The sequence below is a fragment of the Pseudomonas sp. PDM13 genome, assembly GCF_025685765.1.
In the GTDB taxonomy this organism is placed as follows: domain Bacteria; phylum Pseudomonadota; class Gammaproteobacteria; order Pseudomonadales; family Pseudomonadaceae; genus Metapseudomonas; species Metapseudomonas solani.
In genome coordinates this window covers 111,228-158,496 of record NZ_JAOTQU010000019.1, presented here as the reverse complement: position 1 = coordinate 158,496, position 47,269 = coordinate 111,228, and the positions used below count along the sequence as shown (strand labels likewise).

Here is a 47,269-nt window from a genome sequence, read left to right as displayed (position 1 = left end):
GCAAACCCGCGCCCAACCAGCGGCTGGTCTTCAACAACAAACCGCAAGCGGGGTATCCGCAATGAAGCGCCTGCTGCTGGCCCTTATCATCCTTGCCCTGGCCGGTTGCGCGACAGGTTCCGGCCGGCCGAGGCTACCCTATGACTACTGGTACGTCGGTCTTGCCGCGCCGCGCTTCATGGAAGTCTGGGTGGAAAGCGTGGATGTCATCGATCGTCGAGGACTGGCGTACTTCCATATCCATGGTGGAGTCGTCAGCTACACCGGCAGCCCGGTTGGCTGGCACAACGGCGGTGGCGCCATGAAGCAGGCATCCAATGTCGACTTGCCCGAAACGCTGTTCGTGCGCTGGCAGTCCCTGGTGGAGCCCCAGACCTACAAGCTGCGCATCGATATCCCGCAATGGGTGCGCGACGAGATGGTCAAGCCACAGCGCACCTACTGCCAAGGCTCCAAAAGCTGGGAAACCGACTACCGCAAGATCGTCTCCATCGGCATGGCCCCCGGCGGCTTCGCCAAGGCCTGGGTGGGTGGGCCATGCCTGTCGAATATCGAGATCGGGCGCTACCAGGCCAAGGTCGATACGAGGGGCCCCTATGAGGGCAACTCCAATGGGCGCTATTACCGCCCACCCACTGAGGCCGCGCAGGCTTATATCGAGCAACACGGCATCCCTTATGAATCCTGGTAATCGTTAGCGATCCAATTCTCCGGCACCTGGCTGCCGGGTATAGTCACGCCCGGCACTACCTCTTCAAGGATGAACCATGCGCCCTCTCCTGCTGCTCTGCTACCTGCTGCTCACCGCTTGCCAAAGCAAACAGATCCCCGCCAACCAGACCTGGCCGGTTCCGCCAGAGCGGTTGTTCGCCTATCAGGAAACACCGGCCGAGCCGAGCCAGTACCTGATCGTCAACCGCGACGATGCCTGGTGGGGGCGCAAATGCCTGGCCAGCGTCTACATCAATGGCCAGCTCGCCGTGCAGTTGGAAATTGCGGAATCGGCCGCTTTCCAGCTCCCCTACGGCCAATGGGACCTGGCCGTCGACGCCGGCGATTGCGGCCGCGCCCAGCTCACGGTGCCGCTGTCCAACCTGGCCGCCAGCCGCTACCGGATCGCCTTCGACGTCGAGGCCAACGTGCAGCTGCTGCCCACCGAGGCGGGCAACAGCATCCTGTGCAGGTACGGTGGCTGTGGTGGTGGCCGCTCGGTATTCCGGCCGCGAGTGGTGTTCTGACCCATCACCCGATGCACCGCTGCGTTGGGCCTCGCAGGCTCGGCGCCAACCTACGGCTGTGCCAAGCCGGCGACGTAGCCCGGGCCTCAGCCCGGGGCAGGCTTGGCAACGCACCGCTGGGTGCGTTGCCTGGGAGACTGCTCAACCGACGCGCAGCACCGCCACCACTTCCTGGCTGACCCAGCGCCGCAGCATGCGGTTTTCCGGGTGGAAGCAGTAGACGCTGAGCAGATCATGCAGGCCGGATTCGCTCACCACCGCCTCCTCTTCGAACCAGCCGTTGGCAGTGCGCAGGCGCACGCGGCGGTGTTGGTCGTCGCAGAGGCGGAACAGGGTCCGGCGGTTGATATCGGTGTTGAGCAGGCGGCGCAGGTCGCGGGTGGAAAACCAGGCTTCGTGGCCCATCAGGAAAGCGCGCAGTTGACGCTGGTGGCGCAGGAAGGTGCGAGGGGTGATCTCGGGAAGGGTCATGGCAGTACTCCATCCTGTGATAGAGCCGCCACCTACTGCATGAAGGGTGGCGGACCGTGCGAGGTGGAAGTACCGGGAAGTCACACAAAACCGGCTGGGCGCGAGCCCACTCACACGGTCCGCCATAGACTGCCGACGCGAGGCGTCGCTATGGCGTGTGGACTTCGAAGAACACCGGGCTTCCACACCCGACCGCTTTCTGTGGAAAGCAGCGGCGGAACCCTATCCAAGCCCTTTGTAGGCGCGCAACGGCGTTGCCTTGTAGGCGTTTTCCATAGCGCGGGCCTTTGCAACGTTGCCCCATCGAGCGCAGCAGCGTTGGGCCAAGCCGGCTAGTTCACCTCGTCCAGCAGTTCGGCGCGGCTGGGCTCGGGGAAGCCGAGGGTGCGGTAGCGCGGCGGGTAGAAGCCGGGGGCTTCTTCGAGCAGGTCGCCCAGCAGCGCCATGGCCTGTTCCCACGAAACGGCGCGGGTCTCGGCGTCGCTGCAGTCTTCGTTGGGGCGCACCAGCACCAGGCGGTCGACGCGGGGCAACAGGCTGTCCACGCCCTCGGTCCAGCTGGCGATGGAAAACAGCTGGTCGGGGTTTTCCTGGGCGGCGTACAGCTGGTAGTTGGCGACGAAGATGTCGGTGCTGTTCTCCTGGTGGATCAGGTCCAGCGCGTGCTTCTGGGTGTCGTATTCGTTCTTGGTGGTGAGGTAGCGCATGCGCGCCAGGCGGGCCTGCAGCAGCGGGTGCTGCACCGGGTAGGTCGCCACCTTGCCGTCCTCGTAGCAGTACAGCCCGGTGGAGATGGCGCGGCCTTCGCTGGCCGACTGCAGGCTCAGCTCGACCATGGCAGCAAGCGCGTGACCGTCGTGGTCCCCGGTCACCAGCAGGGTTTCGCGGCTGGGCACCATGAACACGGGCCGGCCCTTGAGCGGCAGGCGCTCGAGCACATCGGGCAGGAAGATGCGGCTGATGTCGTAGCTGTCGTTCCAGTCGCCCCGGAACAGCCCCGGCACCACCTCGACGAAGCTGTCGGCGGTGGTGTCGCGCAGGTTGGTCAGGGCGATGGCCAGGCCCTCTTCCAGGGTGATGCCCCAGCTTTTGTCAGGGCCCTGCACCAGGGTGGCGGTTGATTCGGGGTGGTCGATGGCCAGCAGCACCACGGCGTCATCGCCCATGGGCAGGTAGACGGGGCTGAAGTCCAGGTCGTCGCCTTCGGTGCGCACCTGGTGCAGGCGCAGCTCTTCGATCATGCCGCGGCTGCGGATCACCGGCAGCAGCAATGGGCGCGCCTCGTCCAGGGGCAGCGCGCGGCTGCGCTGGTTTTCGCAAAGTGCAGCGATGTAGTTGTTCAGGGTTTCGCGGCGCCGCGCGCCACGCTGGCTGCAGTACTCGCGGTAGGCATTGTGCAGGTTGAAGAAGGCGCTTTCGCCATACACCAGGCGGAACTCCCGGGGGCGATAGGTCAGCTCGCCCTTGAAGCCGGCCTTGCGTGCAGCGGACTCGAAGAGCACGGCGAAGTCATCCGGGGAGGGCTTGCGGTTGAACAGAAAATCCAGAAATCCCATGGCGATACCAAACGATGAAAAAGCGTCGCCGAACTTTAGAGGAGCGGATGCCGCCGCACCAGCACGCCGATGCATGGGGCGCACGCAAGATAATCCCTGAACCTTTGTTCGCCTTCCGGCACCCAAAGCCATGAGTGCCATACAAAAAAGGTACGGCGACCGCCGCCCCTGGCGGTCACGGCGTTGAGCCTCCGAACAAGGACACGACGATGAACACCACCACTTCTGATGCCTACGCAACCGCCCTGGAAGTCACCGACGCTTCGGGCGTCTCCTGGAGCGCGGTATTCGCTGGCGCGGCGGCTGCCGCTGCGCTGTCCCTGATCCTCGTGCTGCTGGGCTTCGGCCTCGGCTTCGCGGCCATCTCGCCCTGGCAACACGAGGGCATCAGCGCCGAGGGGCTGGGCTTTGCCAGTATCGCCTGGCTGGCCTTCACCCAGCTGGCCGCGGCCGGCTTGGGCGGCTACCTCGCCGGGCGCCTGAGGTTGCGCTGGAGCCGCCTGCACGGTGACGAGGTGTTCTTCCGCGACACCGCCCACGGCTTCCTCGCCTGGGCCGTGGCGACCCTGGTGACCGCCGCCTTGCTGGTGGGCACCGTCGGCAACCTGGTGGGCGGCGGCGTGCAGGCCGGCGCGGCCGTGGCAGCCGGTGCCAGCGCCGGTAGCGCACCCGGTGCCAGCGATGATGCGCAGAACCCCTATGGCTACTACGTGGACACCCTGTTCCGCGACGACCGCCCCGCCCCCACCGTGGACGATGCCGCCCACGGCGTGGTGTCGCGCATCTTCGTGCGCAGCCTGGCCGAAGGTGGCCAGCTGAGCCCCGAGGACCACGACTACCTGGTGCGCCTGGTGGCCCAGCGCACCAATCTCTCCCAGGCCGAGGCCCAGGCCCGTGTCGAGCAGGTGCATGCCATGGCCCGGCAAGCGGTGACCGATGCCCGCCAGGCCGCCGACGCCGCCCGCAAGGCCGGCATCCACGCCTCGCTGTGGATGTTCGTCGCCCTGCTCATCGGTGCCTTCACCGCCAGCTTCGCCGCCACCCGCGGTGGCCGCAGCCGCGACACGGTGACCGACAGCCTCGCCTACCACCGCTCCGCCCCCCTTCGCTGAACGAGGAAACGACCATGCGCTCGCTACTGCTCTGGTTCCTGGGTGTACCTATCCCGATCATCATCCTCATCGCCCTGCTCACCTGAGCCGCGATGACAACGAAAAGGCCGCTGCTCCGGGAGGACAGCGGCCTTTGTGTTTTGTGCGTGGGGGGAAGCGCATCGCGAATGAATTCGCTCCCACGATCGGTGTATCCCTGGCACTGCGTAGGTCGGGTGAAACCCGACGCCCCCATTCAGCGATCGGCCGGGTGGTTGACCCCGTCGCTGGTGGGCACTTCGCCCAGGTCGAAGGGGTTGACCCCCTCCAGGCAGCCGACATTGAAGCCGTATTGATGCGGGTTGGAGCGGCGCTGGTGGTGGGTGTGGATGCCGCAACGGGAGCAGAAGTAATGCCGTGCGGCGAGGGTGTTGAACTGGTAGAGCGTGAGCACGTCGGCACCCTGTACCACGCGCAGCCCGGCCAGCGGCACGCTGGCGACGATGGCGCCCTTGCGCCGGCACATGGAGCAGTCGCAGCGGCGCGGGTCCACCACCCCGTCCGGCAGGGTCAGCTCCAGCACCACGGCGCCGCAGTGGCAGCTGGCGCGATGAAGGGGAAGGATCGGGGTGTCGCCTACCTGCTTGATCATCGTTGTGCTCCTGGATAATGCCCTCAGCTGCGCGCGAAGGTCGCCGCTTCGGCGATCTGCTCGGCGTCGGGGCGGATACCGGTATAGAGCACGAACTGCTCCACCGCTTGCAACACGATGACTTCGCCACCGGTGATCACCCGCTTGCCGAGGGCACGGGCGGTGCGGATCAACGGGGTTTCCACGGGAATGGCGACTACGTCGAAGATCACCTCCGCGGCGTCGATGGTGGCCTCGTCGAAAGCCAGCTGCCCGGCCTCGGGGCCGCCATCCATGCCGATGGGGGTCACGTTCACCAGCAGGCGCGGGCGCAGCTCGCCCTGCTCCGCCTGCCATTCGTAGCCGCAGGTGGCGGCCAGGGCCTGGCCCCGTGATTCGTTGCGCGCCACCAGGGTGCCGTTGACGAAACCGCTGTCACGCAGGGCGAAGGTCACCGCCTTGCCCATGCCGCCGCTGCCGCGCAGGGCGAAGTCCGCCTGCGGGTCGACGCCATGGCTGAGCAGCAGGCTGGCCACCGCCAGGTAGTCGGTGTTGTAGCCCTTGAGGTGGCCGTCGTCGTTGACGATGGTGTTGACCGACTGGATCACCGCCGCCGAGGAGTCCAGCTCGTCGAGGTGGGCGATGCAGGCCTCCTTGAACGGCATCGACACCGCGCAGCCACGGATGCCCAGCGCGCGGATGCCGCCGATGGCGGCCGGCAGGTCCGCCGTGGTGAAGGCCTTGTAGACGTAGTCCAGGCCCAGTTGCTCGTAGAGCGAGTTGTGGAAGCGCGTACCGAAATTGCCGGGGCGGCCCGACAGCGACATGCACAGACGGGTGTCCTTGTTCAGGGTGCGGGGCATTGCGTGGCTCCGTTGGGGAAGGTGGACGGAAAAATCACGGCCCGTGGGGGGCGACCGGTTCTGGTGCGGCGCCGCGCTTGAGCGCGGCATAGAGCAGGCCGGTGACCAGGCTGCCGGCGACGATGGCCAGCAGGTAGGCGAGCACGTGGTTGATGGCGTTGGGGATGAGCATCACGAACAGCCCGCCGTGGGGCGCCATGAGCTTGCAGCCGAAGTACATCGACAGCGCGCCGGTCAGCGCGCCGCCGGCGATGCTGGCGGGGATCACCCGCAGCGGGTCCTTGGCGGCGAAGGGGATGGCGCCCTCGGAGATGAAGCACAGCCCCAGCACCAGTGCCGCCTTGCCGGCCTCGCGCTCGCTCTGGGCGAACTTGCGCCGCGCCAGCAGGCAGGCGATGCCCAGGCCGATGGGCGGCACCATGCCGGCCGCCATGGTGGCGGCCATGGGCGCGTAGCTGTGGGAGGCCAGCAGGCCGACGGAGAAGGCATAGGCGGCCTTGTTGATCGGCCCGCCGAGGTCGACGCACATCATACCGCCCAGCAACACGCCCAGGAGGATGGCGTTGGTGCTGCCCATGCCGTCGAGGAACTGGGTCAGCGCCGCGAGCATGCCGGCCACCGGTTTGCCGACCACGTAGATCATCACCAGCCCGGTGATCAGGCTGGCCAGCAGCGGGATGATGAGGATGGGCTTGAGCGCCTCCAGGCTCTGCGGCAGCTTCACCCAGCGGCTGATGGCCTTGGCCGAGTAGCCGGCGAGGAAGCCCGCGATGATGCCGCCGATAAAGCCCGCGCCCAGCGTGGCGGCCAGCAGCCCGCCGATCATCCCCGGCGCAAGGCCCGGGCGGTCGGCGATGGAATAGGCGATGTAGCCGGCCAGCAGCGGCACCATCAGCTTGAAGGCGGTGTCGCCGCCGATCTGCATCAGCGCGGCCGCCAGGGTGCCCTGCTCCTTGAAGGCCTCGATGCCGAAGACGAAGGACAGGGCGATCAGCAGCCCGCCCGCCACCACCATCGGCAGCATGAAGGACACGCCCGTGAGCAGGTGCTTGTACACGCCTTTGGCTTCGCCCTTGCCCTCGGCCTGGGTGCTGCCGGGCTTGCCGGCCTGCTGCACCTGGGCATCAGCCAGGGCCTTGCGCAGGGTGGCTTCGGATTGCTTGAGGGCGACGCCGGTGCCGCAGCGGTAGACGCGCTTGCCGGCGAAGCGGGCGGTGTCCACTTCGATATCGGTGGCCAGCAGCACCACATCGGCGGCAGCGATGGCTTCGGCCGGCAGCGGGTCGCGGGCACCCACCGAGCCCTGGGTTTCCACCTGCAGTTCCATGCCCAGGCGCGCGGCGGCCTGCTTCAGCGCCTCGGCGGCCATGAAGGTGTGGGCAACGCCCGTGGGGCATGCGGTGACGGCTACCAGCCGTGGCCGCTCGCTGGCCACGGCAGGTGCAGGCGCGGCCTGTTCGGCCCGTACCTGGGCCTCGCGCTCGGCACGCAGGAGGAAGGCTTCCGGCTCGTGCAGGGCCTCGGCCGGGGTGGCCAGGTAGAGGCGCTTGCCGGCGAAGCGCGCGAGGTCCAGCGGGCCGGTCTTCACCACCAGCACCCAGTCGGCGTCGGCCACGGCCTCGGCGGACAGGGGCTCGCCGCCGGGCATCTCCACCCCGGGTGTCCAGCCCAGGCGGCGGGCGGCGCCTTCCAGCAGGCGCGCGCTGATCAGGCTGCTGACCGCGCCATTGGGGCAGGCGGTGACAAGGGCGAATTTCATCGGGGTACCTCGTGTTGTTCTTCTACGGGCTGCACGAGCACCGCGCTTTCCAGCGCGGCCAGTTGCGCCCGGTCATTGATGCCGAAGCCGATCTGCGTCACCGCCTGGGCGGCGATGGCGGTGGCGTGGGCCAGGGTGCGCTCGGCGGGCCAGCCGGCCAGCAGGCCGTGGACCATGCCCGCCAGCAGCGAATCGCCGGCGCCCACGGTGCTGGCCACCTTCACCTTGGGCGGGCGCGCCTGCAGGGCCTGGCCCCGGCTGAACCAGCGCACGCCCTCGGCGCCCATGGACAGCACCAGGTGCTCGATGCCGGCGGCCTGCAGGCGCGCGGCCTCCTCGGCCTGTGCGGCCAACTCGTCGAGGGGGCGGCCACAGGCGTCGGCCAACTCCTCGGCGTTGGGCTTGACCAGCCAGGGCGCGCTGGCGAGCCCGGCGCGCAGGGCCGCCCCGCTGCTGTCCAGCGCCACCCGTGCACCCAGCCCATGCAGGCGTTGCAGCAGCGTGGCGAACCAGTCGGCGTCCACGCCCCGTGGCAGGCTGCCGGCCACCACCACCAGGTCGTGGCCGGGCACCAGGGCGTCGAGACGGCGCAGCAGTTCGTCCCGCGCGGCGGCGTCCACGTCCGGGCCGGGGCCGTTGATGTCGGTGATGCGGCCGTCGTCTTCGGCCAGCTTGAGGTTGCTACGGGTTTCGCCCTCGACACGGACGAAGGCGTCGTGGAAGCCGCGCCGGGCGAACAGCGCCTCGAAGGGCTGGGCGTTGCCGGCGCCGAGGAAGCCGCTGACGCTGAGGGAGTGGCCGAGGTCAGCCAGCACCTGGGCGACATTGAGGCCCTTGCCGGCGGCGTGGCTGACCAGCGCCTGGCCCCGGTTGACCGCACCGGGCTCCAGGCGCGGCAGGCGCAGGGTGAGGTCCAGCGCCGGGTTGAGGGTGAGCGTGAGGATGCGTGCCATCAGAATTTCTCCGCCAGGGCGCGTACCGCTTCGGCGCTTTCCGCCGCCAGCGCCACGCCTGCCAGTTCCTGGGCGTCGGCCAGGCTGAGCTCGCGGATGCGCGCCTTGACCTCGGGCACGCTACGCGCCGCGACGCTGAGTTCGTCCACCCCCAGCCCCACCAGCAGCGGCACCGCCAGCGGGTCGGCGGCCAGTTCGCCGCACACGCCCACCCATTTGCCCCGCGCATGGGCAGCACGCACGGTGAGTTCGATGAGTTGCAGCACGGCCGGGTGCAGGCCATCGGCCTGGGCCGAGAGCGTCGGGTGGCCACGGTCGATGGCCAGGGTGTACTGGGTCAGGTCGTTGGTGCCGATGCTGAAGAAGTCCACCTCGCGGGCCAGCACCGGGGCCAGCAACGCGGCGGACGGCACCTCGACCATGATCCCCAGCTGCAGGTCGGCCTGGGGGATTTCCTCCGCCAGGCGCAGTGCCATGTCGCGGGCCTGGCGCCATTCGGCGACGCTGCCGACCATGGGGAACATGATGCGCAGCGGGCGGCCGTCGGCGGCACGCAGCAAGGCGCGCAACTGGGTTTCCATCACCTTGGGCCGCTGCAGGGTCAAGCGCACGCCGCGCAGGCCGAGGAAGGGGTTTTCCTCATGGGCGATGGGCCAATAGGGCAAGGGTTTGTCGCCGCCCACGTCGAGGGTGCGCGCCACCAGCGGGCGGCCGTCGAGGGCGTCGAACACCTTGCGGTAGTCAGCCTCCTGGGTCGCCAGGTCGGGCGCCTGGGAATGGGCCATGAAGATGAATTCGGTGCGCAGCAGGCCGACGCCTTCGGCGCCCTGCTCCACCGCCGCCACGGCGCCGGCGGCGTCGCCCAGGTTGGCGCAGACCTCCACCCGGTGGCCATCGCGGGTTCGGGCCGGTTCGTTCTTGTGCGCCTCGGCCTCGCGCAGCAGGCGCTCGCGGTCCTGGTGCTCGGCCCGGGCGCGCTCCAGCAGGGCCTGCTCCGGTGCCACCACCAGGCGCCCGCGGCCGCCGTCCAGCAGCAGCGGCGTGCCCGGCTCCAGGGCCAGCACCCCGGCCCCGGCGCCGACCAGGGCGGGAATGCCCAGGGCTCGGGCGACGATGGCGCTGTGGGAGGTGGCACCACCGCGCGCGGTGAGGATGCCGGCCACGCGGGTGCGGTCCAGCCGGGCGACGTCGGAGGGCGCCATTTCGTCCAGCACCAGCACATAGGGCTGCTCGGGTTCGACCTGGTCCTCGACGCCACAGAGCTTGGCCAGCACGCGGTGGCCGACGTCGCGCAGGTCGGCGGCGCGCTCGGCCAGCAGCGCATCCTGCAGGGACTCCTGCTGGGCAGCGGCGGTGCCGATCACGCTGGCCCAGGCGGCAGCAGCACTCTCGCCGCGTTGCAGGCGGGCCTCCACCTCATCGCCCAGGCCCGGGTCGGCGAGCATTTCCAGGTGGGTGATGAAGATCTCGCGGATGGCCTTCACCTCGCTGCGCTCCACCAGGGCCTCGATCTCCGCGCGCACCTGGGCCAATGCCTGGTGCAGGTGCTTGCGCTCGCTGGCCGGGGATTCGCCACGGGCGGGGTAGTCGAACGCCCGCGCGACACGCACATGGGCCGGGCCGATGGCGATGCCGGGCGCGGCCGGTACGGCGTTGAGCAGGCTGCCCGGAGCCGGTGCGCCGGGAGTGGTTTCCTCGGCCTCGGACTCAGGCTGTTCGGTACTTGTGGTCGAGCCGGCGGCCAGGGGCTCCACCTCCTCGCCCAGGCCTTGCTCCACCGCCTGGCGCAGCACCGGCAGGGCCTGGTCGGCGATGCCCGGTTCGGCCAGCAGTTCCAGCACCTGGCCACGGCGGATGCCCAGGCCCAGCAGTTTGCTCAGGCTGCGCGCACTGACCGCGGGCAGGCCGCTGTCGGCGATGCGCACCCGCACCTCCCCGGCGAAACCCTGGGCCAGTTGCGCCAGCTCCTTGGCCGGGCGGGCGTGCAGGCCGTGGGCGTTGGCCAGGGGTACGCGCAGGCTGGGCCACTCGGCGGTGACGTCGCCGGCCAGGGTTTCCAGCACCCGGCGGCGGTCGGCGGCCTGGGCCAGTTCGGAACCGCGCCCTTCGATAAGCAGTGCGCAGAGCCGCTCCAGCAGCGCCACGTGGGCGTCACCTCGGCTGGCCAGGCAGAACAGCCCGGCCAGCGACTGGCCCTGGTGACGCAGCGGCGTGCGCGGGGCGACGAAGGCCAGCCCGGGGCGGTTCACTGCGTGGCTGCTGTCCAGCCACCAGAGGCCTGCGCCCAGGGGCAGCGCGTCGCCCTGCAACAGCTGGGTGGCATAGCCCTTGTCCACGCAGCCGGCACGGCGCAGCAGGCGCGCGCCTTCCAGGGCCAGTTCGTCGAAGTCTTCGGCGGCGCTGCCGAGCGTCACCAGCTGTTCGTCCAGCGCCAGCTCGCCGGGGCCACCCTGGAGCAGCGCGATGATGGCGTCGGCGGTTTCGGCGCGGCGCAGCTCGGCGCCCAGGTCACCTTCGCCGAGGGCACGGGTGAGCAGCTGCAGGAGGCGCAGGTGTTCGTCGGTTTTCGCGGCAATGCCGATGGCCAGGTACACGCGCTGGCCGTCGCCCCAGTCCACACCCTCGGGGAAGTGCAGCAGGCGCACGCCGGTGGCGTGGACCATGTGCCGGGTTTGCGGGGTGCCGTGGGGAATGGCCAGGCCCTGGCCGAGGTAGGTGGAGCCCTGCCCTTCACGGGCTTGCAGCGCGGCCAGGTAGCCTTCGGCGGCGAGCCCGTCGTCCACCAGGCGGCTGGCCACCAGTTGCAGGGCTGCGGCCTTGTCCGCCGCCGCCAGGCCCATGGACACCAGAGCCGGGGTCAGTTCGAGCATGCCGTTTCCTCCACGCGGGCCTTCAGGCCCTGTTGTCGTTGTGCGATGAACCTTCAGCTTAGGCGCTGCCCAACCCTTGGCAGAGGGTGGTTGCTATCTGGACAAAAGCCGTGCTGAATCGTTTCACTAATCCAGGGCGGCACGTTACTCGATATTCTTCGCCGCTTGAAGCCCGACCGATGAAACGCGCACCCCACGAGGAGTCGCCCCTTGAAACTCAGTGACATTGCCCGGCTGGCCGGGGTTTCGGTCACCACCGCCAGCTACGTGGTCAACGGCAAGGCCGAGGAGAAACGCATCTCCCCCGCCACCGTGGAGCGGGTGCGCGCGGTGGTCGATGCCCACGGTTACCGCCCCGACCCCCATGCCGCCGGCTTGCGCCGTGGGCAGACGCGCACCCTGGCCTTCATCCTCCCGGACCTCGAGAACCCCAGCTATGCGCGCCTGGCCAAGCTGCTGGAACAACAGGCGCGGGCCCGGGGTTACCAGTTGCTGATCGCCAGCTCCGACGACGAGCCGGAGAGCGAGCGCCAGCTGCTGCAGCTCTTCAGTGCGCGGCGTTGCGATGCGCTGATCGTCGCCAGCTGCCTGCCGCCCCAGGACCCGAGCCTGGGCGCGTTGCTGGATGCCGGGCTGCCGGTGATCGCCGTCGACCGCGAGCTGGCCCCGGGGCGTTTCTGCTCGGTGGTGAGCGATGACCACCAGGCGGCGCAACTGCTCACCCGCAGCCTGTTGAACCCGACGCCGCGCCAGGTGGCGTTGCTCGGCGCACGGCCGGAGCTGCCCATCAGCCGCGACCGCGAGGCGGGCTTCCGCGCCGCGCTCGCCGGCTTCGGGGGCGAGGCACAGGTGGAACATGGCGCCGAGTTCAGCCGCGAGTGCGGCCGGCAACTGATGCTGGGCCTGCTGGAGCGCCAGGGCCACCTGCCGGATGCACTGGTGACCACCGCCTACGTGCTGCTGGCCGGCGTGCTGGATGTGCTGCGCGAACGGGGCGCCTGGCCGCAACAGCTGCAACTGGCCACCTTCGGCGACACCCAGTTGCTGGACTTCCTGCCGCTGCCGGTGAACTCCATGCGCCAGCAGCACGAGCTGATCGCCGAGCAGGTGCTGGATCGGGCGCTGCAGGCCATCGCCGGGGACTACCAGCCCGGGGTGCTGGCGATACCGCGAAGGTTGCAGGTGAGGCGCGGAAACTGAAGGACGCATCGCATACCCGGTGTGGTTTCGCGGGGCTCACCCGCCATGCACGGCTGCCGTAGCCCGGGCTTCAGCCCGGGACGGAGCCATCGCGAATGAATTCGCTCCCACAAGAAACCGCCCACCGTGGCACGACCTCGTAGGGGCGACGTAGGGGCGACTTCAGTCGCCAAGCAGACCGCAGGGCTGCCCCAACTCGGTGTCCCAAACAACGCCGCCGGTGGATGAAAAAAGCGTCATCCACCCTACCTAGCGCATCGCAAACCCGGGATCACGGGTCTTCGAGGTAGAGGGTGACACTGACGTGGAAGCGGTCGATGCGCGCCCAGTCCTTCTCCAGGGTTTCCCCTGAGCTCATGCGGATTTCGTAGGGCCGGCCGCTGGCGTGGGGCGCGTTGGCGGGCTGGGTGTCCCAGCCGCAGCAGATGAACCGCAGCGGCTGCAGGCCGAAGCGTTGTTGCAGCAGGCTTTCCACGCCATGGGCCTGGGGGCCGGGCACCTGGTACTCGGCCACCAGTTGGCGCAGCTGGCCGCCTTCCTCCAATTTGCAGCCTTCGAAGTGCAGCCCGGGCGACTCGACCCCGAGCTGTTCGAGGAAGTCACCGCAGGCCGGTTCCGCCGCCTGTGCGGCACCGGCCAGGAGCAGCAGCGCGAGGATCGGGACGCCGCGCATCAGAAGATGTAGTCGGTGCTGATGAAGCTGGATTCGCGGTTGCGGATGATCTCGCTGATCAGCGTCTTGTTGTCTTCCTGGAAGCGCGTGGCCACCAGGGTGCGGATGGAGAAGGTGCGCAGGGCGTCGTGCACGGACAGGGTGCCCTCGGCGGAGTTCTTGCGCCCGTTGAAGGGGAAGGTATCCGGCCCGCGCTGGCACTGGGCGTTGATGTTGATGCGCCCCACCTGGTTGGCGAAGGCATCCACCAGGCGGCCGACCTCGGCAGAGCAGTTGCCGAAGATCGACAGCTGCTGGCCGTAGTCGGAATCCAGCACGTAGTCGATGGCGACCTGCACGTCGCGGTACGGCACCACGGGCACCAGCGGGCCGAACTGCTCTTCCTGGTAGATGCGCATGTCCGGGCTCACCGGGCACAGCAGAGCCGGGTAGAAGAAGCTCTCGCGGCTCTGGCCGCCGCCTTCGTTGACCACCTGGGCGCCCTTGGCGGTGGCGTCCTGCAGCAGGGTGGTGAGGTAGTCGACCTTGCCCGGCTCCGGCAGCGGCGTCAGCGCCACGCCGTCTTCCCAGGGCATGCCCGGCTTGAGCGCGGCGAGCTTGGCGCTGAAGCGCGCGAGGAAGGGTTCGAGCACGTCTTCATGGACGAAGAGGATCTTCAGCGCGGTGCAGCGCTGGCCGTTGAACGACAGTGCGCCGGTGACGGCCTCGTTGACGGCGTTGTCCAGGTCCACCTGTGGCAGGACGATGCCGGGGTTCTTGGCATCCAGCCCTAGGGCGGCGCGCAGGCGGTGCGGTCGCGGGTGCAGCTTCTTCAGGTCGCTGGCGCCCTTGTTGGTGCCGATGAAGGCGAAGACATCGACCTTGCCGCTGGCCATCAGCGCGCTGACGGTCTCGCGGCCACGGCCGTAGATGATGTTGATGACGCCGGCCGGGAAGCTGTCGCGGAAGGCCTCCAGCAGCGGGCGCATCAGCAACACGCCGAACTTGGCCGGTTTGAAGACCACGGTGTTGCCCATGATCAGCGCCGGGATCAGCGTGGTGAAGGTTTCGTTCAGCGGGTAGTTGTAGGGGCCCATGCACAGCGCCACGCCCAGGGGCACGCGGCGGATCTGGCCGAGGGTGCCCTGCTCCAGCTCGAAGCGGCTGGAGCGGCGGTCGAGTTCCTTCAGGGCGTTGATGGTGTCGACCATGTAGTCGCAGGTGCGGTCGAACTCCTTCTCGGAATCCTTGAGGTTCTTGCCGATCTCCCACATCAGCAGGCGCACCACCTCGTGGCGCCGCTCGCGCATGCGCGCCAGGAACAGCTCGACATGGTGGATGCGCTCGCCGACACGCATATTGGGCCAGGCGCCCTGGCCGTTGTCATAGGCACGCACGGCGGCGTCCAGCGCCTCCAGCGCGGCGTCGGCATCCAGCAGCGGCGTGCTGCCGAGGATGACCTGCTCCTCGCCCTGCTCGCCCTTGAGGAAGATCGGGCTGCGCACCGTGGCCAGGGGGCCGTCCCAGCGGCGCAGCTCGCCCTCCACCAGGTATTCGCGCTGCTCCACCGGTGCGCCGAGGCGCCAGGCTTCGGGGATGTCGGCGAGGCTGGGGAACAGGGCTTCGGGGGCGAAACGGGACATGGGGCGATCCTCGGGGCAGCGTGAATGGCAGTGATGACGCGGCGATCTGACTCTTCCTTGCACCGCCAGCGCTCCCGCGCGGGCGGCTTGCATCTTCCGGCTGCCCTTATTCCAGCAGCTTCAAGGCTTCGGCTGTAGCAGCTTCGATGCGCGCCCAGTCGCCGGCGCGCACCCAGGCGCTGTCCATCATCCAGGTACCACCTACGCACATGACGTTGGGCAGGGCCATGTAGTTACGCACGTTGTCCGGCTTGACGCCGCCCGTGGGGCAGAAACGGATGCCCGGGAAGGGCCCGGCAAAGGCCTTGAGGGCCGCCGCGCCGCCCACCACTTCCGCGGGGAACAGCTTGAAGCGCCGGTAGCCGCGGGCGTGGCCGAGCATGATTTCCGAGGCGCTGCCGACACCGGGCAGCAGCGGCAGCGGGCTTTCGCGACCGGCGTCGAGCAGCTCGGCGGTGCAGCCGGGGGTGACGATGAACTGCGCGCCGGCGGCTTCGGCGTCGGCGAGCATGTGTTCATCCAGCACGGTGCCGGCGCCGATCAGCAGGTCCGGGCGCTGCTCGCGCAGCAGGCGGATGGCGGTGAGGCCGTGCTCGGAACGCAGGGTGATTTCCAGGGCGCGCAGGCCGCCGGCGGCCAGGGCGTTGGCCAGGGGCAGGATGTGTTCCTCGCGCTCGATGGTGATCACCGGGAGGATGCGCGCTTCGGCGCAGAGGCGGTCGATCATCTCGACCTTCTCGGCCATGCTCGGCACGTTGCGCGCTGGGGAGGAATTCGCGGTCATGACAGGTCCTTCGGGCTCAAGGGCACCAGTAGATCTCGAGGGGCTGGTGGAGGAAGGCGCGGATCGGCATGGCCGCCACGTCTTCACCGGCCAGCGCGGTGGCCAGGGTGTCGAGCTTGCCCTGCCCCTGCACCGCCAGCAGCGTGAGGCGCGCGCCAGCCAGCAGCGGCAACGGCATGGACAGGCGCTGGCGCGGCACGCTCGGCGCCTGCATGGGCACGCAGCGCCGGGCGCACGAGTGGCTCAAGGCGTCGTCCAGGCCGGGGCTCTTGGGGAACAGCGAGGCGGTGTGACCGTCCTCGCCCATGCCCAGCACCAGGACGTCGATGGGCTGCGGCAGCTCGGCGAGCGCGGCATCTGCCAGGCGCGCCGCCTCGTCCAGGCTGGCGGCGGAATGGTAGAGACCGATGAAGCGCGCCTTGGCCGCCGGGCCTTGCAGCAGGTGGCGGCGCACCAGGCCTTCGTTGCTGTCGGCGTGGCCCACCGGCACCCAGCGCTCGTCGGCGAGGCTGACGGCGACGCGGGACCAGTCCAGCTCCTGGGCGGACAACCGCTCGAGGAAGGCGATGGGGCTGCGCCCGCCGGAAACCACCAGGGAGGCCACGCCGTGGGATTCGATGGCCGAGCGCAGGGCGCCGGCCACGTGCAGGGCCAGTTCGCCGGCCAGTTGTTCGGGGCTGCCGAGGCTGACCCCGGTGACCTGCGTGGGCAGGTCGAGATTACAGATCGCCATACCAGCTCCTGCCGTCACGGGTGATCAATGCGATGGATGCGACCGGCCCCCAGGTGCCGGCCGCGTAGGGTTTGGGGGAGTCGCCCAGTTGCTTCCAGCCGTCGATCAGCTGGTCGCACCATTGCCAGGCGTACTCGATTTCATCCTTGCGCACGAAGAGGTTCTGGTTGCCCTGCATCACCTCCAGCAGGAGGCGTTCGTAGGCATCGGGGATCCGCGCGCTGCGGTAGGTGTCGGAGAAGCTCAGTTGCAGCGGGCCGCTGCGCAGCTGCATGCCCTTGTCCAGGCCCTGGTCCTTGGTCATCACCTGCAGGGAGATGCCTTCGTCGGGCTGCAGGCGGATGATCAGCCGGTTGCTGATCAGCGGGCGCTGCTCGGGGGCGAAGATGTAGTGCGGCGGCTCCTTGAAGTGGATGACGATCTGCGACAGCTTCTGCGGCATGCGCTTGCCGGTGCGCAGGTAGAAGGGCACGCCGTTCCAGCGCCAGTTGCGGATGTCGGCACGCAGGGCGACGAAGGTTTCGGTGTCGCTCTGGGTGTTGGAGTTCTCTTCTTCCAGGTAGCCCGGCACCGGGCGGCCCTGGGTGCTGCCGGCGATGTACTGGCCGCGCACCACCTGCTGCGCCACCTGGGCGGCGGTGATGGGCGCCAGGGCCTTGAGCACCTTGACCTTCTCGTCACGGATGCTGTCGGCGGAAAGGTCGCTGGGCGGGTCCATGGCGATCAGGCAGAGCAGCTGCAGCAGGTGGTTCTGGATCATGTCGCGCAGCTGGCCGGCTTCGTCGAAGTAGCCCCAGCGCCCCTCGATGCCCACCTGCTCGGCCACGGTGATTTCCACGTGGGAGATGTGGTGCTGGTTCCACTGGGTTTCGAACAGGCTGTTGGCGAAGCGCAGGGCGATGAGGTTCTGCACCGTCTCCTTGCCCAGGTAGTGGTCGATCCGGTAGATGCGGTTCTCGGGGAAATGCACGGCCACCGCGTCGTTGACCCGGCGCGAGGATTCCAGGTCGTGGCCGATGGGCTTCTCCAGCACCACGCGGGTGTGACGGGCGCGCTCGACACGGGCCAGGCCCTCGCAGATGGCGCCATAGACCGAAGCCGGCGTGGCGAAGTAGGCGATCAGTCGCTCCTCGGGGCCGACGCGCTCGGCCAGCACCTGGTAGCCCTCGGCGTGGAGGAAGTCCATGGGCAGGTAGCTCAGCCGCGCCATGAAGCGCTGCAGCACGGCCGCGTCGATCTCCCGCTCCGGCACGTAGCCACGCAGGTGTTCTTCGATGGACGCCAGGCGGGCGCCGCCCTCCTCGCTTTCGCGGGCCAGGGCGAGGATGCGCGTGTCGCCATGCAGCAGGCCGGCGCGGTCCAGTTGGTAGAGCGCCGGGAACAGCTTGCGCAAGGCCAGGTCGCCGAGGGCGCCGAACAGGGCGAAGGTGCAGGGTTCTACGGATAAGGAAGCCATAATGATTGTTCTTTTACGAGGTTGAACTAGAAATACACGGTGAGAATGGCCATATCAAGAATAAATGTAGTAATAAAAACAACATTTTGTCACCCTCCTGTTACCTCTGGCTCTGGCCGGTGCCCCTCATTACGATAGGCCACCGATTTTGCAGGCCCCTTGCAAGGAACCTACATGGACCGCGTACGCAATCTTCTGGAGCAGATCCAGGGACGACTCGAAGACCTCAACAAGGCCGAACGCAAGGTCGCCGAAGTCATTCTCCAGGACCCGCAGCAGGCGACGCGCTTCAGCATCGCCGCCCTCGCCCAGGCCGCCAGCGTCAGCGAGCCGACGGTGAACCGCTTCTGCCGCTCCTTCGGCGTCAACGGTTACCCGGAGCTGAAGATGCAGCTGGCGCAAAGCCTGGCCAGCGGCGCCGCCTACGTCAGCCGCGCGGTAGAGGCGGACGACGGCCCCGAGGCCTACACGCGCAAGATCTTCGGCAGCGCCATCGCCTCCCTGGACAGCGCCTGCAACGCCCTCGACCCGCAGTTGATCAGCCGCGCCGTGGACTTGCTGATCCAAGCCCGGCAGATCCACTTCTTCGGCCTGGGCGCCTCGGCACCGGTGGCCCTGGACGCCCAGCACAAGTTCTTCCGCTTCAACCTCGCCGTGTCGGCCCATGCCGATGTGCTGATGCAGCGCATGCTGGCTTCGGTGGCCCACACCGGCGACCTGTTCGTGATCATTTCCTACACCGGCCGCACCCGCGAACTGGTGGAAGTGGCGCGCCTGGCGCGGCAGAACGGCGCCTCGGTGCTGGGCCTGACCGCCGCCGGCTCGCCACTGGCCCGCGCCAGCACCCTGAGCCTGGACATCCCGCTGCCGGAGGACACCGACATCTACATGCCGATGACCTCGCGCATCATCCAGCTCACCGTGCTCGATGTGCTGGCCACCGGCGTGACCCTGCGCCGCGGCGTCGACTTCCAGCCGCACCTGCGCAAGATCAAGGAGAGCCTCAACGCCAGCCGCTATCCCACGGATGAAGAGCCGGGCTGAACCCCTTTCAAGGGCAGACCCATGGTTGCGGGATTGATTCGGGGCCGGTGGTCGGGGGATGGCGCGTTCGCGAATAAATTCGCTCCTACAGGGAATGTCCCAGCCCCGCTCCCGGGCTGAAGCCCGGGCTACCTTGGGGATTCATTCCACCCGCGCCTTGAGCTGGATGCGCGCTTCTTCTCCGGGCGCGAGGATCTGGCTGCCGGTGCCGCAGGCGGCGGCTTCGATGCAGGCGAAGCCGAGGCCTTCCTTCCAGCTGACATCGCTGAGCGGGCGGCTGCCGGGGTGCCAGACCACGGTATTGGGTGAACCGCCGGTGTCGATGCGCACGCGGCGCTGCCAGCCGGCGTCCTGCAGGTGCAGCGGGCCGGCGTGATCGAAGATGCGATGACAGCCTTCCACCGGGCGCAGCTCGCCCTGCTGGGTGAAGCGCTGGCGGCTGAGCAGGTCCTGTCCGCTGGCGCCCTCCAGCCCCAGCACGGCGACCCGGGCGATATCACTGATGCTCCAATAGGCGTGCAGCGCCTGGCTGAGCACGCAGGGCTCCTGGTCGCCATGGCGGGTGGTCAGGGTCAGCGCCAGCTCATCGCCCAGCTCCGCCTGCAGCTCCACCTCCCAGTCGTGCAGGGCCAGGCGCCAGCGCAGGCGTACGCCGGCGTCGGAGCTTTCGCGCTCCTGCAGGCGCCAGTCGGTGAGGCGTGCCCAGCCGTGATGGGGCCAGCCGCTTTCCTGCGGGTGGCGACCGAACCAGGGCCAGCACACCGGCACGCCGCCGCGTATGGCGCCGAGCCTGGGCCAGCGCGCGGCGCACCAGAGCAGCGGGCGTTCGCCGCGCGGCTGGAAATGCAGCAGCTGGCCGCCCTGGCGGGCGAAGATGGCGCGGCAGCGCGGGTGGTCGATCAGCAGCATCTCGCGCCCCTGCTCGCTGCCCCAGCGGAAGACCTGGCGCACACCGGGGACGAAGAGCCCCGCGAGCGGATGCTCCACGGGCTCGTTCGCCAGTTCCAGGCCATGGCGGCGCGGTTCGCCACGACTCATCGCAGGGCCGCGCCGCGCAGGCTCACTTCCACCAGTACTCGATCTGCACGCCGACGTTGGAGCCGTGCAGGTCGGTGCCGTAGGCGCCGGTGTCGGAGAGCGCCGAGCCGGCCGCCAGCAGGCTGGCCGAACGCTGCGCCGCTTCGTTCCAGCTGGCGTAGGTGTAGTAGAGGCGGATTTCCGGGCGCTCCCAGAAGCCCGGGCCGGCGGGCGACCAGGTGGGCGCGATGGTGAACTTGGTCAGTTTGCGGGTGCCGCCGGGGGCTTCCACCTGGTCGCGACCCAGCTCGGTGACCAGCTTGAACTGCTCGGTGATGGCGTAGACCGGGCGCACGCCCACCGACAGCCAGTTCTGGTCGGCGCCGTCGGGGCGCTTGTCCTTCTGGTAGACGACCTCGAACTGGCCACCGAAGCGCGGGGTGATCTGCCAGTCGAAGAACTCCACGGCGCGCCAGCTGGAGGCGCTGTTGTCCAGGGTCGGGTCGCCGGTGTAGCCCAGGCCGGTGCCCGGGCCGCGGCCGTACTGCAGGGCGAAGGTGTTGGCGCCGCCGGCGAAGGGCTTCTGCTTGTGCTGCGCGGTCACCGCCCAGCCACTGTGGGAGTCGGTGCTGTCGGGCTTGTCGATGTAGCTGAAGCCCACTTCCATCTCGCCGCCGGGGTTGGTCTGGAAGCCGCCGACGTTGAAGTCGTGGCGGTTGATGTAGGGCTTCTGGTCGTAGTTGTCCTTGCGCGAGAAGACGTAGCTGTACTTCAGGTCGCCGATGGCCACTTCGTCGAAGCCGAAGCCGGTGGCGCTCTGGTTCCAGTAGTAGAAGTCGGAGATGTGGATGTCGTTACGCTTGTAGAAACGACGGCCCGCCCAGAAGGAGCCGCCATTGAGCGCGGGCATGTTGCTCCACTCGGCGTACATCTGGTTCATCCGCGCGAAGCCGTAGTCGCCGGTGAACTTGGGCGTATGGCCGTACTGGTTGTACAGCTGGGCCATGCCTTCGAGGCTGATCACCGAGCCGTCGTCGAGCTTGAACACGTCCTGGCGCAGGTCCAGCTCGATGTACTGCTCGCATTCGTTGCCGAGGCGGTACTTGGACTGCGCCCCCGGCAGCTGGAAGCACGACTGGGTGCCGCCGTCGGTGGAGCTGCCGGCGCCACTGCGCATGTAGCCGGTAAATTCCAGTGCATTGGCCGCTCCGGGCATCGCCAGCATGGCGCAGGGCAGCATCCACCAACTCTTCTTCACGTTCATATCCACTCCAGTTTTTATTGTTGTATTGCCTTGGATATCAGGGCCGTCCCTGGGCTCGGATGGCAGCCGGGGCGGCCTTCCTTTCAACGCCCCTTGAACTGCGCGACATTGCCCGCGCGCTCAACGGTTCGTGACTTTCCCAGCCCACCCAGCCGTTCACCGCTCTGCGCGTCGAAGAGCAATACCTTGCTGGGATCGAAATACAGCGAGAGGGTTTCACCTATCTGCGGCGCGGCGTCCGGCGCCAGGCGGCAGCAGACCTTGGTCTGGTTGAGGCTGGTGAACACCAGGGTGTCGGGGCCGGTGGGTTCGGTGACTTCGATTTCGGCGCGGATGCTCGGCAGGCTGGCGTCGGCCGGCGCGCTGGCGAGGATCTGCTCGGGGCGCACGCCGAGGATCACCTCGCGCCCTTCGATGCCCTCCCCCAGCTCGCCCAGGGGCAGCTCGCAGCGGGCCTGGCCGCTGTCCAGCAGGGCCCACAGCTGGCCGTCGCGGCGCTGCAGGCGCAGGGGGATGAAGTTCATCGGCGGCGAGCCCATGAAGCCGGCGACGAAGAGGTTGGCCGGGTCGTTGTAGATCTGCTGCGGGGTGCCGAACTGCTGGATGACGCCGTCCTTCATCACCGCCACCTTGTCGCCCAGGGTCATGGCTTCGATCTGGTCGTGGGTAACGTAGACGGTGGTGGTCTTGAGGCGCTGGTGCATCAGCTTGATTTCGGTGCGCATCTCCACCCGCAGCTTGGCGTCGAGGTTGGAGAGCGGCTCGTCGAACAGGTAGATCTTCGGCCGTCGTGCCAGGGCCCGGCCCATGGCCACGCGCTGCTGCTGGCCGCCGGAGAGCTGGCCGGGCTTGCGCTCGAGCAGGTGCTCGATCTGCAGCAGCTTGGCTACGCGGCTGACTTCGGCTTCGATCTCGGCGGCAGGCAGCTTGCGGATCTTCAGGCCGAAGGCGATGTTCTGGCGCACGCTCATGGTCGGGTACAGGGCGTAGGACTGGAACACCATGGCGATGTCCCGGTCCTTGGGGCTCATGCCGCTGATGTCGGCGCCGTCGACGAGTATGGCGCCACCGGTGATGTCTTCCAGCCCGGCGATGCAGTTCATCAGGGTGGATTTGCCGCAGCCGGAGGGGCCGACGAGGATCAGGAATTCGCCCGAGTCGATGGACAGCTCGATGTCCCTGAGGGTGTCGGCCAGGCCGCTGCCGTAGCGTTTGTTGACGTTGCGCAGTTCGAGGGTTGCCATATCAATCTCCACAAATGAGTAGCGTCGCGGGCACGCGCAGCGGCGTTCAGCCCTTGACCGCGCCGGCGGTCAAACCCCGGAGGAAGTACTTGCCGGCGAACACGTAGACGAGCAGGGTCGGCAGGCCGGCGATCATCGCGGCGGCCATGTCGACGTTGTATTCCTTGGCCCCGGTGCTGGTGTTGACCAGGTTGTTGAGGGCCACGGTGATGGGCTGGCTGTCGCCGCTGGCGAACACCACGCCGAAGAGGAAGTCGTTCCAGATCTGGGTGAACTGCCAGATCAGGCAGACCATGACGGTGGGCACCGACATGGGCAGCAGGATGCGCCCGAAGATGGTGAAGAACCCCGCACCGTCGAGCCGCGCCGCACGCACCAGGGCGTCGGGGATGCTGACGTAGAAGTTGCGGAAGAACAGCGTGGTGAAGGCCAGGCCGTAGACCACGTGCACCAGCACCAGGCCGGCGGTGGTGTTGGCCAGGCCGAACTGGCCGAGGGTGAAGGACGCCGGCAGCAGCACCACCTGGAACGGCAGGAAGCAGCCGAACAGCAGCGCGCCGAAGAACAGCTGCGAGCCACGGAAGCGCCACATGGACAGCACGTAGCCGTTGAGCGCACCGAGCAGCGTGGAGATCAGCACCGCCGGCACGGTGATCATCACCGAGTTCCAGAAGTAGCCGCCGACCTGGGTCCAGGCCTTGGTCCAGCCGATCAGGGTGAACACGTCCGGCAGCGACAGCAGGTTGCCGGTGCGGATGTCGTCGGGGGTCTTGAAGCTGGTCAGCAGCATCACCACCAGCGGCACCAGGTAGAGGGCGCAGGCGAAGATCAGGGTCGCGTGGATGGCCAGGCGGCTGAGGCTGAACGGGGGTTTTCCGGCCAGGCTAGTCATGGCGCTTGTTCCTCAGTTCGGAATACAGGTAGGGCACGATGATCGCCAGCACGGCGCCGAGCATGAGCATGGCGCTGGCCGCGCCGAGGCCCATCTGCCCACGGGTGAAGGTGCTGGCGTACATGAACATCGCCGGCAGGTCGGAGGAGTAGCCGGGGCCGCCGGCGGTCATCGCCGCCACCAGGTCGAAGCTCTTGATGGCGATGTGGGCGAGGATCATCAGCGCGCTGAAGAACACCGGGCGCAGGCTCGGCAGGACGATGCGCAGGTAGATGGTGGGCAGGCTGGCACCGTCCACCTGGGCGGCGCGGACGATGGATTGGTCGACCCCGCGCAGGCCGGCGAGGAACAGCGCCATGACGAAGCCGGAGGATTGCCACACGGCGGCGATCACCAGGCAGTAGACGACGCGGTCCGGGTCCACCAGCCAGTCGAGGCGGAAGCCTTCCCAGCCCCAGTCACGCAGCAGCTTGTCCAGCCCCAGGCCGGGGTTGAGCAGCCACTTCCAGGCGGTGCCGGTGACGATCATCGACAGCGCCATGGGGTACAGGTAGACGGTGCGGATGAAGCCTTCGCGGCGGATGCGCTGGTCCAGCAGCACGGCGAGGAATACGCCGATCACCAGGCTGATGGTGATGAACAGCCCGCCATAGACCAGCAGGTTGTGGCTGGCGACCCACCAGCGGTCGTTGTCCCACAGGCGCTCGTACTGCTGCAGGCCCACCCACTTGTAGCTGGGCATGAAGCGCGAGTTGGTGAAGGACAGCAGGAAGGTCCAGAGGATGTAGCCGTAGAAGCCGACCAGCACGATGAGCATGCTCGGCGCCAGCACCAGCTTGGGAAGCCAGCGTTGCAGCGCATCCAGCGGCGATGCCTTGGCGAAGACTGCGGTTGAGCTCATGGGGCACTCCGTATGACAGGTGACGCGAACAGCCCGCTCTCCCGGAGGGAGCAGAGAGAAATCGAGGCAGCAGGAACCCGTGGCGCCTGCCGGCACCTGGAAAATCGTCGGTAAGGGAGGGGCCGCTTACGCGGCCCCGGGGGGGTCACTGCACGGCCTGGATGGCGGCAGCCAGCTGCTGGGCGGCTTTCTTCGGGTCCGCCGAGGGCGAGTTGAAGAAGTTGGTGACCACATCGAACACCGCGCCCTGGACGTAGCCCGAGGAGGCCATCAGGTGCGCCATGCTCGGCTGCAGCCCGCCGTTGCCGACGGCTTCCTTGAAGTCCTTCATGGAGGCCTGGGCGCAGCTGTCGAAGCCGCTCATGTCGACGTCCTGGCGCACCGGGATGGAGCCCTTGTTCTGGCTGAACAGGGTCTGGAACTCGGTGCCCATGACGATGCGCGCCAGGTCTTCCTGGGCGCTGCGGTTGGCGTCGTCCTTGAGCTTGAACATGGTCAGCGAGTCGATGTTGTAGTCGAAGCTGCCCTGGGTGCCGGGGAACGGCACGCAGATGTAGTCCTTGCCCGCCACCTTGCCGGCGGCGGTCCATTCACCCTTGGCCCAGTCGCCCATGATCTGCATGCCGGCCTTGCCGTTGATGACCAGCGCGGCGGCGGAGTTCCAGTCGCGGCCGGCGGCGTTGGCGTCGATGTAGCCGTGGAGCTTCTGCAGGGTGGCGAACACCTTGACCATCTTGTCGCCGGAAAGGGTCGCCGAATCCAGCTCGACGAAGGCCTTGTGGTAGTCCTGCGGGCCGAGAATGCTCAGGGCGATGTTTTCGAAGGTGGTGCCGTCCTGCCAGGGCTGGCCACCGTGGGCGACGGGGATGAAGCCGGCGGCCTTGAGCTTGTCGGCGGCAACGAAGAACTCATCGAGGGTGGTGGGCGGCGTGGCGCCGGCCTTCTTGAACACCTCTGGGTTGATCCACAGCCAGTTGACCCGGTGCACGTTGACCGGCACGGCGACGTAGTGGTCTTCGTATTTCATGATGCCGGCGACCTGCTTGGGCAGCAGTTGGTCCCACTTGCCCTCCTCGGCCACGTTGTCCATCTCGGTGAGCAGGCCGAGTTCGCCCCACTCCTGGATGTCCGGCCCCTTGATCTGCGCGGCGGACGGCGGGTTGCCGGATACGGCGCGGGTCTTCAGCACGGTCATGGCCGCCTCGCCACCACCGCCGGCGACGGCGAAGTCTTTCCAGGTATGGCCTTTCTTCTCGACCAGTTCCTTGAGGGTGTCGGCGGCGCGTTTTTCGCCACCGGAGGTCCACCAGTGCAGGACCTCCACTTCACCGGCAAGCGCGGAAAGGGGGAAGAGCGAAGCGAGGGATACGACAACGGCCAGGCGAGAGAACGCATTCATGAGGGGATCACCTTTTTGTTTTTATGGCTGTGCAAGTCGGTGCTTGCGCATGCCAGGAGTCTAAACAGGATGGTCGGAACGCCGGGTAACAAAGGGATGCCCGAAGGTCACAGCTCGGTTACACAGAACGGAAACTGCCCCGGTTGGTTCAACCCATCGCCGACACCACCCGGGGCGGGTTCGGCGCCTTGCGGTGCAGGCGGCGGAAGTCCCTCGGGGTGCTGGCCTTGAGCGCGAGGAACTGGCGGTTGAACAGCGAGAGGTTGGCATAGCCCACCTGCTCGGCGATGCGCACCACGGCCAGGTCGGTGGCGATCAGCAGCGAACAGGCGCGACCGATGCGCAACCGCGTGACGTATTGCACGGCGGTCATCCGCGTGTGGCGGCGAAACATCCGATGGAAAGCCGAGACGCTGACGCAGGCGAGTTCGGCCAACTCGGGGATGGAAAGCGGCTCGGCAAAGCCCTGGTGCAGCCGGTCCAGCACCCGCTGGATGCGCGGGTCGGCCGTGGGCATGGCGGCAGGCGTGGCCGGTGCGTTGGCGAGGTGCAGCACATCCGGGTCACGGCAGAGCTGCAACAGGACGTCCAGCAACAGCATCAGGCGCCGGCCCGGCTCCGCCTCCGGCATCGCTTCGATCAGCGGGCGCACGCCGGCGCGGGTCGCCGCACCGAAACTCAACCCCTGCTCCGCACCCGCCAGCAGCACGCCGATGTCACGCAGCTCGGGGAACATGGCCAGCAGGCCATTGGCCCAGTCGCGGTGAAACCAGATGACCAGCGCCACATGGGGCGACCCCGCGTCGATCCGCTCGCGGGAGCACCAGCTGTGGGGCAACCCGGGGCCGACCAGCACCAGGTCGCCATCGTCGTAGGGCTCGATGTCGTCACCGATGTAGCGATGGCCACGGCTGTTGAGGGTAAGGGTCAGCTCGTACTCCGGGTGGTGGTGCCACTCGAAGGGGATGCCCTCCTCCAGGCGCCGGTTCAGCAGTGCCCAGGAGGCCCCGTCGTCGGGAGTGATGGTTTCGAGGAATGCGCGCATGCCGGCACGATAGCTCAACCGGTGAACGCAATCACGCCATAAAAGTATCGGTTTCCACCTCTAACCGCGGCATCGGCGCCCCGCCCCGCTGGGTAGCCTGCGAAGCGTTCCCATAACAACAACGCAGGAGAACGACATGGCGCCCCTCTACACCGACGGGTACGGCAACCACCCTGGCGCGGGGAGCGCCACCACCCCGCTGCAAGCCATCGACAAGCGCCGCCCGCTGCGGGTGCTGAGCGAGGCCGACTGGCAGCACTGGACCCGCAAGGGCTACGTGATCGTGCGCCACGCGGTCAGTGCCGCCGAGGCCGACGCGGTGGTGGCGATGCTCTGGCGCTTCCAGGAGATGGACCCGCACGACCCGAGCACCTGGTATCGCCCGCAACTGCGCGAACACCGCATGACCGAGCTCAACAACACCGGGATGGTGGAGGTCTACAACCACCAGAGCCTGTGGGACACCCGGCAGAACCGGCGCATCTACGATGCCTTCGTCGACATCTGGGACCGCGAGGACCTGTGGGTGGCCATCGACCGCGCCAACCTCAACCCGCCGAACAAGGCGGCCCGCGCGGCCGGGAAGAAGGACGGCTTCATCCACTTCGACGTCGATGTATCGCAACGGCCGCTGCCCATCGCCGCCCAGGGCGTGCTGTCCCTGGCACCGCAGGATGACGAGGTCGGCGGCTTCCAGTGCGTGCCCGGCATCTTCGAAGCGATCGAGCAGTGGTGGTCGCGCCAGCCCGAAGGCGCCAACCCCTTCAAGCCGGATATCGGCGCGCACGCCATCGAAAACATCCGCCTCGACAAGGGCGACCTGTTGATCTTCAACAGCCTGCTGGCCCACGGCGTGCGCCCCAACCGCTCGGAGGATCGCGTGCGCCTGGCGCAATACATTTCGATGTTCCCGGCGGATTTTGGCAACGAGGCCCTGCGCCAGGCGCGCATCCGCACGTGGGCGGAGCAGACCCACCCGCTAGGCGACCCCTTCCCCGGCGACCCGAGGGAGTACGAACGCCACCACTTCGCCCGCGCGGAACTCAGCGAACACGGGCGCCGCCTGCTGGGGCTGGAGCCCTGGCCCTGATGCGCAGTGGCAAGCGGTGCTCAGTCGGCGACGCGGGGCAGCTCCAGGGTCACCCGCAGCCCGCCCTCGCGCAGGTTGCGCAGGCTGACCTCGCCGCCGTGGCTGTGGGCGATGTTGCGGGCGATGCCCAGGCCCAGCCCATAGCCCTGCTGCTGGCCGGAGAGACGGAAGTGCGGCTCGAAGACCTGCTCCAGGCGCTGCTCGGGCACGCCGGGGCCTTCGTCATCCACGTGCAGCACGAAGGCGTCGCGGCCGTCCTCGATGTGCAGGTGGGCACGCTGGCCGTACTTGAGGGCGTTGTCCACCAGGTTGCCGATGCAGCGTCGCAACGCCAGGGGCTTGCCCGGGAAGGGCCGGCGCGCGGTGCCTTCCAGGGTGACGCGACCGTTGCCCAGGTAGGGGTCCACCAGGCAGTGCAGCAGGTGGTTGAGGTCCACCGGCTCGATGTTCTCGTGGATGTCGGTGTCCTTCACACATTGCAGCGCGCCCTTGACCAGCAGCTCCAGGTCATCGAGGTCGCGGCCGAACTTGGCTTGCAGGGCTTCGTCTTCCAGCAGTTCGACACGCAGGCGCAGGCGGGTGATGGGGGTGCGCAGGTCGTGGGAGATGGCGCTGAACAGCTGGCTGCGCTCGCTGAGGTAGCGGCTGATGCGCTCGCGCATGCTGTTGAAGGCGCGGCTCACCTCCACCACCTCGCTGCCGCCCGCCTCCGCCAGCGGCTCCACGGTGGCGCCCAGGGACATGTCCCGCGCCGCTGCCGCCAGGCGCTTGAGCGGCCGGCTCTGCCAGTGCACCAGCAGGCCGATGAACAGCAGCAGGAAGCTGCTGGTGAGGATGATGAACCACAGCTGCTGCGCCGGCAGGCCCTGGTCTTCGAGGCTGACGTAGGGTGCCGGCATCAGCGAGGCGAGGTAGAGCCATTCGTTGGGGGCGATCTGGATCTGCGTCACCAGCACCGGCGGGTTGAGCGGCTCCAGGCTCAGGGCGTAGTGGGCCCAGGAGCGCGGCAGCTCGTCGAGCTTGAGCTCGCCGTTGAAGATGCGCAGGTCGTCCGGGCTGACGAACTGCACCGAGAGGTCCACCTGCTTGCCCAGGCGCTCGCGCAGCACGTCGTCGACCACATCCAGCACCGCGGCCTTGCGCGGCGTGGCGGGCAGCACCTGCATGTCCAGCGGTTTGTCGTTGAGGGAGACGAAGAAGCGCGTGCCGCCCATGCTACGCAGCTGGTCCAGCACCAGTGGCCGGTAGCCCAGGGGCAGCGAGCGGAAGTAGGCGACGCTGGCGGCCATGGAGTGGGCCAGGCTGCGCGCGCTGGTGAGCAGGCCTTCCATCTGGCTGGCGCGCAGCTGCGAGACCCAGATGACGCTCGACAGCGCCTGGGCCATCAGCACCACCAGCAGGGTGAGGAACAGCATGCGCCCGAGCAGCGAGCGCGGCATGGGGTTCCAGCGGCGCTTAGGCATGGGGCGAGACCTGGGCCGCCAGCAGGTAGCCCGAGCCGCGCACGGTGCGGATCAGCCGCGGCGCCTTGCCGGTGTCCCGCAGGCGCTGGCGCAGGCGGCTCACGGCCATGTCGACGATGCGCTCCAGGGGCATTACCTCGCGGCCCCGGGTGGCGTTGGCGATGGTGTCGCGGTCGAGGATCTGCTGCGGGCGGTCGAGGAACAGCTTGAGCAAGGCGAAGTCGGCGCCGGAGAGGATCACCTCCTCGCCGTCGATGTGGAACAGGCGATGGCTGACCATGTCCAGCCGCCACTCGTCGAAGGCCAGCACCTGGGCCTCGCCGGCACCGCGCTCCTGGGCGAAGCCGACGCGACGCAGCAGCGCCTTGATGCGCGCCTGCAGCTCGCGGGGGCTGAAGGGCTTGCCGATGTAGTCGTCGGCGCCCAGTTCGAGGCCGATCACCCGGTCGGCTTCGTCGGAGCTGGCGGTGAGCATGATGATCGGCACCTGGGCCAGGCGCTGGTGCTGGCGCACCCAGCGGCACAGGCTGAAGCCGTCTTCGTCGGGCAGCATCACGTCGAGGATGACCAGGTCGGCGGCCACCTCGCCCATGGCCTGGCGGAAGGCGGCGCCGTCGCCCACGGTGCGCACCTGGAAGCCGGCGCGGCTCAGGTAGGTGTGCAGCAGGTCGCGGATTTCCTCGTCGTCATCGACCAGGAGGATGGTTTTACCGGCTTGGCTCACGTGGGCCTTCCTTTGTTGTTATGGGTCATGTCCATTTGGATGCAGGGCGTTGGCGAAGGGTGGATGACGCTCTTTTCATCCACCTGTCGGCGTCGATGCATAACCATCGGTGGACCGGTGAAGCGTGGTCCACCCTACATCAGGCGCGCTGCCGGGAACGTGCAATGCGTCCGCTTCCTGTGTTGCGCCTCAGGGCTGCAACGCTTGCTGCAAGGCCACGCCTGCGCCTTCCAGGCCCGGGTATTCGGCGGTGACCAGCCACACCGGCACGCCGCTGAAGTAGTCGCTCATGCAGCCCTTGCTGGCGAAGGCAGCGGCGAAGCCACTGGCCTTGAAGAAGTCGGCGAAACGGGGCACCACGCCACCGACCACATAGACCCCACCCCGGGCGCCGAGGGTCAGCACGTTGTTGCCCGCGACGCGACCGAGCCAGACGCAGAACTGCTCCAGCACCGCCCTCGCCTCGCTGTCACCGGCCAGGGCCGCCGTGGTGATGGCGGCCGGGCTGTCCAGGTGCGGCTCGACGCCATCGAGGGCGCAGCTGGCGCGGTAGAGCTGCAACAGGCCGCCGCCACTGAGGATGTTCTCGGCGCTGACATGGCCCTGGCGCTCGTGCAGGTGGCGCCACAATTCGGCTTCGCGGGCGCTGCCGATGGGCAGGTCGACATGGCCGCCCTCCCCCGGCAACGCCGCCCAGCGCCCTTCGCCCAGGGGCAGCAGGGTGCCGACGCCGAGCCCGGTGCCGGCACCGATGACCACGGCCGGGCGCTCGGCATCGGCCTCGCCCGCGCAGATGGTCATGCGCTCGCCAGGCTGCAGGCGGGTCATGCCCAGGGCCATGGCGGAGAAGTCGTTGATCAGCAGCAGCCGCTCGACTTTCAGCGTTGCGCAGAAGCTGCGGCGATTGAGGCGCCAGTGGTTGTTGGTGAAGCGGAAATCCTCGCCCCCCACCGGCCCGGCGCAGGCCAGGCAGACGGCGGCGATGACACCCGGAGCCAGGCCGAGGCCCGCCAGGTAGTGTTCGATGGCCAGTTCCGGGGTGGCGAAATCCACCGTCGCCAGGACCTTGACCGACTCCAGCCGCTCGTCACGCCACAGGGCGAAACGCGCGTTGGTACCTCCGATATCGCCGACCAGCGCCAAGGTCACTTCAGGCTCTCCAGGCTGGATGTAAAGGCGCTCGCCCCCTGCTCCGCCGTGCTGAACGCGGCACGCATGAAGGCGAACATCTCGCGGCCACAGCCGATCTCGGCGTTGTGCTGGATCGGCGCGAGCTCGCGGGCGGCGAACTCGTCGGCATCCACCAGCACCCGCAGGGTTCCGGCCTGGCCATCGACACGGATGATGTCACCGTCGCGCACGCGCGCCAGTGGACCTCCGTCGTATGCCTCGGGGCACACGTGGATGGCCGCCGGGATCTTGCCGGAGGCACCGGACATGCGCCCGTCGGTGACCAGCGCCACCTTGAAGCCGCGGTCCTGCAATACGCCGAGGAAGGGGGTCATCTTGTGCAGCTCGGGCATGCCGTTGCAGCGCGGGCCCTGGAAGCGCATCACCGCCACCATGTCGCGCTCCAGCTCACCCGCCGCGAAGGCATCGGCAAGGGCCTGCTGGTCATGGAAGACCCGCGCCGGCGCCTCCACCACCTGATGCTGCGGCGCGACAGCGGACACCTTCATCACCCCGCGCCCGAGGTTGCCCTCCATCACCCGCAGCCCGCCTTCCGGCGAGAACGGATTGGAGACGGGGCGCAGGATGTTTTCGTCCAGGCTCGCCGCCGGGCCGTCGCGCCAGGCGATGCGGCCGTCTTCGAGGAAGGGCTCCTGGGTGTAACGACGCAGGCCGGGGCCGGCGACTGTGTTGACGTCTTCGTGCATCAGCCCGGCATCGAGCAGCTCGCGCATCAGGAAGGCAACGCCGCCCGCCGCGTGGAAGTGGTTGATGTCGGCCTTGCCGTTCGGATAGACGTGGGCCAGGGTCGGCACCACTTCGGAGAGGTCGGCCATGTCCTGCCAGGTGAGCTGGATGCCGGCGGCCTGGGCGATGGCGGGCATGTGCAGGGTGTGGTTGGTGGAGCCGCCGGTGGCGTGCAGGGCGACGATGGAGTTGACCAGCACGCGTTCATCCATCAGCTCGCCGATGGGCATGAAGCCACCGGCCTGCTGGGTCAGCCGGGTGACCTGGCGCGCCGCCTCTTCGGTGAGGGCGTCGCGCAGCGGCGTGCCGGGGTTGACGAAGGAGGCGCCGGGCAGGTGCAGGCCCATCATTTCCATCAGCATCTGGTTGGTGTTGGCGGTGCCGTAGAAGGTGCAGGTACCAGGGGCGTGGTACGCGGCCATCTCGGACTCCAGCAGCTCGTCGCGGGTGGCCTTGCCTTCGGCATAGCGCTGGCGGACGTCGGCCTTTTCCTTGTTCGACAGCCCCGAGGGCATGGGCCCGGCGGGGATGAACAGCGTGGGCAGGTGGCCGAAGCGCAGCGCGCCCATCATCAGGCCGGGGACGATCTTGTCGCAGATGCCGAGGAACACCGCCGCATCGAACATGTTGTGCGACAGCGCCACGGCGGTGGACATGGCGATGACTTCGCGGCTGGCGATGCCCAGCTCCATGCCCGGCTCACCCTGGGTGACGCCGTCGCACATGGCCGGCACCCCGCCGGCGACCTGGCCCACGGAGCCGATCTCCCGCAGCGCCTGCTTGATGCGCTCGGGGTAGTGCTCGTAGGGCTGGTGGGCGGAGAGCATGTCGTTGTAGGCGGTCACGATGGCGACGTTGGCGGCGTCCATCAGGCGCAGGCGCTGCTTGTCCTCGCCACCGCAGCCGGCCACGCCGTGGGCGAAGTTGGCGCACTGCAGCTTGCCGCGCTGCGGGCCCTTGCTGGCGGCCTCGCGGATCATCGCCAGGTAGCGCTCGCGGGTGGGGCGGCTGCGGGCGATAAGGCGTTCGGTTACTTCGATAATGCGGGGATGCATATCAGCGGCTCCAGGCGATATCTTGTTTTAATCGCATCAAGATAACTCAGAATCACGGAATCACGCCATTTCATAAGCGCTATTTTGTTATTAGAACAACATTAATCGGATTCGGCGTGCAGGTCCTGCTTTGGACCGGGCCGGGACGAAGGTGCGCCCAGCCGGGGCCCCGTCAAAGCATAGGTTGAACCTGCCCCAGCTCCTTGTACTCCACCGCCATGACCAACACACCCGCGACGGGCTCACGGGCGCACAGAGCATGGCGAGGAGGCTTCGATGACAGAGCGCAAGCGCAACAACCTGAACGACCCGCAACAGACACCGGCGGAAGTCGCCGATCACCAGGCGCTGATAGAGGAAGCGCGCCGCGACCAGGGCCGCACCGGCCAGCGCAACGACAACCAGGGGCATACGCCGCGCCTGCGCCGCCCATCACGCTAGGGGCGGCGCAAACCCGGTATCAGCGGGGGAAGAGGTCCTTGAAGAAGCTTTGCATGTCGGCCCAGGAGTTTTCATCGGCGACCTTGCTGTAGCCGATATCCGGGCCCTTCTCGCTGCCGTGGCCGGCGTGGCTGAGGCGATCCGCATCGGGGTTGGTGAAGCCGTGCTTGGCCTTGGCCTGGAGGACGAAGCGGTAGTCGGCCTCGGCCTTGTCCATCTCCTCCTTGAAGGCGGCGACATCGGCCTTGGTGACCATGCTGTCCTGGCCGCCGTGCTCCACCAGCACCTTGGCCTTGACGCTGCCCTTGGTGGCCGGGGTGGCGGTGGCCAGGGCGCCGTGGAAGCTGACCACGCCGGCCAGGGGCACGCCTTGGCGCGCCGCGTCCAGCACCACCTTGCCGCCGAAGCAGTAGCCAATGGCGGCGAGCTTGGTGGCATCGGTTTGCGGCTGCTTCTTGAGCAGGTCGAGCCCGGCGAGGAAGCGCGCCTTGGCGGCGGGGGCGTCCTTCAGGGCGGCCTGCATGAAGGCCAGCGCGTCGGCCGGGTGCTCGGTGTTCTTGCCTTCGCCGTACATGTCGATGGCCAGGGCGCTGTAGCCCAGCTCGGCGAGGTCACGGGCGCGGCGCTTGGCGTAGTCGTTCAGGCCCCACCACTCGTGCACCACCACCACGCCAGGGCGCTTGCCCTCGATGGCGTCGTCGTAGGCGTAGTAACCCACCAGCGCCGTGCCGTCGGCGGCCTTGTAGGGGATCTCCTGGGTGCGGATTTCCGCCTGGGCGATACCCGCACAGGCCAGCAAGGCGAAAATGAGCGGCAATCTGGGCATTTCTATCTCTCCCTGGGTGAAGCGAAGCGCTTGGAAAGCATGCAGTGTCGCGGTTTTCCCGGCATTCGCCAATCGCCGATAGGGTCGCACCCGCGTAGCGCCCTCCTTATGACAGGTGAAAGCGCAGCGGCGAGACTCCATACTCGCGCGCCCATTGGAGGAATCCGCATGCCCCGATACGCCCTGTTGCTCCTGCTTGCACTGGCCGGCTGCGCCCGCGACCCGGTCGGCCTGCCGCTGACCACCGAGCGCGACGCACCGCCACCGAAGCTGCAATACCTGGGCGTGGGCGGCTACCTGATGCAATGGCGGGGCGAGGGGCTGCTGATCGCCCCGTCCTTCAGCAACCCGTCCTTCCTGGGCCTGCCACCGCTGCGGGTGAAGGCCGACGAGGCGACCATCGATGCGCGCATGCCGCCCGCCGATGACGTCAGCATGCTGCTGATCGGCCATGCGCATTACGACCACCTGCTGGACGTGCCCCGGGTGATGCAGAAGCAGGCGCCGAACGCCATCGCCTACGGTTCGGCCACCGCCGGGCACATCCTCCGCGCGGCGCTGCCGGCGGAACGCATCTTCAACGCCGAGCCGGCCATGGCCAACGTCAAGGAAGCCGGGGAAACCGGACCTGCCGCGCAGCCGGGAACCTGGCTCTACTCCAGGGACCGACGCTTCCGCGCCATGCCGATCCAGAGCATGCACGCCCCGCATTTCGCCGGGATCACCTTCCTGCGCGGTAGCTATGACCAGGACCTGAAGGAGCTGCCGACTGCGGTGTGGAACTGGAAGGAAGGCCAGACCCTGGCCTGGCTGGTGGACCTGCTGGATGAAGCCGGGAAGCCCGTGTACCGCATCCACTACCAGGATTCTGCCAGCACCCCGCCCTATGGCTTCCCGCCGATACTCGAAGACGGCAAGACCATCGACGTGGAGATTCTTTGCGTCGGCTCCTGGAACCAGGTGCAGCATTACCCCGACGCCCTGCTCAAGGTCAGCCGCCCGCGCCTGGTGGTGCTCGGCCATTGGGAGGACTTCTTCGGCAACGACCCGCAGCGACCGCAGACCATCCGCCTGCTGGACGAACAGGGCATGGTCGAGCGCACCCGCGCCGCGCTACCTGAAGGCACGCCCGTGGTGATGCCGGTACCGTTCTCGGAAGTCGCCCTGCCGGCGACGCCCTGAGGCCCCGGGGCATGGCGGTGGTATCGTGCGCAGCCACCACCGCCTGCCGGACCCTGCCGATGCCCCCTCTTCCCTTTCGCTCACTGCCCTGGAAACGCCACGCGCTGCTCCTGCTGACGCTGCTGGCCTGCACCACCAGCCAGGCGGGCGAGCTGTCGCTTGGCGAGGCCCGGGCGCAGCCGTCCGACTGGGATGCCACCGCTGCGGTGGTTTCCCTGGCTATCACCGATACCGGCGCCCAGGGTGATCGGCTGGTGGGCGCCAGCACGCCCCGTGCCTGGCGGGTGGATTTGCAGACGACGGTGCGCATCGGCGAGGCGCGCCGGGTGATGACCCTGGCGTCCTTCGGCGTGCCGCCCGGTGGCGTGCTGAAGCTGGCGCCGACGGCCAGCCACCTGACCCTGGTAGGCCTCAAAGGCGAATTGAAGGATGGTGAGCGCTTTCCGCTGACGCTGCGCTTCGCCCGGGGTGGCGAGATGACGATCGAGGTGCGGGCCGAACGGCCCGCGACGACTCAGTCCAGGTAGCGGCTGGGCGCGAGGTCAGTCGCGGTCCAGCAGGTGGAAGCGTGGCAGCGAGAGCCCCCAACGGATCGCCGCCAGGCGCGTGCCGAGCACCACCAGCATGGCGACGCTGGTATCGAACCAGCGCGGCAGGCCCAGGTGCAACAGGCCGATGAACACCAGGGAGCCGGCGACACAGGCGATGGCGTAGATCTCCTTCTGGAAGATCAGCGGGATCTCGTTGCAGATGACGTCACGCATCACGCCGCCGGCAACACCGGTGATCACCCCCATGATGATGGCGGTGCTGAACGGCACCTGGTGCTGCAGGGCCACCTCGGTACCGTAGACGGTGAACACCGCCAGGCCGAAGGCGTCCGCCACCAGCAGGCCGGTTTCGTTGATCGGCCGGGTCAGCCGCACCCAGAGCACGGTGCCCACGGCGGCCAGGGAGGCGACGAGGATGTAGGTGTCGTCGCGTATCCAGCTCACCGGGTGGTTGCCGAGGATAACGTCCCGCAGGGTGCCGCCGCCCAGCGCGGTAATGATGGCGATCACCAGCACGCCGAACAGGTCCATGGACTTGCGCCCGGCCATCAGCGCACCGGTGATAGCGAAGACGGCAACGCCGAACAGGTCCGCCAGGTAGAAGAGCTGGGCCATTTCCGCGTCAATTCCCCACAGGGGTACGCATGGTGACGAACTCCTCGGCGGCAGTGGGGTGCACGCCGATGGTCTCGTCGAAGATGCGCTTGGTGGCGCCGGCCTTGAGTGCCACGGCCAGGCCCTGGACGATCTCGCCCGCCTCGGGCCCGACCATGTGGCAGCCGAGCACGCGGTCGCTTTCGGCGTCGACCACCAGCTTCATCAGGGTGCGCTCCTGGTTCTCGGTGAGGGTCAGCTTCATGGGGCGGAAGCGGCTCTCGAAGACCTTGACCTTGTGGCCGCGCGCGCGGGCGTCTTCCTCACTGAGGCCGACGGTGCCGATATTGGGCAGGCTGAAGACGGCGGTGGGGATGTGGTCGTAATCCACCGGGCGGTATTCGGCGGGCTTGAACAGGCGACGGGCGACGGCCATGCCTTCGGCGAGCGCAACCGGGGTCAGTTGCACGCGGCCGATGACGTCGCCCAGGGCGAGGATGGAGGGTTCGGTGGTGCGGTATTCGTCGTCCACCTTGATGAAGCCACGGTCGTCCAGCTCGACGCCGGTATTTTCCAGGCCCAGGTCGTCCAGCATCGGGCGGCGGCCGGTGGCGTAGAACACGCAATCGGCCTCGAGGGTGCGGCCGTCCTTGAGGGTGGCGAGCAGGCTGCCGTCGGCCTGCTTGTCGATGCGGGCGATGTCGGCATTGAACTGCAGGTCGAGCCCCTTGCGGCTCAGCTCGTCGCGCAGGTGGGTGCGCACGGCGCCGTCGAAGCCGCGCAGGAACAGGTCCTTGCGGTAGAGCAGCGTGGTCTTGGCGCCCAGGCCGTGGAAGATCGAGGCGAACTCGACGGCGATGTAGCCGCCGCCCACCACCAGCACGCGCTGGGGCAGTTTTTCGAGGAAGAAGGCTTCGTTGGAGCTGATGGCGTGCTCGCGGCCCGGCAGATCAGGAATCTGCGGCCAGCCACCGGTGGCGACGAGGATGTGCTCGGCGCTGAAGCGCTGCTCGCCGACCTGCACAGTGTGGGCATCCACCAGACGCGCATGGCCCTCCAGCAGGGTGACACCACTGTTGACCAGCAGGTTGCGGTAGATACCGTTGAGGCGCTGGATTTCGCGGTTCTTGTTGGCGATCAGGGTGGGCCAGCCGAAGCCCGCCTCGCCCAGGTTCCAGCCGTAGCCCTGGGCCTGCTCGAAGTCTTCGGAGAAGTGGGCGCCGTACACCAGCATCTTTTTCGGCACGCAACCGACGTTCACGCAGGTGCCGCCCAGGTAGCGGCTTTCCGCTACCGCGACGCGGGCACCGAAACCGGCGGCGAAGCGCGAGGCACGTACGCCGGCGGAACCGGCTCCTATGACGAAGAGGTCGAAATCGTAGGCCATGGCAGGGTCTCCAGAAACAGGCGGCCAGCATACCTGAACGGGCGCCGCTGACCAGTTGCCAGGCCTATGCTTGAGCCAGCGAAGGAGGAACCCCATGCGCCCTACTCTCACCCACCTCGCCCTGCACGTGCCGGACCTCGAACCCTGCATCCGCTTCTACGAAGCGTTCTGCGGCATGCGCGTGATTCACGAACGCGCCGGCAAGGGCTCGAAGATCGTCTGGATGGCCGAGCAGGGGCAGGAGCACCGCTTCATCTTCGTCATCATGCCCGGCGGCCGCCCGCGCGACCTGGCGCCGGACGACTACAGCCACTTCGGCTTCGCCCTGGAAAGCCGCGAGGCGGTGGATGCGATAGCCGCCCGCGCCAGGGCCGAGGGCTGCCTGGTGTGGGCGCCACGGGACGAGCCCTACCCGGTGGGCTACTACTGCGGGCTGCGGGACCCGGCGGGACACTACGTGGAGTTCAGCTACGGGCAGCCGCTGGGGCCCGGCTCGGAGGGGATGGTGATTCCCTGAGCGGCGGTGACGGTGTATTCCCGGGCTACCTGAATGTCGGAAACGACAAGGCCGCCCGGAGGCGGCCTTATGGATGCGACTGGCGGAGCCTGATCAGTAGGCCTTGCCGGTCTTGTAGAGGTTTTCGAAGCAGTAGTTGGTCGCGTCGATGTAGCCTTCGGCGCCACCGCAGTCGAAACGCTTGCCCTTGAACTTGTACGCCAGCACGCAACCGTCCTGGGCCTGCTTCATCAGGGCGTCGGTGATCTGGATCTCGCCACCCTTGCCCGGCTCGGTTTCTTCGATCAGCTTGAAGATGTCCGGGGTGAGGATGTAGCGGCCGATGATCGCCAGGTTGGACGGGGCGTCTTCCGGCTTGGGTTTCTCGACCATGCTGTTCACGCGGTAGATGTCGTCACGGATCATCTCGCCCGCGATCACGCCGTACTTGGAGGTCTCTTCCGGCGGTACTTCCTGGATGGCGACGATGGAGCAGCGGAACTGGTTGTACAGCTTGACCATCTGGGTCAGCACGCCGTCGCCTTCGAGGTTGAGGCAGAGGTCGTCCGCCAGGACCACGGCGAAGGGCTCGTCGCCGATCAGCGGGCGGCCGCTGAGGATGGCGTGGCCGAGGCCTTTCATTTCCACCTGGCGGGTGTAGGAGAAGCTGCACTGGTCGATCAGGCGGCGGATGCCGACCAGGTATTTCTCCTTGTCGGTGCCCTTGATCTGGTGCTCCAGCTCGTAGCTGATGTCGAAGTGGTCTTCCAGGGCGCGCTTGCCGCGGCCGGTGACGATGGAGATCTCGCTGAGGCCTGCGTCGAGGGCCTCTTCAACGCCGTACTGGATCAGTGGCTTGTTCACCACCGGCAGCATTTCCTTGGGCATGGCCTTGGTGGCTGGCAGAAAACGGGTACCGTAACCAGCGGCCGGGAACAGGCATTTCTTGATCATGTTTAACCTTGAAAAGGTGGGGTGTTGGGCAAACTGCCGCGCAGTCTAATCAGGCCGCAGTCGCCTTACAATGCCCAGCTGCTGGGCGTCCGATGCCGCGATATAGAAACCCCATTCCAGCCAGCTGCACCGGGTCATAGAGATTCCTGCCATCGAAGATGACCGGCATTTTCATCAGACCGCGAATCCGCTCGAAGTTCGGCTGGCGGAACTGCTTCCACTCGGTCACCAGCACCAGGGCGTCGGCATTTTCCACCGCCTGGTACGGCGAGTCGCCCAAGTGTAGCTGTCCGCTGGCGAGCTGCTCCGGGTAGCGCGCCGCCACCGCAGACACCGCCACGGGGTCACAGGCGCGAACGCGCGCACCCGCAGCGAGCAGCGCATCCAGCAGCACCAGGCTCGGCGCCTCGCGCAGGTCATCGGTACCGGGCTTGAAGGCAAGGCCCCAGAGCGCAACGGTGCGCCCCCGCACGAAACCATTGAAGTGCTCGCGCACGGACTGGAACAGCAAGGTCTTCTGCAGCGCGTTACGCGCCTCGACCGCCCGCAGGATGCCGGGCTCGATGCCTTCCTGCTCGGCGCAGCGGATCAGCGCGCGCACATCCTTGGGGAAGCACGAGCCACCGTAGCCGCAGCCGGCATAGATGAAGTGGGTGCCGATGCGCCGGTCACTGCCGATGCCACGGCGCACCTCCTCCACATCGACACCCAGGCGCGCGCAGAGGCCGGCCATCTCGTTCATGAAGGAGATGCGCGTGGCGAGGAAGGCATTGGCGGCGTACTTGCTGAATTCGGCGGCACGGGTGGCCATGACCAGCACCCGGTCGTGGTTGCGCGAGAACGGCGCGTAGAGGCGGCGCAGCAATTCGCCGGAGGCCGGGTCGTCACAGCCGATGATGATGCGGTCCGGCCGCATGAAGTCGTCGATCGCCGAACCTTCCTTGAGGAACTCGGGGTTGCTCGCCACTGGCACGCTGAATGCCAGGTCACGCCTGGCGAGCGCCATATGGATACGATCCGTCACCCGCTCCGCCGTGCCCACCGGCACGGTGGACTTGTTCACCACCAGGCAGGGTCGCCGGAGCATGGCGCCCAGCTGATCGGCCACCGCCAGCACGTGGGAAAGGTCGGCAGAGCCGTCCTCGCCACTGGGGGTGCCGACGGCGATGAAGATGATCTCCGCCCGGTCGACGCCCTCCTCCAACCGCGCGCTGAAGCTCAGCTGGCCGCTGGCGAGGTGCATCTTCAACATGGCTTCCAGGCCGGGCTCGTAGATCGTCGGCTCGCCGCGCTGCAGGCGTGCGAGGCGCCAAGGATCGCGCTCGACGCAGACGACCCGATTGCCCATCTCGGCGAAACAGGCCGCCGCCACCAGCCCCACGTAACCCGCACCGACGACGCAAAGCTGCATGGCTCATCCTCCCTATATGGATACAGGGATTGCAGCGGACTCCGGTGGCAGAACGGTGACAGCGGGATGACCGCGCCGTGATGGCGCTCAGCGCCCGTCGGCGGGAAGGTTGAGCTCGACCTCGACCAGGGTTTCGGTGGATTCGTGGACCACGGGCTCGCCGGCGTAGGTGCCGAGGGTTTCCCAGTGCTGATCGAGACCGGCACCGATGGCCGCCAGGTGATCGATCATGCGTTGCCCGGCCTGTTTGATGGCCTGGTCGTCGCTGCGCATCATCTCGAACGACATTTCGGTCATCGCGGCGGTGAGGTGGGTGAGACTGCGGGTTGTGAGACTGAGCAGGCGAACCAGTTGCTGTTCCTTGGATTCCATTCATGCACCTCTTGAACCTGACTCCTTCAGGCAGCACTCAGGCTAGCTGAAAAGCATGGCAACACATGCGCGGAGCCCGGTACTGCAAGAAAAATTTCAAATTTGAGCAGCCTGCCCGCGCAGGGGTTCAAAACCGGCGGGGAAATCGGACAAGCGGAACCGCCCCTATCCTTCGTACGGAAAAGGCACGCACACAACCACGCATCCAGAAGGATGGAACTTCGAAACAAGGCGATAGGTCAGGAGATCAGGTAGCCGCAATCCATGTCCGTCGGGAAGTCATGCCGATTTCCGGAAGCGCTGCCGGAGTGCCCCACGACAACCCTATGGGAGATCCGTCATGCAGCTATTCATCAACTCGGTCGGCGAACGCTTCGTCATAGAAGGCGGCATCACGGTGGAAGTGATCAGCATCCACGGGCATCAGGTGAAGTTCGGCATCGTCGCGCCGAAGAACGTCGCCGTGCACCGCAAGGAAGTCTACGAACGTATCCAGGCCGGCGTACCGCACCCCAAGCTGACAGCTTGAACCGATCCTTTCACCCGTAGAACGAGGGCGCGTGCGCCCTTTTCCGGCTGCAGTAATCCGGCCAAGCCGGCCCCTGCACGCAGCCCAGGGCGCAGCTCGTCGAGCCGATCGAAGGTTCTTTGCGTTGAGGCCAGGTCACTTCTACGCTCCCTGAACATTTACTCCATGGAGGGCATCGCCATGTCATACGACCTCAATCGGGCGTACATCCAGGTTAGTGATATGCCGATTTTCGAAGCGTTCAAGGGCGCACCAGTGGCTGGCCACCTGATAGTCCGGGCCTGCGAGCTGTCGAATCGCGAATACGGCCACCGCCACCAGAAACTCGCAAAATCCAACAACATGAAGCACCCGCCCAGCGCCGACCGCATCTTCGCCGGCTACCTCGTGGTGCGGAACATCGACACCCCCGCACAATACGAAACCTGGATGCCCGGCCACGTCTTCGAAGACCTCTACAGGCCGGCCAAGGCAGCACGCGGCGCTGCGTAGCATTGAATGCCCTGCTGCCTCATCCAGGTGCAGGGCTTTTCACTTGCGGGATACCCAGATAGGGCTGAGCGCCCGGCTACCGCGTCGTCGCCTCGACGCACTGAATTGCGGAACAACCCTGGAATTGCGGAACAAGAAACGACAAGGGCCTGCGCACATGATGCACGCAAGCCCTTGATTCATATGGTGCCCGAAGCCGGGGTCGAACCGGCACGCTGTTACCAGCGAGGGATTTTAAGTCCCTTGCGTCTACCGATTTCGCCATTCGGGCGGTAGCGCTGGGCGATGGGAAGAGTGCCCTCCCTTTCGCGAGGGCAGGACTATATACAGCCACTCCTCCCCACGCAAGCCGACGAAAATACTCGCCGGAAACCTGAAACCATGCAGATCGGCGATCTCGGGCTCACCTGAAATCCCCCACCCTGCGCGCACAAACAAAGAACAACGCATAAAAGAAAAAGCCCCACAGGCGTGAGCCTGCGGGGCTTTGTATTGGAGGCCAGAGTCGGAATCGAACCGGCGTACACGGATTTGCAATCCGCTGCATGACCACTCTGCCATCCGGCCTCAAACGAAGACGCCGCTTGGGGCGGCGTCTATCGTGACAATCTGGAGCGGGAAACGAGACTCGAACTCGCGACCCCGACCTTGGCAAGGTCGTGCTCTACCAACTGAGCTATTCCCGCTTTGTCTTGGTGACGGGCGCCATTCTATAGATTCATAAGCGCCCGTCAACCCCTTGATTCAAAAAAGTTTATTTCTTTTTCGGCTCGGTGCTGAGATGCGGCCAGGCGGCCAGCAGGTAGTGCAGCATCGACCACAGGGTAAGGCCGGCAGCGATGATCAGCAGCACATAGCCCACCAGCACCCAGAAGGTGAAATGCGGCGGGTTGGCCAGCAGGATCACCAGTGCCAGCATCTGCGCGGCAGTCTTCCATTTACCGAGATTGGATACCGCCACATGGGCGCGGGCGCCGATCTCGGCCATCCACTCGCGCAACGCGGAGACGACGATCTCGCGGCCGATGATGATGGCGGCCGGCAGGCTCAGCCACAGGTTGTGATGCTCCTCCACCAGCAGCACCAGCGCCACGGCGACCATCAGCTTGTCGGCCACGGGGTCGAGGAAGGCGCCGAAGGGGGTGCTCTGCTCCCAGCGTCGGGCCAGGTAGCCATCGAACCAGTCGGTCACCGCCGCCACAGCGAACACCGCACTGGCTGCCAGGTAGCTCCAGGAAAACGGCATATAGAAGAGCAGGATGAAGACGGGAATCAGCAGAACGCGCAGAACGGTGAGGAGATTAGGAATATTCATCGTGACAGCTGAACCGGAAATGAGCGGGCATTCTACTCGCTGTGCAGGGCTGCATAAATCGACTCTGCGAGCTTTTTGCTGATACCAGGTGCCTTGGCGATTTCCTCGATGCTGGCGCGGGACAGTTCCTGCAGCCCACCGAAGTGCTTGAGCAGCTCGCGCCGACGCTTTGGCCCCACCCCCGCTACCTCTTCCAGGCTGGAAGTCCGCCGAGCCTTGCCACGACGAGCACGATGGCCCGTGATGGCGAAACGGTGGGCTTCGTCGCGGATCTGCTGGATCAGGTGCAGCGCGGGCGAGTCCGCCGGCAAGGTGAACTCATGGGCCGCATCGTTCAGGTAAAGGGTCTCGAAGCCGGGCTTGCGGGTCACGCCCTTGGCGACACCGAGGAGGATGAGCTCGGGCACGGCCAGCTCCTGGAGCACTTCCTGCGCCATCGCCATCTGGCCCTTGCCGCCGTCGACCAGCAGGATGTCGGGCAACTTGCCCTCACCTTCCTTAAGCTTGCTGAAGCGGCGGGTCAGCGCCTGGTGCATGGCGGCGTAGTCGTCGCCAGCGGTGACGCCTTCGATGTTGTAACGGCGGTAGTCCGACTTCAGCGCACCTTCCGGCCCAAAGACCACGCAAGAGGCAACGGTCGCCTCACCACTGGAGTGGCTGATGTCGTAGCACTCCAGCCGTTGCGGCGGCTCGTCCAGGTCCAGCACCTCGGCCAGCGCTTCGAACTTATCAGCCATGTGCTGACGATTGGCGAGGCGCGCAGCCAGGGCCTGTTCGGCGTTGGTGACGGCCAGCTGCTGCCAGCGGGCACGGTTGGTCCGCACCCGATGACTGATGCTCAGCTCCCGCCCACGCAGTTCGGCGATGGCCTGGATCAGCGTGGGGAAGTCCTCATGCACGGTATTGACGATGAGCTCCTGGGGCAGGTCGCGCTCCATGTTGCTCAGGTAGTACTGGGCGATGAAGGCCACCAGTACGTCACCCACCTCCTCCTCGATAGCGACCTGGGGGAAGAAGTTCTTGCTGCCAAGCACTCGCCCGCCACGCACGCTGATCATATGCACACAGGCACCGCCGGGATTGACGATGGCGGCGACTACATCCACATCCCCGGTACCGCCCTCGATGCTCTGCTGATCCTGGACGCGACGCAGAATGGCGACCTGATCGCGCAGCTCGGCGGCCCGCTCGAACTCCAGCCGCATCGAGGCCTGCTCCATGCTGCTGGACAGTTCCTCGGCCAGCGCATTGCTGCGGCCCTCGAGGAACATCACCGAGTGCCGCACGTCCTCGGCGTACTCGGCCGGCTCGACCAAATCCACGCACGGCCCCTTGCAACGCTTGATCTGGTATTGCAGGCAGGGTCTGGTGCGGTTGCGGAAGTAGCTGTCCTCACACTGGCGCACGAGAAAGGCCTTCTGCAGCAAGGCGAGACTCTCGCGAATAGCCCCGGCGCTTGGATAGGGCCCGAAATAACGCCCCTTCCGCTTCTTCGCACCACGGTGGATGCTCAGGCGCGGATACGGACCATCGGACAGGTGCACATAGGGATAGGATTTATCGTCGCGCAACAGGATGTTATACGGCGGACGCCACTCCTTGATCAGGGTCTGCTCGAGCAGCAGCGCCTCGGTCTCGTTGGCGGTGATGGTGGTTTCAATCTGCGCGATCTTCGCCACCAGGGCGGCGGTCTTGGGCGCCAGCCCGGTCTTGCGGAAGTAGCTGGCAAGGCGCTTCTTGAGGTTCTTGGCCTTGCCCACATAGAGGAGCTTGCCGCCCTCTTCGAACATCCGGTAAACACCCGGGCGCCCGCTGCAGGCGGCAAGGAAATCACTTGCGTCGAAAATGTCGGGCATCTTAGCTGACGGCGTCCACCATGCCGTGGCGCACGGCCAGGAGGGCCAGCTCGACGTCACTGGAAATGGAGAGCTTGTCGAAGATCCGGTACCGGTAGGTGTTCACGGTCTTGGGCGACAGGCATAACTTATCGGAGATGGTCTGCACCTTCTGGCAGTTGGCGATCATCAGGGCGATCTGGATCTCGCGCTCGGAAAGCAGGTCGAAGGGCGAGCCACTGGTTTGCGGCTGGAAGGATTTCAGCGCCAACTGCTGAGCGATCTGCGGGCTGATGTAGCGCTGCCCACCGAACACCTGGCGAATGGCCTGGACCATCTCTTCCAATGCCGCGCCCTTGGTCAGGTAACCGGCAGCACCGGCCTGCAGCAAACGCGTGGGGAACGGGTCTTCCTCGCAGACGGTAACGGCCACCACCTTGACGTCCGGATGGCTGCGCAACAGCTTGCGGGTCGCCTCCAAGCCGCCGATGCCCGGCATCTTCACGTCCATGAGCACGACATCCGGCTTGAGCTCACGCGCCTTCTTGAGCGCCTCTTCGCCGCTGTCGGCCTGCCCGATCACCTGCAGGCCGTCTATATCGGCCAGCATGCGCGTTATACCTGTACGAACCAGATCGTGGTCATCGACCACCAGTACCCTAATCAAGCGACACCTCGCAGTGCATCGCAGACCGCCTGGGCGGCTGGATTGTAGAAAGGCAGATACATTATCAAGACAGCCTCACAAGACCTAGCTTGATTCATCGCCGTCAAATAGCAAGCGCCAGGAAAACACAGTCCATAGGGGCTGACAATCGAGCACCAGGCAGGGAGACGCACTCTCAAGGTGGCACATCACAGCACCGCCTGAAAGTTATGGCTGCAATCGGGCGACCAGCGAACCGAAAGCGCGCCGCCGCCCTCGCCTTAGCGAGAACCTGCCTCCTCGATGAGTTGCTGCAAAACCTGCAATACGCGCCCAGGCTCGGACATCTGCGGGAAATGCCCACTGCGGGCCGCCAGCAACCGCTGACCATAAGGAGAAAGCGCGGACAACCCAAGCTGGTTGAGCTCCCGCACGGCGACGGCTTCGGCGGACATCAGCCAGGCAGGAGGTCGCCGGGCGCCTGATAGCACCCGCAGCGGGATCGGCGGAAAGCCAGGCGCCGCCGCAATCTGCGCCAGCGTCTCGCGCTCGTTGCTTATTTCATCTTCAGGGGCACGCCGTGTCAGCCAACCGGTGAGGCGAGAGAGCACGCGCGCGGCAGGCGTGCCGAGCGCATCCAGTGCACCAATGTCACCGGGCGCCGTGGCTTCGAGAAACAGCACACCGGCCACCTCCGCAGGGTAAAGCACTTTGGTGCGGGACGAACCACTCTGTGAGTCCTTTCCCTACAGCCCTCGCTGCCTTGCTATCCATCCACCCTGTTCCCCCGCCTTTGGATCAGCAGCCACCGCGCGCTCGCGAACTAGCTTCTCAATACCTGTCGCAACGATCCGGAGGCCTCTTTCAGAGAGCAAACCGGAGCGATGCGCAGGCACCAACAAGCCAAACGCAAGCAGGGAAGAATCATGAACATCAAAATGAAAGCTTTCGTCTTTTTCGTGCTATCCGCGCTGTCACTCAACGCACTGGCCACCAACTTCAATCCCTCGAGCACGACCTTCAGCGCGCAGGGTGTACTGGTGATAAAACCCCAATCCATGCCGGCATTCACCTGCAACATGCTCCTGACGGGTCACACGAACAACGACGATACCGCCACGATCACCAGCGCCAGCTTCACGGGACAGGCACTATGCAAAACAGTCGTTGCCAGCGGGCTACCCTGGACTTGGAAGGCAACCAGCACCAGCAACGCCTCTCTCTCGGGAGTAAAGATTTCGGCGGCGGGCATTAACTGTTCCAGCTCGCCGGGCACGCTGACG

The 47,269-nt window shown here is 67.0% G+C and carries 46 protein-coding genes and 3 tRNA genes (1 of these 49 running past the window's edge); 13 read left to right on the top strand and 36 right to left on the bottom strand.

Going from position 1 to position 47,269, the window contains the following annotated elements:
- Both OEJ36_RS20065 and OEJ36_RS20060 read left to right on the top strand, forming a co-directional pair.
- Positions 1-691: DUF2931 family protein (locus OEJ36_RS20065; RefSeq protein ID WP_317891591.1), on the top strand; the 691-nt coding region annotated here is incomplete at its 5' end.
- A gap of 76 nt (positions 692-767) precedes the next feature.
- The gene (locus OEJ36_RS20060) at positions 768-1,238 is read left to right on the top strand and encodes a hypothetical protein (RefSeq protein ID WP_263403061.1); all 471 of its coding nucleotides are present in this window, start codon (positions 768-770) and stop codon (positions 1,236-1,238) included.
- Between the two features lie 141 nt (positions 1,239-1,379).
- Here OEJ36_RS20060 and OEJ36_RS20055 read toward each other — a convergent pair whose 3' ends face one another.
- Both OEJ36_RS20055 and OEJ36_RS20050 read right to left on the bottom strand, forming a co-directional pair.
- The gene (locus OEJ36_RS20055) at positions 1,380-1,709 is read right to left on the bottom strand and encodes a hypothetical protein (RefSeq protein WP_043244725.1); all 330 of its coding nucleotides are present in this window, start codon (positions 1,707-1,709) and stop codon (positions 1,380-1,382) included.
- A 332-nt stretch (positions 1,710-2,041) separates the two neighbouring features.
- Positions 2,042-3,265 (bottom strand): hypothetical protein, encoded by a 1,224-nt coding sequence (locus OEJ36_RS20050; RefSeq protein ID WP_263403060.1) that lies wholly within the window; start codon positions 3,263-3,265, stop codon positions 2,042-2,044.
- Between the two features lie 209 nt (positions 3,266-3,474).
- On the opposite strand from OEJ36_RS20050, the gene OEJ36_RS20045 reads away from it, so the two are divergent.
- Positions 3,475-4,377: a hypothetical protein gene (locus OEJ36_RS20045; RefSeq protein WP_263403059.1), complete on the top strand. Its 903-nt coding sequence runs from the start codon at positions 3,475-3,477 to the stop codon at positions 4,375-4,377.
- Positions 4,378-4,612: 235 nt separating this feature from the next.
- Here the strand turns inward: OEJ36_RS20045 and OEJ36_RS20040 are convergent, their stop codons facing one another.
- From OEJ36_RS20040 to ptsP, 5 genes are read right to left on the bottom strand one after another with little or no spacing between them, the layout of a single operon-like run.
- The gene (locus OEJ36_RS20040) at positions 4,613-5,008 is read right to left on the bottom strand and encodes a GFA family protein (protein WP_263403058.1); all 396 of its coding nucleotides are present in this window, start codon (positions 5,006-5,008) and stop codon (positions 4,613-4,615) included.
- Positions 5,009-5,031: 23 nt separating this feature from the next.
- Positions 5,032-5,850: a shikimate 5-dehydrogenase gene (locus OEJ36_RS20035; protein WP_263403057.1), complete on the bottom strand. Its 819-nt coding sequence runs from the start codon at positions 5,848-5,850 to the stop codon at positions 5,032-5,034.
- Positions 5,851-5,884: 34 nt separating this feature from the next.
- Complete coding sequence (locus OEJ36_RS20030) at positions 5,885-7,609, bottom strand: fructose-specific PTS transporter subunit EIIC (RefSeq protein WP_263403056.1); 1,725 nt, start codon at positions 7,607-7,609, stop codon at positions 5,885-5,887.
- Entirely contained in the window at positions 7,606-8,562 is a 957-nt protein-coding gene (pfkB, locus tag OEJ36_RS20025) for a 1-phosphofructokinase (RefSeq protein ID WP_263403055.1), read from the bottom strand. The genes OEJ36_RS20030 and pfkB overlap by 4 nt, the downstream gene beginning before the upstream one ends.
- A complete protein-coding gene (gene ptsP / locus OEJ36_RS20020) occupies positions 8,562-11,432 on the bottom strand; it encodes a phosphoenolpyruvate--protein phosphotransferase (RefSeq protein WP_263403054.1) in 2,871 nt (956 codons plus the stop codon). The genes pfkB and ptsP overlap by 1 nt, the downstream gene beginning before the upstream one ends.
- Before the next feature lie 210 nt (positions 11,433-11,642).
- On the opposite strand from ptsP, the gene cra reads away from it, so the two are divergent.
- Positions 11,643-12,632, top strand: a complete 990-nt coding sequence (cra, locus tag OEJ36_RS20015; RefSeq protein ID WP_263403053.1) for a catabolite repressor/activator — start codon at positions 11,643-11,645, stop codon at positions 12,630-12,632.
- 271 nt (positions 12,633-12,903) lie between these two features.
- Here the strand turns inward: cra and OEJ36_RS20010 are convergent, their stop codons facing one another.
- The 5 genes from OEJ36_RS20010 to zwf all read right to left on the bottom strand — a co-directional run bounded on the left by OEJ36_RS20010 (position 12,904) and on the right by zwf (position 17,900).
- Positions 12,904-13,305: a DUF4952 domain-containing protein gene (locus tag OEJ36_RS20010; protein WP_021222874.1), complete on the bottom strand. Its 402-nt coding sequence runs from the start codon at positions 13,303-13,305 to the stop codon at positions 12,904-12,906.
- Positions 13,305-14,927: an NADP-dependent glyceraldehyde-3-phosphate dehydrogenase gene (locus OEJ36_RS20005; RefSeq protein WP_263403052.1), complete on the bottom strand. Its 1,623-nt coding sequence runs from the start codon at positions 14,925-14,927 to the stop codon at positions 13,305-13,307. Before OEJ36_RS20005 ends, OEJ36_RS20010 begins: the two co-directional genes overlap by 1 nt.
- A gap of 106 nt (positions 14,928-15,033) precedes the next feature.
- The gene (locus tag OEJ36_RS20000) at positions 15,034-15,711 is read right to left on the bottom strand and encodes a bifunctional 4-hydroxy-2-oxoglutarate aldolase/2-dehydro-3-deoxy-phosphogluconate aldolase (protein ID WP_263403051.1); all 678 of its coding nucleotides are present in this window, start codon (positions 15,709-15,711) and stop codon (positions 15,034-15,036) included.
- Positions 15,712-15,727: 16 nt separating this feature from the next.
- Positions 15,728-16,444: a 6-phosphogluconolactonase gene (gene pgl / locus OEJ36_RS19995; RefSeq protein WP_263403050.1), complete on the bottom strand. Its 717-nt coding sequence runs from the start codon at positions 16,442-16,444 to the stop codon at positions 15,728-15,730.
- Entirely contained in the window at positions 16,431-17,900 is a 1,470-nt protein-coding gene (zwf, locus tag OEJ36_RS19990) for a glucose-6-phosphate dehydrogenase (RefSeq protein WP_021222870.1), read from the bottom strand. The genes pgl and zwf overlap by 14 nt, the downstream gene beginning before the upstream one ends.
- Positions 17,901-18,074: 174 nt before the next feature.
- On the opposite strand from zwf, the gene OEJ36_RS19985 reads away from it, so the two are divergent.
- Complete coding sequence (locus OEJ36_RS19985; protein WP_263403049.1) at positions 18,075-18,944, top strand: MurR/RpiR family transcriptional regulator; 870 nt, start codon at positions 18,075-18,077, stop codon at positions 18,942-18,944.
- A gap of 141 nt (positions 18,945-19,085) precedes the next feature.
- Here the strand turns inward: OEJ36_RS19985 and OEJ36_RS19980 are convergent, their stop codons facing one another.
- The 7 genes from OEJ36_RS19980 to OEJ36_RS19950 form a co-directional block, all read right to left on the bottom strand.
- Entirely contained in the window at positions 19,086-19,982 is an 897-nt protein-coding gene (locus OEJ36_RS19980; RefSeq protein ID WP_263403048.1) for a D-hexose-6-phosphate mutarotase, read from the bottom strand.
- A gap of 22 nt (positions 19,983-20,004) precedes the next feature.
- Positions 20,005-21,225 (bottom strand): maltoporin, encoded by a 1,221-nt coding sequence (locus OEJ36_RS19975; protein WP_411861036.1) that lies wholly within the window; start codon positions 21,223-21,225, stop codon positions 20,005-20,007.
- A gap of 83 nt (positions 21,226-21,308) precedes the next feature.
- The gene (locus OEJ36_RS19970; RefSeq protein WP_021222509.1) at positions 21,309-22,469 is read right to left on the bottom strand and encodes an ABC transporter ATP-binding protein; all 1,161 of its coding nucleotides are present in this window, start codon (positions 22,467-22,469) and stop codon (positions 21,309-21,311) included.
- 46 nt (positions 22,470-22,515) lie between these two features.
- Positions 22,516-23,361: a carbohydrate ABC transporter permease gene (locus tag OEJ36_RS19965; RefSeq protein ID WP_263403047.1), complete on the bottom strand. Its 846-nt coding sequence runs from the start codon at positions 23,359-23,361 to the stop codon at positions 22,516-22,518.
- A complete protein-coding gene (locus tag OEJ36_RS19960; protein ID WP_263403046.1) occupies positions 23,354-24,262 on the bottom strand; it encodes a carbohydrate ABC transporter permease in 909 nt (302 codons plus the stop codon). Before OEJ36_RS19960 ends, OEJ36_RS19965 begins: the two co-directional genes overlap by 8 nt.
- 145 nt (positions 24,263-24,407) lie before the next feature.
- Positions 24,408-25,661: an ABC transporter substrate-binding protein gene (locus OEJ36_RS19955; protein ID WP_263403045.1), complete on the bottom strand. Its 1,254-nt coding sequence runs from the start codon at positions 25,659-25,661 to the stop codon at positions 24,408-24,410.
- Positions 25,662-25,809: 148 nt separating this feature from the next.
- Entirely contained in the window at positions 25,810-26,706 is an 897-nt protein-coding gene (locus OEJ36_RS19950) for an AraC family transcriptional regulator (protein WP_263403044.1), read from the bottom strand.
- Between the two features lie 136 nt (positions 26,707-26,842).
- On the opposite strand from OEJ36_RS19950, the gene OEJ36_RS19945 reads away from it, so the two are divergent.
- Complete coding sequence (locus tag OEJ36_RS19945; protein ID WP_263403043.1) at positions 26,843-27,796, top strand: phytanoyl-CoA dioxygenase family protein; 954 nt, start codon at positions 26,843-26,845, stop codon at positions 27,794-27,796.
- Positions 27,797-27,816: 20 nt separating this feature from the next.
- Here the strand turns inward: OEJ36_RS19945 and OEJ36_RS19940 are convergent, their stop codons facing one another.
- From OEJ36_RS19940 to edd, 4 genes are all read right to left on the bottom strand, one after another.
- The gene (locus tag OEJ36_RS19940; protein WP_021222503.1) at positions 27,817-29,235 is read right to left on the bottom strand and encodes an ATP-binding protein; all 1,419 of its coding nucleotides are present in this window, start codon (positions 29,233-29,235) and stop codon (positions 27,817-27,819) included.
- 16 nt (positions 29,236-29,251) lie between these two features.
- Positions 29,252-29,983, bottom strand: coding sequence for a response regulator (locus OEJ36_RS19935; RefSeq protein WP_021222502.1), 732 nt, complete (start codon positions 29,981-29,983; stop codon positions 29,252-29,254).
- Between the two features lie 189 nt (positions 29,984-30,172).
- Entirely contained in the window at positions 30,173-31,132 is a 960-nt protein-coding gene (locus OEJ36_RS19930; RefSeq protein ID WP_263403042.1) for a glucokinase, read from the bottom strand.
- Positions 31,129-32,955 carry a phosphogluconate dehydratase gene (edd, locus tag OEJ36_RS19925; RefSeq protein WP_263403041.1) on the bottom strand — a complete coding sequence of 609 codons (1,827 nt, stop codon included), beginning with the start codon at positions 32,953-32,955 and terminating at the stop codon, positions 31,129-31,131. Before edd ends, OEJ36_RS19930 begins: the two co-directional genes overlap by 4 nt.
- Positions 32,956-33,231: 276 nt before the next feature.
- On the opposite strand from edd, the gene OEJ36_RS19920 reads away from it, so the two are divergent.
- The gene (locus OEJ36_RS19920) at positions 33,232-33,396 is read left to right on the top strand and encodes a hypothetical protein (protein ID WP_263403040.1); all 165 of its coding nucleotides are present in this window, start codon (positions 33,232-33,234) and stop codon (positions 33,394-33,396) included.
- 19 nt (positions 33,397-33,415) lie between these two features.
- Here the strand turns inward: OEJ36_RS19920 and OEJ36_RS19915 are convergent, their stop codons facing one another.
- Positions 33,416-34,222: a dienelactone hydrolase family protein gene (locus tag OEJ36_RS19915; protein WP_263403039.1), complete on the bottom strand. Its 807-nt coding sequence runs from the start codon at positions 34,220-34,222 to the stop codon at positions 33,416-33,418.
- Positions 34,223-34,390: 168 nt separating this feature from the next.
- Here OEJ36_RS19915 and OEJ36_RS19910 point away from each other — a divergent pair, with 168 nt between their 5' ends.
- The gene (locus OEJ36_RS19910; RefSeq protein WP_263403038.1) at positions 34,391-35,404 is read left to right on the top strand and encodes a hypothetical protein; all 1,014 of its coding nucleotides are present in this window, start codon (positions 34,391-34,393) and stop codon (positions 35,402-35,404) included.
- Positions 35,405-35,463: 59 nt separating this feature from the next.
- The gene (locus OEJ36_RS19905) at positions 35,464-35,931 is read left to right on the top strand and encodes a copper chaperone PCu(A)C (RefSeq protein ID WP_263403037.1); all 468 of its coding nucleotides are present in this window, start codon (positions 35,464-35,466) and stop codon (positions 35,929-35,931) included.
- 15 nt (positions 35,932-35,946) lie between these two features.
- Here OEJ36_RS19905 and OEJ36_RS19900 read toward each other — a convergent pair whose 3' ends face one another.
- Together OEJ36_RS19900 and gorA are read right to left on the bottom strand one after the other, a co-directional pair.
- Positions 35,947-36,570 (bottom strand): trimeric intracellular cation channel family protein, encoded by a 624-nt coding sequence (locus OEJ36_RS19900; protein ID WP_263403036.1) that lies wholly within the window; start codon positions 36,568-36,570, stop codon positions 35,947-35,949.
- 7 nt (positions 36,571-36,577) lie between these two features.
- A complete protein-coding gene (gene gorA / locus OEJ36_RS19895) occupies positions 36,578-37,936 on the bottom strand; it encodes a glutathione-disulfide reductase (protein ID WP_263403035.1) in 1,359 nt (452 codons plus the stop codon).
- A 94-nt stretch (positions 37,937-38,030) separates the two neighbouring features.
- Here gorA and OEJ36_RS19890 point away from each other — a divergent pair, with 94 nt between their 5' ends.
- Positions 38,031-38,453: a VOC family protein gene (locus OEJ36_RS19890; RefSeq protein WP_263403034.1), complete on the top strand. Its 423-nt coding sequence runs from the start codon at positions 38,031-38,033 to the stop codon at positions 38,451-38,453.
- Between the two features lie 93 nt (positions 38,454-38,546).
- Here OEJ36_RS19890 and galU read toward each other — a convergent pair whose 3' ends face one another.
- The 3 genes from galU to OEJ36_RS19875 all read right to left on the bottom strand — a co-directional run bounded on the left by galU (position 38,547) and on the right by OEJ36_RS19875 (position 41,169).
- Complete coding sequence (gene galU / locus OEJ36_RS19885) at positions 38,547-39,386, bottom strand: UTP--glucose-1-phosphate uridylyltransferase GalU (protein WP_021222492.1); 840 nt, start codon at positions 39,384-39,386, stop codon at positions 38,547-38,549.
- 49 nt (positions 39,387-39,435) lie between these two features.
- Positions 39,436-40,797 (bottom strand): UDP-glucose dehydrogenase family protein, encoded by a 1,362-nt coding sequence (locus OEJ36_RS19880; protein ID WP_263403033.1) that lies wholly within the window; start codon positions 40,795-40,797, stop codon positions 39,436-39,438.
- Positions 40,798-40,884: 87 nt separating this feature from the next.
- On the bottom strand, positions 40,885-41,169 hold the full coding sequence (locus tag OEJ36_RS19875) for a hypothetical protein (RefSeq protein WP_021222490.1): 285 nt from the start codon (positions 41,167-41,169) through the stop codon (positions 40,885-40,887).
- A 340-nt stretch (positions 41,170-41,509) separates the two neighbouring features.
- Here OEJ36_RS19875 and OEJ36_RS19870 point away from each other — a divergent pair, with 340 nt between their 5' ends.
- On the top strand, positions 41,510-41,698 hold the full coding sequence (locus OEJ36_RS19870; protein ID WP_021222489.1) for a carbon storage regulator: 189 nt from the start codon (positions 41,510-41,512) through the stop codon (positions 41,696-41,698).
- A gap of 180 nt (positions 41,699-41,878) precedes the next feature.
- Positions 41,879-42,190, top strand: a complete 312-nt coding sequence (locus OEJ36_RS19865) for a hypothetical protein (protein WP_184490247.1) — start codon at positions 41,879-41,881, stop codon at positions 42,188-42,190.
- Between the two features lie 184 nt (positions 42,191-42,374).
- On the opposite strand, the gene OEJ36_RS19860 is transcribed toward OEJ36_RS19865, so the two are convergent.
- The 7 genes from OEJ36_RS19860 to OEJ36_RS19830 all read right to left on the bottom strand — a co-directional run bounded on the left by OEJ36_RS19860 (position 42,375) and on the right by OEJ36_RS19830 (position 46,669).
- Positions 42,375-42,461, bottom strand: a tRNA-Leu gene (locus OEJ36_RS19860).
- A gap of 222 nt (positions 42,462-42,683) precedes the next feature.
- Positions 42,684-42,757, bottom strand: a tRNA-Cys gene (locus tag OEJ36_RS19855).
- Positions 42,758-42,800: 43 nt separating this feature from the next.
- Positions 42,801-42,876, bottom strand: a tRNA-Gly gene (locus OEJ36_RS19850).
- Positions 42,877-42,944: 68 nt separating this feature from the next.
- The gene (gene pgsA, locus OEJ36_RS19845) at positions 42,945-43,505 is read right to left on the bottom strand and encodes a CDP-diacylglycerol--glycerol-3-phosphate 3-phosphatidyltransferase (protein ID WP_021218990.1); all 561 of its coding nucleotides are present in this window, start codon (positions 43,503-43,505) and stop codon (positions 42,945-42,947) included.
- Between the two features lie 32 nt (positions 43,506-43,537).
- On the bottom strand, positions 43,538-45,361 hold the full coding sequence (uvrC, locus tag OEJ36_RS19840) for an excinuclease ABC subunit UvrC (protein ID WP_263403032.1): 1,824 nt from the start codon (positions 45,359-45,361) through the stop codon (positions 43,538-43,540).
- Position 45,362: 1 nt separating this feature from the next.
- Entirely contained in the window at positions 45,363-46,007 is a 645-nt protein-coding gene (gene uvrY, locus OEJ36_RS19835; RefSeq protein WP_031287554.1) for a UvrY/SirA/GacA family response regulator transcription factor, read from the bottom strand.
- 260 nt (positions 46,008-46,267) lie between these two features.
- Entirely contained in the window at positions 46,268-46,669 is a 402-nt protein-coding gene (locus OEJ36_RS19830; RefSeq protein WP_263403031.1) for a hypothetical protein, read from the bottom strand.
- Positions 46,670-46,912: 243 nt separating this feature from the next.
- On the opposite strand from OEJ36_RS19830, the gene OEJ36_RS19825 reads away from it, so the two are divergent.
- Positions 46,913-47,269, top strand: partial view of a hypothetical protein gene (locus tag OEJ36_RS19825; RefSeq protein WP_263403030.1) — the 5' portion only. It continues 117 nt past the right edge of the window; only the first 357 of its 474 coding nucleotides appear in the window; it begins with the start codon at positions 46,913-46,915; the stop codon falls past the right edge of the window.

Coding starts and splice junctions, on each gene's coding strand:
- OEJ36_RS20060 (WP_263403061.1), top strand. CDS start 768: ATGCGCCCTCTCCTGCTGCTCTGCTACCTGCTGCTCACCGCTTGCCAA.
- OEJ36_RS20055 (WP_043244725.1), bottom strand. CDS start 1,709: ATGACCCTTCCCGAGATCACCCCTCGCACCTTCCTGCGCCACCAGCGT.
- OEJ36_RS20050 (WP_263403060.1), bottom strand. CDS start 3,265: ATGGGATTTCTGGATTTTCTGTTCAACCGCAAGCCCTCCCCGGATGAC.
- OEJ36_RS20045 (WP_263403059.1), top strand. CDS start 3,475: ATGAACACCACCACTTCTGATGCCTACGCAACCGCCCTGGAAGTCACC.
- OEJ36_RS20040 (WP_263403058.1), bottom strand. CDS start 5,008: ATGATCAAGCAGGTAGGCGACACCCCGATCCTTCCCCTTCATCGCGCC.
- OEJ36_RS20035 (WP_263403057.1), bottom strand. CDS start 5,850: ATGCCCCGCACCCTGAACAAGGACACCCGTCTGTGCATGTCGCTGTCG.
- OEJ36_RS20030 (WP_263403056.1), bottom strand. CDS start 7,609: ATGAAATTCGCCCTTGTCACCGCCTGCCCCAATGGCGCGGTCAGCAGC.
- pfkB (WP_263403055.1), bottom strand. CDS start 8,562: ATGGCACGCATCCTCACGCTCACCCTCAACCCGGCGCTGGACCTCACC.
- ptsP (WP_263403054.1), bottom strand. CDS start 11,432: ATGCTCGAACTGACCCCGGCTCTGGTGTCCATGGGCCTGGCGGCGGCG.
- OEJ36_RS20010 (WP_021222874.1), bottom strand. CDS start 13,305: ATGCGCGGCGTCCCGATCCTCGCGCTGCTGCTCCTGGCCGGTGCCGCA.
- OEJ36_RS20005 (WP_263403052.1), bottom strand. CDS start 14,927: ATGTCCCGTTTCGCCCCCGAAGCCCTGTTCCCCAGCCTCGCCGACATC.
- OEJ36_RS20000 (WP_263403051.1), bottom strand. CDS start 15,711: ATGACCGCGAATTCCTCCCCAGCGCGCAACGTGCCGAGCATGGCCGAG.
- pgl (WP_263403050.1), bottom strand. CDS start 16,444: ATGGCGATCTGTAATCTCGACCTGCCCACGCAGGTCACCGGGGTCAGC.
- zwf (WP_021222870.1), bottom strand. CDS start 17,900: ATGGCTTCCTTATCCGTAGAACCCTGCACCTTCGCCCTGTTCGGCGCC.
- OEJ36_RS19985 (WP_263403049.1), top strand. CDS start 18,075: ATGGACCGCGTACGCAATCTTCTGGAGCAGATCCAGGGACGACTCGAA.
- OEJ36_RS19980 (WP_263403048.1), bottom strand. CDS start 19,982: ATGAGTCGTGGCGAACCGCGCCGCCATGGCCTGGAACTGGCGAACGAG.
- OEJ36_RS19975 (WP_411861036.1), bottom strand. CDS start 21,225: ATGAACGTGAAGAAGAGTTGGTGGATGCTGCCCTGCGCCATGCTGGCG.
- OEJ36_RS19970 (WP_021222509.1), bottom strand. CDS start 22,469: ATGGCAACCCTCGAACTGCGCAACGTCAACAAACGCTACGGCAGCGGC.
- OEJ36_RS19965 (WP_263403047.1), bottom strand. CDS start 23,361: ATGACTAGCCTGGCCGGAAAACCCCCGTTCAGCCTCAGCCGCCTGGCC.
- OEJ36_RS19960 (WP_263403046.1), bottom strand. CDS start 24,262: ATGAGCTCAACCGCAGTCTTCGCCAAGGCATCGCCGCTGGATGCGCTG.
- OEJ36_RS19955 (WP_263403045.1), bottom strand. CDS start 25,661: ATGAATGCGTTCTCTCGCCTGGCCGTTGTCGTATCCCTCGCTTCGCTC.
- OEJ36_RS19950 (WP_263403044.1), bottom strand. CDS start 26,706: ATGCGCGCATTCCTCGAAACCATCACTCCCGACGACGGGGCCTCCTGG.
- OEJ36_RS19945 (WP_263403043.1), top strand. CDS start 26,843: ATGGCGCCCCTCTACACCGACGGGTACGGCAACCACCCTGGCGCGGGG.
- OEJ36_RS19940 (WP_021222503.1), bottom strand. CDS start 29,235: ATGCCGCGCTCGCTGCTCGGGCGCATGCTGTTCCTCACCCTGCTGGTG.
- edd (WP_263403041.1), bottom strand. CDS start 32,955: ATGCATCCCCGCATTATCGAAGTAACCGAACGCCTTATCGCCCGCAGC.
- OEJ36_RS19920 (WP_263403040.1), top strand. CDS start 33,232: ATGACAGAGCGCAAGCGCAACAACCTGAACGACCCGCAACAGACACCG.
- OEJ36_RS19915 (WP_263403039.1), bottom strand. CDS start 34,222: ATGCCCAGATTGCCGCTCATTTTCGCCTTGCTGGCCTGTGCGGGTATC.
- OEJ36_RS19910 (WP_263403038.1), top strand. CDS start 34,391: ATGCCCCGATACGCCCTGTTGCTCCTGCTTGCACTGGCCGGCTGCGCC.
- OEJ36_RS19905 (WP_263403037.1), top strand. CDS start 35,464: ATGCCCCCTCTTCCCTTTCGCTCACTGCCCTGGAAACGCCACGCGCTG.
- OEJ36_RS19900 (WP_263403036.1), bottom strand. CDS start 36,570: ATGGCCCAGCTCTTCTACCTGGCGGACCTGTTCGGCGTTGCCGTCTTC.
- gorA (WP_263403035.1), bottom strand. CDS start 37,936: ATGGCCTACGATTTCGACCTCTTCGTCATAGGAGCCGGTTCCGCCGGC.
- OEJ36_RS19890 (WP_263403034.1), top strand. CDS start 38,031: ATGCGCCCTACTCTCACCCACCTCGCCCTGCACGTGCCGGACCTCGAA.
- galU (WP_021222492.1), bottom strand. CDS start 39,386: ATGATCAAGAAATGCCTGTTCCCGGCCGCTGGTTACGGTACCCGTTTT.
- OEJ36_RS19880 (WP_263403033.1), bottom strand. CDS start 40,797: ATGCAGCTTTGCGTCGTCGGTGCGGGTTACGTGGGGCTGGTGGCGGCG.
- OEJ36_RS19875 (WP_021222490.1), bottom strand. CDS start 41,169: ATGGAATCCAAGGAACAGCAACTGGTTCGCCTGCTCAGTCTCACAACC.
- OEJ36_RS19870 (WP_021222489.1), top strand. CDS start 41,510: ATGCAGCTATTCATCAACTCGGTCGGCGAACGCTTCGTCATAGAAGGC.
- OEJ36_RS19865 (WP_184490247.1), top strand. CDS start 41,879: ATGTCATACGACCTCAATCGGGCGTACATCCAGGTTAGTGATATGCCG.
- pgsA (WP_021218990.1), bottom strand. CDS start 43,505: ATGAATATTCCTAATCTCCTCACCGTTCTGCGCGTTCTGCTGATTCCC.
- uvrC (WP_263403032.1), bottom strand. CDS start 45,361: ATGCCCGACATTTTCGACGCAAGTGATTTCCTTGCCGCCTGCAGCGGG.